Annotated in this window: 34 protein-coding genes (1 of these 34 running past the window's edge); 22 read left to right on the top strand and 12 right to left on the bottom strand. The window is 61.5% G+C overall.

The genetic code is table 11. The features are described 5' to 3' along the window. The 7 genes from IAE77_RS11595 to IAE77_RS11565 all read left to right on the top strand — a co-directional run. A protein-coding gene (locus IAE77_RS11595; protein ID WP_345780978.1) for a CARDB domain-containing protein crosses the window boundary here: on the top strand, positions 1 to 12370 show its 3' portion. Its footprint begins 314 nt before the window's first position; 12370 of the gene's 12684 nt are visible here — the last part of the coding sequence; its start codon lies beyond the left edge, outside the window; its stop codon occupies positions 12368 to 12370. A 36-nt stretch (positions 12371 to 12406) separates the two neighbouring features. Further along, positions 12407 to 13105: a hypothetical protein gene (locus IAE77_RS11590; RefSeq protein WP_294226445.1), complete on the top strand. Its 699-nt coding sequence runs from the start codon at positions 12407 to 12409 to the stop codon at positions 13103 to 13105. Between the two features lie 70 nt (positions 13106 to 13175). Further along, entirely contained in the window at positions 13176 to 17825 is a 4650-nt protein-coding gene (locus tag IAE77_RS11585; RefSeq protein ID WP_294226442.1) for a S8 family serine peptidase, read from the top strand. 34 nt (positions 17826 to 17859) lie between these two features. After that, a complete protein-coding gene (locus IAE77_RS11580) occupies positions 17860 to 22686 on the top strand; it encodes a S8 family serine peptidase (protein WP_294226439.1) in 4827 nt (1608 codons plus the stop codon). A gap of 368 nt (positions 22687 to 23054) precedes the next feature. Beyond that, the gene (locus tag IAE77_RS11575; RefSeq protein ID WP_294226437.1) at positions 23055 to 27533 is read left to right on the top strand and encodes a S8 family serine peptidase; all 4479 of its coding nucleotides are present in this window, start codon (positions 23055 to 23057) and stop codon (positions 27531 to 27533) included. A 58-nt stretch (positions 27534 to 27591) separates the two neighbouring features. Beyond that, positions 27592 to 29442, top strand: a complete 1851-nt coding sequence (locus IAE77_RS11570; protein ID WP_294226434.1) for a hypothetical protein — start codon at positions 27592 to 27594, stop codon at positions 29440 to 29442. A gap of 29 nt (positions 29443 to 29471) precedes the next feature. Continuing rightward, a complete protein-coding gene (locus IAE77_RS11565) occupies positions 29472 to 30149 on the top strand; it encodes a hypothetical protein (RefSeq protein ID WP_294226431.1) in 678 nt (225 codons plus the stop codon). Positions 30150 to 30154: 5 nt separating this feature from the next. Here IAE77_RS11565 and IAE77_RS11560 read toward each other — a convergent pair whose 3' ends face one another. Next, positions 30155 to 30748, bottom strand: coding sequence for a hypothetical protein (locus tag IAE77_RS11560; protein WP_294226428.1), 594 nt, complete (start codon positions 30746 to 30748; stop codon positions 30155 to 30157). Between the two features lie 265 nt (positions 30749 to 31013). On the opposite strand from IAE77_RS11560, the gene IAE77_RS11555 reads away from it, so the two are divergent. Further along, entirely contained in the window at positions 31014 to 33776 is a 2763-nt protein-coding gene (locus IAE77_RS11555; RefSeq protein ID WP_294226425.1) for a serine/threonine protein kinase, read from the top strand. Here IAE77_RS11555 and IAE77_RS11550 read toward each other — a convergent pair whose 3' ends face one another. Beyond that, entirely contained in the window at positions 33777 to 34289 is a 513-nt protein-coding gene (locus tag IAE77_RS11550) for a hypothetical protein (protein ID WP_294226422.1), read from the bottom strand. It lies immediately after the preceding gene. Positions 34290 to 34340: 51 nt separating this feature from the next. Next, positions 34341 to 34613, bottom strand: a complete 273-nt coding sequence (locus tag IAE77_RS11545; RefSeq protein WP_294226419.1) for a WXG100 family type VII secretion target — start codon at positions 34611 to 34613, stop codon at positions 34341 to 34343. Between the two features lie 164 nt (positions 34614 to 34777). On the opposite strand from IAE77_RS11545, the gene IAE77_RS11540 reads away from it, so the two are divergent. Both IAE77_RS11540 and IAE77_RS11535 read left to right on the top strand, forming a co-directional pair. After that, the gene (locus tag IAE77_RS11540; RefSeq protein WP_294226416.1) at positions 34778 to 34981 is read left to right on the top strand and encodes a hypothetical protein; all 204 of its coding nucleotides are present in this window, start codon (positions 34778 to 34780) and stop codon (positions 34979 to 34981) included. After that, positions 34978 to 35928 (top strand): prenyltransferase/squalene oxidase repeat-containing protein, encoded by a 951-nt coding sequence (locus IAE77_RS11535; protein ID WP_294226413.1) that lies wholly within the window; start codon positions 34978 to 34980, stop codon positions 35926 to 35928. Before IAE77_RS11540 ends, IAE77_RS11535 begins: the two co-directional genes overlap by 4 nt. Positions 35929 to 36173: 245 nt before the next feature. Here the strand turns inward: IAE77_RS11535 and IAE77_RS11530 are convergent, their stop codons facing one another. The 3 genes from IAE77_RS11530 to IAE77_RS11520 all read right to left on the bottom strand — a co-directional run bounded on the left by IAE77_RS11530 (position 36174) and on the right by IAE77_RS11520 (position 40838). Then, positions 36174 to 38876 carry a DUF1553 domain-containing protein gene (locus IAE77_RS11530; RefSeq protein ID WP_294226410.1) on the bottom strand — a complete coding sequence of 901 codons (2703 nt, stop codon included), beginning with the start codon at positions 38874 to 38876 and terminating at the stop codon, positions 36174 to 36176. A gap of 17 nt (positions 38877 to 38893) precedes the next feature. Beyond that, positions 38894 to 40273 carry an aspartate aminotransferase family protein gene (locus IAE77_RS11525; RefSeq protein WP_294226407.1) on the bottom strand — a complete coding sequence of 460 codons (1380 nt, stop codon included), beginning with the start codon at positions 40271 to 40273 and terminating at the stop codon, positions 38894 to 38896. A 148-nt stretch (positions 40274 to 40421) separates the two neighbouring features. Further along, entirely contained in the window at positions 40422 to 40838 is a 417-nt protein-coding gene (locus IAE77_RS11520) for a c-type cytochrome domain-containing protein (RefSeq protein ID WP_294226405.1), read from the bottom strand. A gap of 102 nt (positions 40839 to 40940) precedes the next feature. Here IAE77_RS11520 and IAE77_RS11515 point away from each other — a divergent pair, with 102 nt between their 5' ends. Continuing rightward, positions 40941 to 41582, top strand: coding sequence for an AAA family ATPase (locus IAE77_RS11515; RefSeq protein WP_294226402.1), 642 nt, complete (start codon positions 40941 to 40943; stop codon positions 41580 to 41582). A gap of 35 nt (positions 41583 to 41617) precedes the next feature. After that, complete coding sequence (locus IAE77_RS11510) at positions 41618 to 42871, top strand: competence/damage-inducible protein A (protein WP_294226399.1); 1254 nt, start codon at positions 41618 to 41620, stop codon at positions 42869 to 42871. A gap of 4 nt (positions 42872 to 42875) precedes the next feature. Here IAE77_RS11510 and IAE77_RS11505 read toward each other — a convergent pair whose 3' ends face one another. From IAE77_RS11505 to IAE77_RS11495, 3 genes are read right to left on the bottom strand one after another with little or no spacing between them, the layout of a single operon-like run. Continuing rightward, positions 42876 to 43886: a spermidine/putrescine ABC transporter substrate-binding protein gene (locus IAE77_RS11505; protein ID WP_294226396.1), complete on the bottom strand. Its 1011-nt coding sequence runs from the start codon at positions 43884 to 43886 to the stop codon at positions 42876 to 42878. Further along, complete coding sequence (locus IAE77_RS11500; protein ID WP_294226393.1) at positions 43883 to 44482, bottom strand: DUF6580 family putative transport protein; 600 nt, start codon at positions 44480 to 44482, stop codon at positions 43883 to 43885. The genes IAE77_RS11505 and IAE77_RS11500 overlap by 4 nt, the downstream gene beginning before the upstream one ends. Before the next feature lie 32 nt (positions 44483 to 44514). Then, positions 44515 to 44763, bottom strand: a complete 249-nt coding sequence (locus IAE77_RS11495; protein ID WP_294226391.1) for a glutaredoxin family protein — start codon at positions 44761 to 44763, stop codon at positions 44515 to 44517. A 448-nt stretch (positions 44764 to 45211) separates the two neighbouring features. On the opposite strand from IAE77_RS11495, the gene IAE77_RS11490 reads away from it, so the two are divergent. The 3 genes from IAE77_RS11490 to IAE77_RS11480 all read left to right on the top strand — a co-directional run bounded on the left by IAE77_RS11490 (position 45212) and on the right by IAE77_RS11480 (position 47751). Next, positions 45212 to 45799 (top strand): RNA-binding protein, encoded by a 588-nt coding sequence (locus IAE77_RS11490; protein ID WP_294226388.1) that lies wholly within the window; start codon positions 45212 to 45214, stop codon positions 45797 to 45799. 131 nt (positions 45800 to 45930) lie between these two features. Then, entirely contained in the window at positions 45931 to 46776 is an 846-nt protein-coding gene (locus IAE77_RS11485) for a TIGR00730 family Rossman fold protein (protein WP_294226386.1), read from the top strand. 18 nt (positions 46777 to 46794) lie between these two features. Further along, complete coding sequence (locus IAE77_RS11480; RefSeq protein WP_294226383.1) at positions 46795 to 47751, top strand: alpha/beta hydrolase; 957 nt, start codon at positions 46795 to 46797, stop codon at positions 47749 to 47751. Between the two features lie 107 nt (positions 47752 to 47858). Here IAE77_RS11480 and moeB read toward each other — a convergent pair whose 3' ends face one another. Further along, a complete protein-coding gene (moeB, locus tag IAE77_RS11475; RefSeq protein WP_294226380.1) occupies positions 47859 to 49004 on the bottom strand; it encodes a molybdopterin-synthase adenylyltransferase MoeB in 1146 nt (381 codons plus the stop codon). A gap of 83 nt (positions 49005 to 49087) precedes the next feature. On the opposite strand from moeB, the gene IAE77_RS11470 reads away from it, so the two are divergent. The 7 genes from IAE77_RS11470 (at position 49088) to IAE77_RS11440 (ending at position 54175) form a co-directional block, all read left to right on the top strand. Next, on the top strand, positions 49088 to 49366 hold the full coding sequence (locus tag IAE77_RS11470) for a hypothetical protein (RefSeq protein ID WP_294226377.1): 279 nt from the start codon (positions 49088 to 49090) through the stop codon (positions 49364 to 49366). Positions 49367 to 49404: 38 nt separating this feature from the next. After that, positions 49405 to 50205 carry a TatD family hydrolase gene (locus tag IAE77_RS11465; RefSeq protein ID WP_294226374.1) on the top strand — a complete coding sequence of 267 codons (801 nt, stop codon included), beginning with the start codon at positions 49405 to 49407 and terminating at the stop codon, positions 50203 to 50205. A gap of 7 nt (positions 50206 to 50212) precedes the next feature. Then, positions 50213 to 51145, top strand: coding sequence for a hypothetical protein (locus tag IAE77_RS11460; protein ID WP_294226372.1), 933 nt, complete (start codon positions 50213 to 50215; stop codon positions 51143 to 51145). After that, positions 51142 to 51447: an STAS-like domain-containing protein gene (locus tag IAE77_RS11455; protein ID WP_294226369.1), complete on the top strand. Its 306-nt coding sequence runs from the start codon at positions 51142 to 51144 to the stop codon at positions 51445 to 51447. Before IAE77_RS11460 ends, IAE77_RS11455 begins: the two co-directional genes overlap by 4 nt. Before the next feature lie 127 nt (positions 51448 to 51574). After that, complete coding sequence (gene lpxI / locus IAE77_RS11450; protein ID WP_294226366.1) at positions 51575 to 52393, top strand: UDP-2,3-diacylglucosamine diphosphatase LpxI; 819 nt, start codon at positions 51575 to 51577, stop codon at positions 52391 to 52393. Positions 52394 to 52498: 105 nt separating this feature from the next. After that, positions 52499 to 53362: a type II secretion system protein gene (locus tag IAE77_RS11445; RefSeq protein WP_294226363.1), complete on the top strand. Its 864-nt coding sequence runs from the start codon at positions 52499 to 52501 to the stop codon at positions 53360 to 53362. Positions 53363 to 53539: 177 nt separating this feature from the next. Next, positions 53540 to 54175, top strand: a complete 636-nt coding sequence (locus IAE77_RS11440; protein ID WP_294226360.1) for an N-acetylmuramoyl-L-alanine amidase — start codon at positions 53540 to 53542, stop codon at positions 54173 to 54175. On the opposite strand, the gene ccsA is transcribed toward IAE77_RS11440, so the two are convergent. Continuing rightward, a complete protein-coding gene (ccsA, locus tag IAE77_RS11435; protein ID WP_294226357.1) occupies positions 54176 to 56338 on the bottom strand; it encodes a cytochrome c biogenesis protein CcsA in 2163 nt (720 codons plus the stop codon). It lies immediately after the preceding gene. Between the two features lie 21 nt (positions 56339 to 56359). Then, positions 56360 to 57661, bottom strand: coding sequence for a cytochrome c biogenesis protein ResB (locus IAE77_RS11430; RefSeq protein ID WP_294226354.1), 1302 nt, complete (start codon positions 57659 to 57661; stop codon positions 56360 to 56362). Positions 57662 to 57671: the final 10 nt, after the last annotated feature.

The following is a 57671-nucleotide window of genomic DNA, read 5'->3' as shown; positions in this document are numbered from 1 at the left end:
CACGGGTAGCAGCGGCATCAGTTTCCTCACCCTGATTGGCAGCACTTTGTGGTTCTCTGCGGATACTGGCAGCACGGGCGGGGAGCTTTGGAAGAGCGACGGCACGGCAGAGGGAACCGTTTTGGTGAAGGACATCCGAGCGGGCGCGAGCGGCTCCTCACCGCAGACCTTCTTCGAGCATGGCGGGCTGGTGTATTTCCGCGCATTCACAGATGCGCATGGTGCGGAGCTTTGGGTGACGGACGGCACCACAGACGGCACCCGGCAGGTGGCTGACATTGCCTCCGGCACCACCAGCTCGAACCCTTCCGCCTTTGCCAGCCTGGGTGGCAAACTCTACATCGCCGCCACGGGGCTGGATATCGGCGCGGAACTCTGGGTGTATGACCCGGCGTTGCAGCCGGAGATCGCTCTTTTTGAAGGAACAGGCACCGCAGGAACCGAGCGGCAGGATAACACGGGCGTGCATGACTTTGGCAGCCAGTCCGCCCCCACGAGCCGAAATTTCACCGTGACGAACTCCGGCAGCGGAAACCTGTATGTGACGGACATCACGCTTTCCGGGCCACAGGCGGCCAGCTTCTTCGTTTTGGGCAAACCGGACCCGACACTGCCTATCTTGCCCGGTGGAACGGCCACTTTTTCCGTCACCGCGACGCTCGCTGGTCCCGTGGTGCAAAACGCCGTCGTCGAGATCGCCTGCACGGACGCGGACGAGGCTGTGTTTGAGATGGCAGTGCGTGCGGAGACGCTGGACACGGTGCCTCCGGTCATCAGTGCCCCGTCGAGCTACTATGTCGGTCAAAACGGTGCGCTGAGCATGCCGCTTCCGGATGTGCGGCACATCGTGGTCTTCACGGACAACATTCCAGGCGCGGGCACCATCACGCAAAGCCCTGCGCCGGGGGCCGTCACGCTCAGCATCGGCCAGACGCAGGTGGTGACCTTCAACGCCACCGACTCCACCGGGAATCCATCCAACACCGTCACCACGAATGTCACGATGGGCATCGGGCAGCCAGCAACGGGCAATCTGAACTGGGCGCAGGCCGGAGGCGGCAGCGGCAATGACGCGGTGTTCAACAACAGCTATGAAAGCGCCCGGATCGTCCCGCTGCCGGACGGTGGCATGATGGTGGCGGGCATGTTCACCGCCTCTCCCTTCACGCTGGGAACAGGGGATGATGCCGTGAGCCTGAATTCGTCCGGCTTTGCGGACATCTTCATCGCCCGCTATCGCGCGGATGGCACGCTCGACTGGGCAAAAAGCGTTGGCGGCACCAATTCAGACACGCTTCGGGCACTCACGGTGCTGGCTGATGGCTCCTGTGTGGTGGGCGGGTTGTTCAGCGGAAATTTCACGGCTGAATCGGCGGCACTCACCTCACAGGGAGGCTCGGAAGTCTTCCTCATCAAATACCAGCCGGATGGCACCCAGGCGTGGGCAAAATCCATGGGTGGAACGAACAACGACTGGTTGTCCGACCTGACGGCCACGGCAGACGGAAACATCGGCTTTGCGGCCGCGGGTTTCTCGACCTCGTTCATCACTGGTGGTGGTGCCTCGGCTACCAACACCGGCCTCAGCGGCATGGATGTTTTCATCGGCAAGATTGATGCCACGACGGGGAATGGAACCTGGGTGCGCGGCTACGGCGGTCTGACCGGCGATGAGCCGTCCTCTGGCATCCTCGTCCGCAGCACTCCAGACGGTGGTCTGGCCGTGGTGGCACCGTGGCAGGTGACATCCCTCACTTTCAGCAACAGCGCTCTGAACTTCACGAAAGCCAGCACCAACCAGGAATGGCTCATGGTCAAATACGACGCCTCCGGTGCGCTGGCGTGGGCAAAAACGGCCGGCGGGGTGAGCGCTGAGGCACCGTATAACATGGCCGTACTCGCTGATGGCGATGTGGTGGCCTACGGTCTGGTGAATGGCACGGTGACCTTTGGTGCTGGTGAGGCGGGAGTGTCCACCAGCACGGGTTTCGGCAGTAATGACGCAGCACTGGCTCGATTCTCGGGCGTGGACGGCACGCTAAAATGGGTGAAGCGCTTCGGCGGCAACGGTGGCGAGGCGGTGCCTGTTTTTTATGGTCTCACTGTTCTGCCGGACGGCTCGCTGGCCGTGACGGGATCTTTCTCGAACGCGCTCTGTCGGTTCGGCGTTGGAGAACCGGGCGAAACGACGCTGACGGCACTCACGACGCCGGCTGAACTCTATGTCGCCCGCATGAATGCCTCGAACGGCAACCTGATCTGGGCCAAGTCGGCAGGTGGTTTGTTTGTGGAAACTGCCACGGCGCTCATGGTGCTGGATCGCGGCGACATCGCGGTCAGTGGTCATTTCAGCTCTCTCACGGCCACTTTCGGATCGGGCGAGTCAGGGCAGACCGTGCTCACCAATGCCTCGGGCGTGGCCAATTCAACGAACGATCTCTTTCTGGCCCGCTTCCGCTTTGCGGACGGTGCGCTGCTGGGGGCCAAACAAGCGGGCGGAACAGGTTCGGAAACCCTCCACGCCGCCACGGTGCTCACCAGCGGCAGCGTGGTGCTCGCGGGGAGTTTCCAGCCGGCGACGGCCACATTTGGCAATGGGGAGGCGGGAAAGGCCCTTTTGACGAACGTGGACACCGCCGGGACGAATGGAGACCTTTTTGTTGCCCGTTTTGACACAGGTGGGGTGCAGCCTCCAGCCGCGCCTGTCATCACCGCCCTGCCGGCAACGGATGTCTCCAGCAGCACCTTCACCTATCACGCGGAGATCGATCCGCAGGGAATGCCCACCACGGTGCTTATTGATTACGGTCCGACAGACAGCTACGGCAGCACATTCACCGCCGCGGTCATTCCTGCTGGATTCACGCCTGTCACACGCAGCCTTTCCCTCACCGGACTCGGCTCCACGGCGACGACGTATGTGCGCGTGCGTGCCACCAACGCGCTCGGCACCACAACGGGCGGGGAGATCTTTGTCACCACTTACAGCACGGCGGAAATCTCCGTGGAGCAGCCCACCGACGCGCCGCTGACGGCTGGTGCCTCGACCGTGGACTTTGGTATTGTCGCGCCAGGGAATACGGCGGTGCGCACGTTCACCGTGCGCAATCTCGGCGCCAGCACGCTCAGTGGACTGGCGATGACCCTGAACGGTACCGCAGCCGGCGACTATGTGGCGGGGGCATCCGGGGCGACGAGCCTCGCACCGGGAGAGAGCACGTCATTTACGGTCACCTACACCCCCAGCCTGCCCGGTGCGCGTGCTGCCACGCTGCGCATCGCCAGCAATGACGGGGATGAAAATCCCTTCGAGGTGCTTTTGACCGGCACTAGCCACCTCACGGTGAATGTGTCCTCTCCGGGCACGCCTGGGATCACGCTCAACGGCTACAGCGTGCCGGCGGGCCGCACGCTGAATGTGACGCTCGGCTTTGCACCCGCGCCGGGCAGCACCTTCACGGTGATCAACAACACGTCGGCAAACGCCATCAACGGGACTTTCACCGGCCTTCCGCAGAGCGGCACCATCAGCGCCACGTTTGGCGGCCAGACTTACATCTTCCACGCCAGCTATAGCGGCGGAGACGGCAATGATCTCGTTTTGACCGAGGGTTACGGCTGGACGTGGATTCACGGCACCAACACCTTCAACAGCCTCGGTGTTTACAGCGATCCCCTGCCCGCTCTCGTGAAACCCGGTGCTCGTGGTGAGCCCATGACCTGGCAGGACGCGCAGGGAAATCTCTGGCTGTTTGGCGGCTCGGGGTATTCCACCAGCACTTCGACGATCAATCTGAACGACCTGTGGAAGTACGACCGCGCCACCGGCCTCTGGACTTGGCTGAAGGGCAGCAATGGCACCAGTTCAGTCAATGGCGTGTATGGCACGCTCGGCGTGGCAGACAGCGCCAACACGCCAGGTGGACGCCGACGCGGCATGACGTGGACGGATGCCAGCGGGAATCTGTGGCTGTTTGGGGGCAACGGGCTGCCCGCCACGGGCACCACATCAGGTTACCTCAACGACTTGTGGAAATACACCCCTTCAACCAACAACTGGACTTGGATGGGAGGCAGCAATGGAATCAGTTCCAATGGCACTATTGGCGCACAGGGAACGGGATCGGTCGCCAACATTCCGAGTGCGCGTGATGGCGCGGTCACCTGGGCAGACCCCACGACGGGTCATCTCTGGCTGTTTGGAGGTTTTGGCTACACCTCGTCTGGCACGAGCACGGGCTACCGGAACGATTTGTGGCGCTTCGATCCAGCCACGGGCATCTGGACCTGGATGACCGGCAACAGCACGAGCAACAGCTTGGTCGGCACCTATGGCACGCTTGGAGTGGCTGCGGCGGGGAATACGCCGGGATCGCGTCAGGTGAGTGCGACCTGGACCAGCACGACCGGGGATTTGTGGTTGTTCGGCGGGTACGGCTACGGAAGTAACATGATCGGCCAACTGGGTGATCTCTGGCGCTACCGGCCCTCCACCAATCAGTGGGCGTGGATGGGTGGAACGGCAACGAATGGTGTCGGCTACTCACCGAATGGCATCTATGGAACCCAGGGTGTTCCTGCTGCGGCGAACACACCCGGCTACCGAGCATCCGCAGGCGCTTGGAGAGACCAGCAGGGGCGTTTCTGGATGTTCGGTGGTAACGGCTATGGAGTCAGCGGTGCCTCGGCGGGCGATTTGAGCGATCTCTGGTGCTACGATCCTGCGTTGGGCCAATGGGCTTGGGTGCGCGGGTCGCAGAATGTGCAGAACAACGGCGTCTATGGCTCATTGGGTATCCCGTCGAATACCAACGCGCCAGGTGCACGCCGGGAATTCACGACCTTCCCAGTTTTTGGGACAGGAACGGATCTGTTCCTCTTTGGCGGTTATGGCTACGCTGCCACGGGCAGCGCCGAGCAGCGTCTGAATGACCTCTGGAAGCTGGAGATGCCGAAACTGCCCGGGGCTGCGACTGTCGCGGCCACGGATGTCACGGGAGTGACTGCGACGCTGCGCGGCACGGCCAATCCAGGCGGAGCGGCGGGCACGCTGCGCTTCCTTTTTGGCACGTCACCGACTTTGAGCGGCGCGGCCTATGTGGGAGCGCAGACGGTGGGGGCGGGCACGGCGGATGTGGCGCTCTCTCATTCACTGAACGGGCTGAACTTCAGCACGACCTATTACTACCGTGCGGAAGTCTTCAACGCCTACGGAACGGCCCAAGGGAGCATCCTCAGCTTCACCACGGCTCCAGCGCCGGACATCAGCCTGGAGCAACCGGTCGGCACGGTGCTCACGGATGGGACCGCCACCGTGAACATCGGCAGCGTGCTGGCCACGCAGACCGTCAGCAAGACCTTCACCCTGCGCAACACGGGCACGACCACGCTCAGCGGCATCACCGCCAGCATCACCGGCACGCACGCGTCGAACTTCACGATCGGCACCGTGCCTGCGAGCCTCTCCCCTGGTGGAAGCACCACTTTCAGCGTCACCTTCTCCCCCACCATCGTCGGTGCTCACAGCGCCATCCTGCAGATCGAAAGCAATGACCCGGACGAGTCTCCTTTTGATGTTTTGCTGGCGGGCACAGGCCTTACGCCGGATGCCAGCCTTTCCGCGCTGACGCTGAGCTCCGGCTCGCTCTCGCCCACGTTTGACAGTGCCGTCACGAGCTATGCCGCCACGGTTTCCAGCGCCACGACGTCCATCACCGTGCGGCCCACGGCACTCCAGCCCACCTCCACCATCCAGGTGAATGGTGCCAGCGTGAACTCGGGCTCAAACAGCTCCGCCATTCCGCTCGAAATCGGTCCGAACACGATCACCGTGCTCGTCACGGCGGTCGGCGGCACGGAGACGAAAACCTACACGCTCACCGTCACCCGTCCGCCGAGCGCCGACCTCGTGGTGACTTCCGTCTCGCCGCCGCTGACGTCGGTGGACACGGATGTGCTCTTTGAGGTGAGCTGGTCCGTCATGAACCAGGGCATGGTGGCCACGGCAGGCACGTGGACGGACAGGGTCTATCTTTCCTCGGACGCCAATCTCGGCGGGGATTTGCTGCTGGGCTCCTTCCCGTTCTCCGCGGTCATTCCGTCCGGTCAGACGGCTGTACGCACGCAAACGGTGCTGATCCCGCGCACGAGCACCACGGCGGGCACCTACCGCCTCATCGTGGTGGCAGATGCAAACAACGACCTGCCGGAAGGCGTCAACGAAGGAAACAACTGGGCTGCGAGCACCGCGTCATTCGGCGTGACCTTGCCGCCCTTGCCGGATCTCACCGTCCAATCCATCACCGCGCCCTCGACCGTGCTGACCGGTCAGACGATCACGGTCAGTTGGACCATCCGTAATGCAGGTGCGGGCTCCACAAACACCTCGGCTTGGAATGACCGTGTCTATCTCTCCTCGGACGCCCTTCCCGATGGTGCGGACACGTGGCGTCTCGATTCGCTGAACGTGAGCTACCTCGGTGCCGGGGACACCTACACCGCGTTGCTCACGGCCAAGGTCCCCATCGGTTTCACCCAGGGCGGCTACTTCATCATCGTGAAGACGGATGACAGCGGGCAGGTGCTCGAAGACTCGGACGCCAACAACACGCTCACCCGGCCCGTCACCATCAACATGACGCCCCCACCGGATTTGAAGGTGACCAATGCCGTCGCACCGAACAGTGCCTACGCCGGCACGAGCATCCCACTGAACTTCGCCGTGACAAACATAGGCACCGGTCCCGTGCCGCAGGAGCAAGGCACCTGGAGCGAGGGAATCTACCTTTCCACCAACAACACTTGGGAACCCACCGACCGCTTCATCACCACCATCGAACGCAGTGGCGTGCTGGCTGCAGGCGCGAGTTACTCCCGTTCTGGTTACAGCATCGATATCCCGCGTGATACGGCCACGGGACAGTATTACCTCATCGTGCGCACTGATGTGTATGACAAGGTCTTCGAGCACACCACGGGCGAGGCAAACAATACCCAAGCCACAGGGGCCTTCCAAGTGGAGCAAGCACCGCAGCCAGATCTGGTGGTTTACGATGTTTCCGTGCCTGATCAGGCCGAGGCCGGACTGTCGATGCCATTAACCTGGACTGTGACGAACGAAGGCGCTGGCAGCACGGGCGGCACGGGGTGGAGCGACTACGTTTATCTTTCCTCTGACAACGTTCTCAACACGGGCACGGACACCCTGCTGAACACGTTCGGGCGACCAAACGGCCTGGCATCAGGCACCAGCTACACACGGAGCGCCACGGTGACGCTGCCCGACCAACTCTCCGGCACCTATCATCTCTTCGTTGTCGCAGATGGCGGCGGATCGCTGCCTGAGTTTGATCCGAACCACAATGCAGAAATAAACAACACGCGCCTCTCGGACACGCCCGTTGAAATCAGCTATTTGCCACCAGATCTCGTCGTCGCTTCCGTCACACCTTCCACCACCAATGCGCAAGCAGGACAGCAGATCACCATTGGCTGGACGGTCACAAACCAGGGGGTTGGCGTCACCAAACGCAGCAGTTGGAACGATCAGGTCTATTTCTCGACTGACGAAGTGTTCAATCCCGGTGTGGACACACTGGTGGGGACTTTTGGCAACGGCTCCGGCCTTAGCGCCGGCCAGAGCTACACCAAATCCATCACCACCACCCTGGGTGCCTGCGATAGCGGCACGTATCACATCTTTGTGCGGACAGATTCCAGTTCGCAAGTCACTGAGGAGGCCGAAGGACTCGATGCTGAAGCAAACAATGTCATCTCCACTCCGCCTTCAATCACAGTCACCTCCAATCCTGCGGATTTACAAGTCATCTCGATCAACCTGCCCGAATCCTGCGTCGCCGGTCAGTTCATGCCTCTCACATGGACGGTCGCGAACGTTGGAACCGGGCCGACAAACGTCTCCACCTGGTCCGACCGCGTTTATCTGAGCAACAGCCCCACCTTCAATGCAGGCACGGCCGTACAAGTGGGCACCTTCTCCCGCAGTGGTGTGCTGGCCGCCGCGGGCGGCTACGTGGCAGCCCAGCAGGTACGAGTTCCCCTCAACTTCTCGGGCAATTACTATGTTTATGTTACCACGGACAGCGGCAGCAGCGTGCAGGAGTGCTCTGCCGAATCCAATAACCAGACACGCTCGACTGAGACTTTCAATGCCATCTCCATGCCTCCGGATCTCCAGATCGTTCCAGACAGCATCAGCGCCACCCCCACTGCGGTGAACTCCGGCCAGAACATCAGTGTGGACTGGACCGTCATCAACAGCGGCACAGGCCCCACAGCAGCGACGAACTGGGTGGACCGCGTTTATCTGTCCCCGAGCACGGTGTTCAGCCTGTCCTCCGCGACTCAGATCGGCTTTGTGGCGAGAAACGCAGCTCTGGAGGTAAACGCCACTTACCCGGCCACCGGCAGCTTCCAGGTGCCGCGGGAAATTCACGGCACGCGCTATGTGTTTGTCGTCACCGATGCCGATGCATCGGTGTTTGAAGGCTCGTCCGACGGTAACAACACCAGTTATCTCTCCACACCGGTCGCCATCACACTCTCCCCCTACCCCGACCTGGAAATCCAGAATGGCAGTGTCCAGGTCACCTCGTCCGCTCCCTACTCCGCAGGACTTCCCGTCAGCGTTTCCTGGACGGTCAGCAATCCGGGGGCGGCCGCTACTGGTAACGTGTCCTGGACCGACTACGCTTACATCTCTCGCGACCAGATTCTCGACGACAACGATCCGCAGATCGGCTTTGTCTCGCGCAGCGGTGGTCTGGCAATTGGCGGCGGCTACACTCAAAACTCCACCTTCACACTGCCGACGGGAATCAGTGGGAGCTATTACCTCATCGTCGTCGCTGACCGGAACAAGGCGCTGACCGAATCGGATGAACTCAACAACACCGCCTTCAGCACGGCGATCACCGTGCAAACACCCCCGCCTGCGGATCTGGTTGTCAATTCTGTGACACCTCCGGCAACAGGCGTGCCCGGCCAACCCGCCGTCATCACCTGGGTCGTCCAGAACATCGGCTCCAATCCCGCCAACGGCACCTGGAGTGACGCCGTATATCTTTCTGCCGACGATGTCTGGGACATCAATGACGTGCTCGTGGATCGTGTGAACCGCTCCGGGCCGCTCGCCGCCTCCGCCTCCTACACCGGCACCAGCACGGCCGTGCTGCCTGGTGTGCTGCCGGGAAGCTACCGTGTCATCGTGCGTGCTGACATCCGCAACAATGTCCTCGAAGGCAACGATGGCAACAACACCGGCGTGTCTGGCGGCACCTCTTCCACGATCACGATTGATGCCACTGAGCTTGCTCTTGGCACGCCTTACCCGTCGCAACTCTCCACCGGGACGCAGCATTTCTACAAAGTCTATGTCGCGGCCGATGAAGACTTGCGCATCGTGCTCGACAGCGCCTCCACAGACAGTTCGAACGAACTTTTTGTCCGTTATGGAGCCGTGCCGGACCGTGGAAACTACGATTTCCTCTATCCTTCCCCCTTCTCCCCGGATCAGGTCATCACCGTGCCAACGACGCAGGAAGGCTGGTACTACATCCTGGTGCGTGGAGACATCGTCACGAACAATTCCGCCACTTACACCCTGACAGCCAGCCTCGAACAGTATGGCATCCGTTCCATCTCCCCAGTCCGTGCTGGCAATGGCGGACGCCTGACTCTGACGATCAACGGCGGTCGCTACACCAACGACACGACCGCCGTGCTCTACCGCGCCGGGTTCCCGGACATTGTCGCGGAAAACGTCACCCGTGTCTCCAGCACCATGCTGCGTGCCCGGTTCAACCTCAACGCGGCAGAACTCGGCCTGTGGAGCCTGCGCATCGACTCGCCCACTCGCGGCCTGCGCACCTTTGCTGACTCCTTCACCATCGACGAAGCGGTCTCGGCACCGGTGGAAATCCGCATCGACGGCCCCGATCTCGTCAAACAGGACACGCGTGGCATTTACACGGCCTATATTACCAACAACTCCAACAACGATGTGGAGCGTGTCCTCCTCCGTCTGCGTGCCCCTGCCGCGCAGATCGGTGCCTTCACCAGTGCCATCACCAGCCAGTACGCGCAGGCTGTCGCTCTCCGGCCTGATGCGGACGGCATGATGACCTTCACCGCCATCACGGGTGACATCGGTCCCGGCGAGACCTCACGCGGCCTCCAGGTCACCCTCCGTCCTGTCACGGGACTCGCCGAGGGACAGGTTCCCTTAGAGGCGAATGCACGCGTCCTGACTTACGAGCAGCTCGATGTGGCGCTTGCTGCCGCCGTGGATGACCAGATTGCAGCCGCCCAGGCCTCGCCTGCACTGGACTCGCTGGTGCGTCAAGTGGTCGAGGAACGGGATTGGTGGCTCTCCACCGTCCTGCCGGCAGCCACCGTGGCGATCCCCGAGGAGGTCATCGGCACTCACGGCTGGTCCAGTCCTCTGGATCTCGTCTTGAACCTCGCCACCACCCTGGGATGCGCACGGCCGCAGGCACTGTGCCCTGGCTACACCGCCCTGCGTTCAGGCACGGGCATTCCGCAGGACCTGCATGCGGTGTGGACCTTGCCGGCCGAGTTCGGAGCCAGCTTCTCCGTCGTCGATCAGTTCAAATACATCACCCTGGTCAGCGCCCTCGATCCAAATGAAAAGCTCGGCTCCGATGGTTACGGCGTTCAGAAGTTCATCGGCAACCAACAGCCCATCTCCTACACGGTCTTCTTCGAGAACGTCTCCACCGCCACAGCCGCCGCGCACTTGGTCACCGTCGAGGACACACTCGACAGTCGTTTTGATGCAAACTCGTTCCGTGTCGTGGGGATCACTTTTGGCGACGTGAAGATCACTCCTCCAGCGGACAGCTTCTTCTACCAGGGACGTGTCACCATGGGGCCGCGTTTTGGCAACATCTACGCGGATGTATCTGCCGGAGTCACTCGTGTCGGAACCCCACCCAACGCACAAAATGTCATCAAGCTCACCATCCGCGCGATCGACCCTGCCACGGGTGAAGAGCCGGAGAATCCCGCCACGGGTGTCCTGCTGCCCAACAATGCGCTACATGATGGTGAAGGCAGCATCACATTCACCCTCAAGCCGCGTGCCAACGCAAAGACCGGGGAGCGCCTCGACAACGAGGCCGTCATCACCTTCGACAGCAACGAAAAGATCCGCACCAACCTCGTCACCAACACCCTCGACGCCCTCCCACCGAGCAGCAAGGTCAGCACCCTCGCCTCCGTGCAGCAAAACACCTCCTTTGTCGTGAACTGGACCGGGGCGGACGACAGTGACAACACAGGCTCCGGCCTACGCAACTACGACGTCTTTTACTCTGCCAACAAAGGCCCCTGGGTGAAATGGCTCGACGGTGTCGCCTACAAGTCTTCCACCTTCTCCAACGCCGTGCGAGGCACGGAGTATCGCTTCTACAGCATCGCCCGTGACAATGCGGGCAATGCCGAGAAAGCTCCGTTGCAGGCGGGCACCACCAACATCGCTCCAGACACCACCACCGTCGTCTCCAGCGGTCCTAACACAGCGCCAGTGCTCGCGGCCATCGCTGACCGCACAGGTGTTGTGGGCCAGCTCCTGACCTTCACGGCCACGGCGACCGACTCGGACATCCCGGCAAACACCTTCACCTACAGCCTCACCGGCACCGTTCCTGCAGGAGCACAGATCGCTCCGACGACTGGCGTATTCACCTGGACTCCCCTTCCCGGACAGGCTCCAGGCTCTCATGTGATCAATGTGCAGGTCGCGGACAGTGGCGTGCCATCCCTCACCGCCTCCCGCAATTTCACGGTCACCGTGCGGACAAACCAGGCGCCCGTGGCTGGAGCCGACACCGCCGGCACCGACCAGGGCAAGGCAGCCACGATCACCACAGCCAAGCTGATGCTCAATGACTCTGACGCCGATGGCGATCCGCTCACCCTCAGTCTGAATGGCTCGTCCAGTGCCAGTTCAACCAACGGTGGTTCTGTCATGTTGTCTGCCGGTCAGGTTACCTACACGCCGGTGACCACCTTCCACGGCACGGATACCTTCACCTACACCCTGTCGGATGGCTTCGGCGGCACCACCACCGGCACGGTGACGATCACCGTTTCTCCAGCCTTCGCCGCCACGAACAATCCCATCGCGCTGACGACCATTGCTGGTGGGGCACGGCGTCTGGACTTGATCGGCATTCCTGGACGCAGCTACCGCATCGAATACTCGGCGGATCTGGCGATCTGGCAGTCGCTCGGCACTCGCACAGCGGGTCCCGATGGACGCTTCTCCATCGACGATCCCGGCGCGGCCGGTGTCGGCACCCGCTTCTACCGCCTTGCTGTTCCGTGATTCGATGTCGCAGTCCTTCACCAACCCATTGACTTCATGATCTCCACCCCCAACCGTTCAACAGGGCTCCGGCTGGTGTTTGGCTTTTGGTTCTTGATCTCCACGCCAGTCTTCGCCGCCACGGTCGTTTACGATTACACCGTCGGCACGGCGGTTCCCGACGGCTCCATCGTCGGTTGGAGTGACACGCGTGCCGTCAGCGGCCTCACAGGTGTCATCCAGGCTGTCGAGGTGTCGCTGAACATCACAGGTGGCTACAACGGCGATCTCTTTGCCCAGTTGGTGCATGATTCGGGCTACAGCGTGCTCCTCAACCGTGTTGGCCGTCGCGCTGGTGACGGCACCGGCTATGCTGACGGCGGGCTCAATGTGGTGCTGGCCGATGATCACACCTCATCGGGAGACATTCACACCTACCGTCGTGTTTTGTTCGGAAACGACACCACCTCGTTGGGAGGTCCTCTCAGCGGCCGCTGGTCCACCGATGCACGAACGACGGACCCGGCGCTCGTGATCGACACAGATTCGCGAACAGCCAGTCTGGCGGATTTCATCGGCCTCGATCCCAACGGAAATTGGACCCTTTTCGTCGCAGACATGGACTCCGGCGGGCAGAGCACCATGCAAAGCTGGGGCCTCACACTGATCACGGCCGCAGTGCCCGAATCGCGCACTGCCACGCTGTTTTTTGTTTCGCTCAGCGCCGTCCTGCTACGCCGGCGCAGGCATTCCTGACGCTCACAGCATCTGACCGGCGAGCGACGAAAAACTGCCGCAAGCCTCTTCCTGACTTCTCTTTTCGCTCATGAACCGCCCGAAACTCCTGATCACAGCCCTCGGCCTCGCCGTGCTTGGTGTTCTGGTCTGGCAGACAGTCACCTCAAGCACATTTCGCGCGGACGGCCGGATCAACGCCAGGACTCCCGCTGCCAAGCTCCGCTCTCCCACGTCATCACAGCCGCCGACGGCCCACATGGCTGAAGCACGTGTGAAAATGACCTCGAATTCGGAAGCACCTCAAACGCCGCACGTGGCACCAGTGATCTTCACCGATCTGCGGCAGTTTGGAACGCTTCAGCGGCAGGAAAAACGCCGTTTTGAGCCTCAGACGTGGGAAGTGGACCTGCGTCGTAACTTGCAGCTTCCCGCGCACACACATCTGGAGCGCCGTAGCGAGGTCTATCACATTGCCGCGATGCGTTATCCGCTTGTCCGCATCGATCGCGTGATTCGGCTCGACACCCAGGCCAAAGTGGCCGCAGTGCAGGCTGAGCCAGCAGTCCTTTGGGAGAATGCCATGGTCGCCGATCATCTCATGGTGCAGGCCCGGAGCGGCGTCAGCCGTGAGCGCCTGGAGGCCGCCCTGCCCAATGGCACGCGCATCATCGGGAGCATCACCTCCACCGGCCTCTATCTCGTCGCCGTGCCCGACGAGGGAGACATGGCCATCGAGCGTGCCGTGCTGGCGCTCAATCAGATGAAGGAGGTGATCCAGTTCGCCGAGCCGGACTTCCTGCTGCGCGGAGCGGACACGCTGCCGAATGAGAACAATCTCTCCCCGTCTCTTTTCACCACCAGCACCACAGACACCAGCAAGCAGTGGCACCTGCCGAAAATCATGGCTCCGCGCTCCTGGGATGTCGTGCGCCAGCCAAAGAACAACACCATCGCCAACAAGACCATCGTCGCCGTTGTGGACACGGGTGTGGACCTCACACATCCCGATTTGATCGCCAACATCTGGGTCAATCCTGATGAAAGTGGCAACGGCCTCGAAACCAATGGCACGGACGACGACGCCAGTGGCAAAGCCGACGACGTGCGCGGTTGGAACTTCGTGGACGACAACAACAATGCCCAGGACGATGTCGGTCACGGCACCCATGTCGCCGGCCTCATTGGTGCAGTTGGAAACAATGCCGGCGGCGCGGATGGCAACGCAAAAGCAGCCGCCGGCGTCTGCTGGGGCGTGCGTATCCTGCCGCTGCGCATCATCAAGGCGCTCGGCACCGGCACCTACGGCACCTACTCCGCGGCCGTGGCGGCCATGGATTACATCCGCACGCTGAACAACTCCACGCGCCGCGTCGCTGTGGCCAATCACTCCTGGGGTGGCAGCGCTTACAGCCTGGCCATGCTGAATGCGATCAACAACCCCACTGTCACGAGTGATCCCCTGCCCTCCGGCATCACCAGCACCCGTGGTGCCGGAGTGAACGTCCTCACAGTCGCTGGAACCTCGACGGAGATCGCCAAGATGAAGCTCGGCATGACCATCGCGGGCAGCGGCATCCCCACGGGAACCATCATCACCATCGTCAACGGCAGCAGCATCACGCTCAGTGACTTCACCACGACTTCAGCCACGGCGGGAGCACTCACCTTCAGCAACCCAGTGAGGCCAAAACCTAGCGGCATCGTGCACATCGCCGCAGCAGGCAACAACCAGGCCAACATCGACCGGCTTCCGGTGTATCCCGCATGTCTGCCGAGTGGTTTCATCGTCAGCGTGGGTGCGTCAGACACGGCGGATGCCTCCGCGGTCTGGTCCGGTGGTCTTGGGAGCAATTACGGCGCGCTCAACCTCGATCTCTACGCACCTGGCAGCAACATCTGGAGCACGAAATGGAAAACGCCGACCGATCCCGCCTACGGCTTTGAAAGCCGCAATGGCACCAGCATGGCTGCACCGCTGGCTTCCGGCGCTGTGGCGCTCATCCGCATGTGGCAGCCCACTTTGACCGAATTGCAGGCCCGGCAGGTGCTCATCGAGCAGGTGGATCAGGTGGCTTCGCTAAAATCGAAATGTGTCAGCGGCGGAAGGCTCAACATCGCCCGCATGATCGACCGCCTTTACCAACCCGTGCTCGTCGCCAGCGGTGGGAGCACTGGCAGCAGCGGCTTCGACAGCACCAACGCTCTCTCCTCCGCCATGAGTCTCACCGGAAGCCTCGCCGTTTCTCGCAGTGACTATGGCGTGCACGTGCTCGCCATTCATCAGGGACAGGTTTGGGCTTGGGGCTCCTCGCTCGGAGGCCAACTTGCGGGCACATACCTCTCCGGGACCGGTTGGCTGAGGGAAAACGCCTCCTACCGTCCCGTGCAGGTGGCGGACATCACAGACGCACGCATGGTCGCCGCACGCAGTACTCGCTCCTATGCGTTGCGCAGCGACGGCTCCGTGTGGTTTTGGGGGGAGGATTCGGAGTTCACGGCCATCGACACACCGGTGCAGATTCCAGGCCTCACCGACATCGTGTGGATCTGCGGTGCCTACGCCGTGGATGCGGATGGTGATGTGTGGACCCTTTATGATGACATCTTTCCGCCGGAGAAGGTCACTGGCCTCAGTCAGGTGCTTATGGCCGTGGATGGAGACCAGCATCAGCTCGCGCTGAAAGCCGACGGCACCGTCTGGGCCTGGGGAAATGCTGAGAACGGACGCCTCGGCAACGGCAGCACCTCGGGCTTCATCAACACGCCCGTGCAGGTGACTGGTCTGCCTGCGGACATTCGCTACATCGCCGCAGGTGGAGCAGACTCGTATGCCGTTACCGAGGGTGGGAGCGTCTATTATTGGGGCAAGCCCAGCGGCATGACCCAAACGGCCACGCCGGTGCTGCTCGCCTCGCTCACAGACATCGCTGTCATCTCCGCCAGCACATGGAATGCCGTCGCAGTGAGCACGGACGGCCGTGTTTTCACCTGGGGGCGTGGCTACACCGGCCAGCTCGGCTCCGGCATCGAAACACTCGTCACTGCGGACACCCCCGCACTCGTGAATCTGCCAGCGGAGGCTGGCGCGGCCTTGTTTTGCTCCAGCGGCGGCCTCGCAGGCGGCACCGTGGCCGTCATCACGGAAAACGCCATCGTTTACACCTGGGGTGACAATCAATACGGTACGCTCGGCCAGGGACAGGGCCGTGTGCGCGCTCTCCCCACACAGATCGCGCCTCCCGGTTCCTACACGAGCCTCTTCACCGGCGACTACTCCGGCTTTGCGACGAACGCCAGCAACCAGCTCTTCGCATGGGGCACGGTGCAAAATCAGGCCGCAGGTGCCAACCAGCCGGAGCTGTACGGCCAGACACCGCGGCGGCTTTACACATATCCCGACTTCATCAAAATCGACACCTCCACGAACAAACGCATCGGCCTGGAGACCGGCGGCGCTGTGTGGACCTGGGGCTCGACACCCGCGACCGTGCCCGGCATCACCACGGCCGTCGATGTTTCCGCAGCCGGTGGCAGCAATGCCTTCTTCCTCGTCGCGCTCGCGGACGGCACCGTGCGTGCATGGGGCGAAAACGAGTCCGGCCAGCTCGGCAACGGCAGCACCACGGACAGCAGCACATCAGTCCCCGTCAGCGGCCTCACCGGCATCCACAAAGTCTTCGCCTGCACGCCGGACGCGAATGATCCGCAGCGATCCTTCAGCTTCGCCATCCGGCAAAGTGACGGCGCGGTGTTTGGCTGGGGATTTAATGAAGAGGGCCAGCTCGGCAATCAAGAAATCGTCAGCAGCAGCACCCCACTGCTCATCCCGGGCCTTGCCAGTGTCACCCAGATCACCGCCACCGTGCAGGGCGTGTTCGCTTTGAAGAACGATGGCACCGTGTGGGCCTGGAGCGGCACCGACTACCCCCTCACGCCCACGCAGATCATCGGAATGCCGCCTGTCACACGCATCGCCGCAGCGGGGGCGTTCTTCGTCGGCAATGACGGCCGTGTGTGGGTGCTGGCGGACGGTTTCGCGCCGGTGGATGATGCGGGCGACTTCCCGAAGCCCGTGCTCGGGATCTCAAATGTCTCCCGCGTCGAATACACACGCGGCTGCGTACATGCGCTGCGTGGCGACGGCGGCCTGTGGGTGTGGGGCACGGACTCCACCGGTGTTGGCGCACTCGGCGATGGCTACTCGTGGTCGAATGTACCGCTGCCCGTCATCGGACTCGGCGGCACCTCCACCACACTTTCCACGCTCGGCACTGGCAACACGAGCGACTCCTGGCAGCTCCAGCACTTCACCTTTTCCGAGCTGCTCAATGACAGCATCGTCGGTGACCTCGCCACGCCGGCTGGCGATGGCATCCCGAACCTGCTCAAATACGCCCTTGGCCTCGATCCGAAGCAGCGCTACGGCTCCTCCAGCCTGCCGACGCAGCGCATTGAGCTCATCGGCAATGCCGCGCAGAGCACCAGCCTCTTCTCCGTGCCCACCGTCGAGCTCATCGACGGCAAGCGCTACCTCGTGCTCAGCGTCAACCGCCTCGGCGGCATCCGCCAGGACCTCGACTACATCGTGCAGGTCTCCACCGACCTCGCCACCTGGCAGAGCGGCGATCCCCACACCGTCACCCTGCTCGACACCGCCGACACACTCGAAGTCTCCTCCGCCCAGCCGCTCGAAATCGCGCCGCGCCAGTTCATGCGGCTCAAAGTGCAGCGCAGGTAACGTTTAAACCGCGAACGGGAAACGATGAGAAAGCATGAAAACACGCCACACAGCCCTCCTCATCCTAGTCCTCGGCGGAGGTATGGCTTTTCAGGAGTTCTGGCAGCCTTCGGAGCCTGATCGCTCACTCAAGCCCGTAGCAGCCGCTCGCTCGCAAAAGCCGGTTTTGCCGATTTCTCCCCCCAAACCGCTCGTAGCGGCTCCATTGGCCGCAAACACGACCTCGGCCACTCCTTCCCGATTTGCCTTCGAAGCCCTGATGCTCGGAAGAAAGCCCCTGCGCAGCGAAAAACGCCAGTTTGAGGCCCAAACCTGGGAAACGGACCTCATCACTGCCCTGGAGCTGCCATCGCGCACCCCGCTGCAGCGCCGGAGTGCCGTTTTTCCCGTCCCGGAGCTCCGGAATGCTCTCGTTCGCGTGGATCGCATCTACCGCATGGATCGCCAGGCCGGCAAAACCGCCGCAGTCGCCTCGCCGGACACAGGAGCCGCCGTGCTCGACGCGGGTGGCGGTGAGTTGCTGTGGGAAAACGCCATGCTCGCCGACCACCTCATGGTGCAGGTCGAGGACGACATCAGCCGCGAGCGGCTCCAGGCCGCGCTGCCCGCCGGCCTGCGTGTGCGTGACGCCATCACCAGCCGTGGGCTTTACCTCGTGAGCGTCCCCGCCGAGGGAGACCGCTCCGTGGAAAGAGCCGTGCTGGCCCTGAACAAGCTCAAAAACGTCGTGCGCTATGCAGAGCCTGATTTTCTCATCTGCAGAGCGGACGCCACGCCAAATGATCCCCTCTTCACCATCGACACCGCAGACACCACCAAGCAGTGGCACCTGCCGAAAATCATGGCCCCGCGTGCCTGGGACGTGATCAAGTCACCCAAGACCACCACCATCGCCAACCAGACTGTCGTCGCCGTCGTGGACACTGGGGTGGACTACACGCATCCCGATCTCGCCGCGAATATCTGGAGCAATCCTGGTGAAAGCGGAGACGGGAAAGAAATCAACGGCATCGACGACGACGGTAACGGCAAGATCGACGACTGGCGCGGCTGGAACTTCGTGGAGTTCACCAATGACGTCATTGATGACGTGGGCCACGGCACGCATGTGGCGGGCATCGTCGGCGCAGTGGGAAACAATGCCACTGGAGCAACCGGTGTATGCTGGGGCGTCAAGATCCTGCCGCTGCGCATCATAAAGGCAGTGTCGGGAGGAACCTTTGGCACCTACTCCGCCGCCATTGGTGCCATGGACTACATCCGCACACTCAACAGCTCGTCCCGCAAGGTCGCCGTGGCCAATCACTCCTGGGGAGGCAGCGGCTACAGCCTCGCGATGCTCAACACGATCAACAACCCGCTGAGCACCGCCGACCCGCTACCCGCAGGCCTCACCAGCACCTTCGTCAAGGACGTGAACACGCTCACACCTGCGGGTGGTGGCACCGAGTTGGCAAAGATCAAGGTCGGCATGACCATCTCAGGCACGGGCATCCCCTCAGGCACGCTGGTGACCATCGTGGACGGCAGCACCATCACGCTGAGTGATTACACCACCGCGTCCGGCACCAATGCCGCGCTCACCTTCAGCAATCCCATTCGCCCTAAGCCCTACGGCGTCGTGCACGTGGCCGCCGCAGGCAACAGCCGATTCAACCTTGATCGCATCCCCATCTATCCCGCGTGCCTGCCCAGCGGCTTCATCGTGAGCGTGGGTGCCACCGACAGCAGCGACGGGGAGGCGATCTGGAGCGGCGGCGCTGGCACGAACTACGGCCGTCTGAACGTGGACCTCTTCGCCCCTGGTAGCAGCATCTGGAGCACGAAATGGAAAGCCCCCGGCGACCCGTCCTACGGCTACGAAAGCCGCAACGGCACCAGCATGGCCGCGCCGCAAGTCGCCGGTGTCGCAGCCCTCATCCGCATGTGGCAACCGGCGCTGACCGAGTTGCAGGCACGCCAGGTCGTCATCGAGCAGGTGGACCAGGTCGCGGCGCTCAACGGCAAGTCTGTCAGTGGTGGCCGCCTCAACGTCGCCAAGGTCATCGACCGTCTTTACCAGCCCGTTCTTGTCGGTAGCGGGGGCTCGACCGGCGGGGGCGGTGAGGCATCTGAGGCACTACAAGCGGCAATAGGGGTCACGGGAAGGTTAGCGGCGGGGAGAAGCAGCGAGCATATTCTATTCGTGAGTGGGGGCCAGGTTTGGGCATGGGGTGCCAATGAATCGGGGCAGTTGGGAAATGGGACGACTGACAGCTCTGCGGCCCCGGTGAAGGTGTTCGGACTTTCCGGGGTCGTCATGGTTAGCGTGGGAGGAAGCACCAGCCATGCACTCAAGGATGACGGAACCGTTTGGGCATGGGGAAGTAATTCCGACGGAAAGCTCGGTGTCGGTTCTACCTCACCTTCGTCGGTGACGATTCCGCAGCAAGTGCCCGGCTTGAGCAACATCGCATGGATTTCCGGAGGCGATTCTCACGTTCTGGCGGTGCGTGCAGATGGCAAGCTCTTCGCGTGGGGCGGCAATTCGTATGGTCAATTGGGCGACGGCACTAAAATCGACCGAAATGTACCAACCGAATTGCCAGGCCTGTCGAACGTTGTCCAGGCTGACGCTGGGGCTTATCATAGCGTGGCTCTCACTGCGGCTGGGCAAGTGTACGCATGGGGTGATAGGGGGTACGATCCATATACAAATAAACTCGGCGATGGGTTGCTCTCCGGTATTATCACATCCCCAATTCTCGTTCCTGGAATCACAAATGTGGCGTTTGTTGACACGACAGATGTCGCCACCGTTTATCTAAGAAACGACGGCACCGTCTGGCAAACGGGCAAGGCTCCGGACTTCACTACGTCCGCAGTCCCGGTCGTAAAAACCGGCCTCGAAGGTATCCGGGTCATTAGTTGCAATGGGCTTTGGGGGTTGGGACTAGCAGTCGATTTCGAGGGCAGGCTCTTCGCTTGGGGGGACGGTAGTTACGGACAACTAGGAATTGGATCGGTATTCGGAACTGTGACGCCCGCGATGCCAGCCGTTGAGTGCGTCCTTCCAAAAGGATCGAGCGTCTTGGCTTGCACCACAAACGGAGATCAATCGGTGATTTTGGACACGGATGGACAGCTCTTTGCATGCGGTAAGAATCTAGGACTCTCAAGTTTGGGTAACGGGATATCGTCGAATCGGATCTTTCCGGTCGAAATGCAAAGCCTCCGAGGTGTCGAAGCTTTCGGAGCGACCGGGCTCGTCCGCTGGGCCAGGCATCCAGACGGTCGAACAATGATGTGGGGGCGCCTTAATTCCGCTTCGGACTCCTCGGCGTTCCAAGTCCCAACCACATACCCGGAGCCTGCACTGGAGAGCCCGATTGTCGAGGTCGCTTCCCCCTCTCCGGGAAGTGCAATCGCCCGTCTTGCAAACGGAAAACTTTGGGCCTGGGGTTACAATGAAGAAGGCGAGCTCGGAGACGGAACAACGTCCTCCCGCGAGTCGCCAGTGGAGATTCAGGGGCTGGAGAGTATAGTCAGCATTTCGTCGGGGTTCGCGTTCTACGAATATTCTTCGTACCCATATTCGGGTTTCACTCTCGCCTTGAAATCCGATGGAACGGTCTATTCATGGGGGAGTAACTACGGCGGTTACCTCGGAGATGGGTCCACCAACAGTCGCACCATCCCGGGGCCTGTTACCGGGCTGAATTCAGTCGTTCAAGTGTCAGCCGCGATGGGTCATGGTATGGCACTGAAAAACGATGGAACGGTTTGGACGTGGGGCGGTAACGAGAGTGGCGAACTTGGCGACGGGACATTTGAGAATCGACGGATTCCCGCGCAGGTCCCAGGTATCGACCATATTGTTCAAATCGCGGCTTGTCCCGGTGTCAGTTACGCACTTCGCTCCGATGGAACGCTTTTCGGCTGGGGAAGGCAGGGGCTTTATTTTTCGAGTGCCTCCCTTCTCCCAAGCACGCAGTTTTGTCTTCCTAGCCCGGTAATTATCTATGCGTCCATCCAGAAGCCGATTATCAAATTCGTGTGTCGAGCGCAGTCGGTTGTAGCGCTGCTGAGCGACCATTCCTTGGTGAGTTGGGGAAGCGATTCGTGGGAAGGGGAAACCATAGACCCGCTAGGCAGGGAACCCGGTTATCCGACTGATATTTTTTCGATGATGATACCAGCGCCGGTCTTTGGTGCAACAAATGTGAGAGATGTGGCCGCAAGCCGAAATTCGGGAAGCGTTCTTTTTCAGAAGTTTGACGGCTCCGTATGGTGTTGGGGCAAGGACGACCTGACGATGGGACTGGGTGAATCCTGGTCGGCGAATTTTGTCGGGGTGGTTGGATTTGGCGGGACAGTCACGACGTTGTCCACTCTGGGCACGGAGAATTTGGGCGACTCCTGGTTTCTCCAGAATTTCTCAAACTCCGAGATTCTGAATGCTTCGATCTCGGGAGATACTGCCGATGCGTCCGGAGACGGCATACCAAATCTGATCAAGTATGCCCTCGGTCTCAATCCCAAACTACGTTACGACTCCTCCAGCCTGCCCACCGCGCGCATCGATGTTATCGGAGGCTCGGCGCAGAGCGCTTCGACCCGGGGCGGCATCGGACTGTTTTCAGTGCCAACCGCTGAACTCACGAATGGCAAGCACTACATGCTCTTGACCGTGCCGCGCAATGGCATTCACACGGACGTTGACTACATCGTCGAGGTTTCCAACGACCTGGTGACCTGGAGCAGCGGCGATCCACATACCGTGACAGTGCTCGACACTGCCGAAACGCTGGAAGTTTACTCCGCACAATCGCTGGATGACGTGCCCAAACAATTCATGCGGCTGAAAGTGGAGCGAAAGTAGCTGTGCGAGACCACCCTGAAGCACGAGGACTGACCATGAATTCCCATCTCCGAGCACTGTCGATCATCATCGTTCTGGTGGGAATGTTCGCGTTATGGCCCCGCAGGCAATCCCCTCGGCATCTGCCACAGAGTCAGCTTTCAACAGCACACAATAGGTCCCCTGACAACTCCTGGCAAAGCCCCGGGGAGCCAAAGCGTGGGCTGCCAGAGACATCCCAGCCTTCAACAATAAACGAGGGAGTCACTCCACCCTCGCGTTTTGCTTTTGAGGCACTCCTTCGACAACGAAGCCCCCTTCGCCAGGAAACACGCGCGTTTGAGCCGCAGACCTGGGAGCCTGACCTCGCCCAAGCGCTGGAACTTCCGGTGAGCACTCCGCTCCAGCGCCGTAGCGTGGTGATTCAGGTCCCTGAGCTTCCCCTGCCGTTCGTTCGGGTGGACCGGGTCTATCGTCTCGACCGGCAGGCGGCCAGCGCTTCCGCGACAGCGAACACAGCGGCACCCGAGTCAGCTTCAGCCCTCATGGAAGCCGAAGGTGGCGAGTTGCTGTGGGAAAACGCCATGCTGGCCGATCACTTGATGGTGCAGGTGGAGGACGGCATCAGCCTCGAACAGCTCGAAGGCTCCTTGCCCGCCGGTGTGACTGTTCGCACCGCCATCACCACCCGTGGTCTGTACCTGGTGGCCGTTCCAGCCGAAGGAGACCGCTCCGTCGAGCGGGCAGTGCTCGCCATGAGCAAGCTCAAAGGCGTGGTCCGCCATGCCGAGCCGGATTTTCTCATCTGCGGCGCGGACACCTCCCCGAACGATCCTTTGTTCACCACCGACGCGTCGGACACCAGCAAGCAGTGGCATCTTCCCAAGATCATGGCACCGCGAGCCTGGGCCGTGATCCGCTCACCCAAGACCACCACCATCGCCAACCAGACCGTCGTCGCCGTTGTGGACACGGGAGTTGATTACACCCACCCCGACCTCGCAGCCAACATCTGGAACAACCCTGGTGAAACGGGATCAGGCAAGGAAACCAACGGCATTGACGACGACGGTAACGGCAAGATCGACGACTGGCGCGGCTGGAACTTCGTCGAGCTCAACAACGAGGTCATGGACGATGTCGGTCACGGCACTCACGTCGCAGGCATCATCGGCGCGGTAGGAAACAACGCCACCGGAGCCTCCGGCGTGTGTTGGGGCGTCAAGATCCTGCCGCTGCGCATCATCAAGGCCGTGAGTGGCGGCACCTTTGGCACCTACTCTGCCGCCATCGGCGCGATGGACTACATCCGCACGCTGAACAACACCGGCCGCAAAGTGGCAGTCGCCAATCACTCGTGGGGTGGCACTGGCTACAGCCTCGCGATGCTCAACACCATCAACAATCCCCTGAGCACCGCCGATCCGCTGCCAGCAGGCATCACGAGCACCTACCTCAGCGACGTGAACACGATGACGGTGAACGGTGGAGGCTCCGAAGTGGCGAAGATCAAGGTGGGCATGACCCTTTCCGGCCCCGGCATCCCGAGTGGCACGCTGGTCACCATCGTGAGCGGCAGCAGCATTACTTTGAGCGACCACACCAAGACCGCCGGCACGAACGCCGCGCTGACCTTCTCCAATCCCGTGCGGCCCAAACCCTACGGCGTGGTCCATGTGGCAGCGGCGGGCAACAGTCGCTTCAATCTCGACCGCATCCCCATCTACCCCGCCTGCCTGCCCAGCGGTTTCATCGTGAGTGTTGGAGCCACCGACAGCAGCGATGCCGAGGCGGTCTGGAGCGGCGGTTCCGGCACGAATTACGGCCGTCTGAACGTGGATCTCTTCGCCCCCGGCAGCAGCATCTGGAGCACAAGGTGGAAAGCCCCTGGCGACCCGGCCTACGGCTACGAAAGCCGCAACGGCACCAGCATGGCCGCACCACAGGTCGCCGGAGCCGCGGCATTGATCAGGATGTGGCAGCCCGCGCTGACCGAGTTGCAGGCTCGGCAGGTGGTGATCGAACAGGTCCAGCCAGTTCCCACCTTGCATCTCAAATGTGTCAGCGCGGGAAGGCTCAACGTCGCCAAGGTCATCGACCGCCTCTATCAGCCGATTCTCGTATCCAGTGGCGGCTCTTCTGGTGGAACAGGGGTTTCCAGTGAATCGCTCACCAACTCGATGGCGCTTGTCGGGAGGATGGCTGTGGTTGGCAATCCAAGCTCATCCAACAAGTCGGCTCTGGTGGTGGAAGGCGGCGAAATCTACTCCTGGGGATTCAACAGTCTGGGAGAACTTGGGCTTGGCGACACCCGATCCCGCTCCGCACCGGTGAAAATACCAGGACTGTCAGGTGTGGTGCAGGTTGTCGGTGGAATGAGCCGTGCTTGCTACGCATTGGATTCGGACGGTCGTGTTTGGAGCTGGGGGAACAACTCCTATGGCGAGCTGGGGCTCGGAGGCACCGACTTCGCGGCTCATTCAACTCCCACGCAAATCCCAGGCCTGAGCGACATTGTCTGGGTGTCCGCTGGAAACACCTTCGCGCTTGCCGTCAAGGCGGATGGCACAGTCTGGGCATGGGGTGGCAATTACTTTGGCCAGCTTGGCCTCGGTGACATCGTGGATCGGACAAGCCCCGTGCAAATCGCCTCGCTATCCGGGGTGCTTCAGGTCGAGGCCGGTGCTGAGCATGCCATCGCCTTGAAATCCGACGGATCGGTCTGGACCTGGGGGGATCAAACAGACGGGGCACTTGGAAATGGAAGCTCAACGGGCTTTGACAGCACGCCCCGCGTCGTTGCCGGCATCGCCGGGGCGGCTTTTGTTGAGGCAGGCATCCGTTATTCCGCCGTCGTCACAGCAACTGGCTCGGTCTTGAACTGGGGCTACTTCTCAGAGGGCACTCCAAGTTCCAGCGCCACGCCAGTCACCAAGGCAGGACTCTCCGGCATCTTCGTGCTTTCAGCGTCTGCTTATAACAAGCTGGCGGTTGATTCCGATGGCCGCGTATGGACCTGGGGAGTGTCCGACGAGGGAGGCTTGGGGCTCGGCATTGACAGCGCGAACGTCGTGACGCCCCTCCAAGTGAGCATCCCCGGAGCCCCACCCATCATTGCCTGTGCTGTCGGGCGAGATTTCAGCCTGATCCGCACCATTGACGGCGAGCTCTACGCTGCCGGCACAAACAACGACGGCGAACTTGGCGTCAGCCGTTTTGCTGACAAATTGCTGCCAGTGAACCTGCCCGTGCTCAGGGGAGCAGAGGCGGTGTATCCCGCGACATCCGCAGGAGGAACCTATGCGGTGATGCCATCCGGTGTGGTGCGGTATTGGGGCGGCACGGGCGCTCAGTCAATTGCATCGACACGGACGGTTTCCAGCCTGACCGTCATCAATAATGTTCGCGCCATGTTCGATGGCGCGTCGAATGGTGCGTTCTTTGTGGCGCTCAAACGCGACGGGAGTGTTTGGAGTTGGGGTTACAACGCCCAAGGTCAGCTGGGAAAGGGAAACGTCACATATTCATCGTCCCCATCCCAGGTCGCAGGCATTCAATCACCGGTGTCCATAGCTGTGACACCCGGAGGCTTCAACAATGACAGCAACATGGGGCACGTGGTCGTTGCGATGGCGGACGGAACGGTGAAAGCATGGGGGGCCAACTCCCGCGGCCAGGTGGGCAACGGCACAACAAGCAACCAGGCAAGCCCGGTGACCGTGGCCGGAGTTTCAGGCATAACAGCCGTTGCTGTCGGCAACTCACACACGCTGGCGCTGACGACAACAGGCAGCGTTTATGCCTGGGGCCGAAACAACTGCGGACAGATTGGCGACGGAACCTCGGTGAACCGCACGTCGCCGGTGCTGGTCGCGGCAATCAGCGATGTCGTCGCAATCGCTGCCGTGTCCAACCAGAGCATCGCACTCAAGTCCGACGGCAGTGTCTGGGCGTGGGGGCAGAACTCCATGACCAATCTCGGGGTGGGTCTGCCAGATGGCACAAACCAGATGACACCGGCCCGTGTGCAAGGATTGCCTGCGGCATCCGAGATTTTCGCGGGCGCCTCCGCGTTCTTCGCATTCACTCAGGATCACAAGCTATGGAACTGGGGTGTGAACGACATTTTCGGGCGATACATCGCCGCACGGGATCCTTCTTCAGTCGCAAGCCTCACCACCCCTGCCGAGGTGGTCGGCATCTATTCACCCGTAAAATTCGCCGCAGGCAGGTCATCCGCATCGGCGGTGACATCCGATGGCAATGTATGGTCATGGGGGCAAGGCTCTGGAGGTGCAGTTGGCGATGGCGATGCGTGGTCGCCGTTGCCAGTCAGGGTCACTGGATTTGGAGCCGCTTCCACGACACTCTCCACCCTTGGGACCGGCGAAACCTCAAACTCCTGGCTGCTGAGCGGGTTCTCAATCTCGGAACTCTTCAATAAGGACATCGTTGGAGACTCTTCCGCACCGGCTGGCGACGGGATCCCCAACCTCATCAAATACGCCCTCGGTCTGAATCCGAAGCAGCGCCACGACTCGTCAAGCCTGCCGGCCGCACGAGTTGACCTAATCGGCTCCACGGCTCAGAGCGCGGGTGCGCGTGGCGGTGCCGGCCTCTTCTCGACTCCCACCGTGGAGTTGCAGAACGGCAAGCGCTACATGGCCTTCACGGTGCCACGCAACGGCGGCATCCGGCAGGACATCGACTACATCGTCGAAGTCTCCACCGATCTGGTAAACTGGCGCAGCGGCGATCCGCACACGGTGACAGTGCTCGACACTGCCGAAACGCTGGAAGTTTACTCCGCACAATCGCTGGATGACGTGCCAAAGCAGTTCATGAGGCTCAAAATTCAGCGCAAATAACTTTCCCCATCCGGTGGCCCGCCTTCACTTCAAATCCTGCCTCCTGACCGCGACGCTCTTGTTCGCGCCAACCCTGCATGCCGCGCCGGGAGATCTCGACAGCACCTGGAATCCGAACGTTACTATCTCCCCGGCCGGATTGATGTTCCTCAACGCCTACGCTGTGCAACCCGATGGCAAAAGCCTCATCGGCGGCCTTTTCAACCGCGTGGGGAGCACCACCCGTCTCAATGTGGCCCGGCTCAATGCCTCAGGCACGATTTTGGACTCAGCCTTTGTGCCCGGCTCGAACGCGGATGGCACGATCTACTGCATCGCCGTGCAGCCGGATGGCAAAGTGCTGCTCGGGGGCCTCGCGGCGGACACCGGCGGCGGTTTGCCGCCGGGGCGCATCCTGCGGCTGAATGCGGGCGGCACGCTCGACAGCACCTTCAACGCCGGAACCGGCCCGGATGACGTGGTGCATGCCATCGCGCTGCAACCGGACGGCAAGGTGCTCCTCGCGGGCTTGTTCACGACCTTGAGCGGCCAGTCGCTCTCGCGCATCGCCCGGCTGAATGCCGATGGCAGTGTCGATGGCACCTTCAATGCCGGCACCGGGGCCAATGACCATGTTTTCAGCCTCGCTTTGCAGCCCGATGGCAAAATCCTCATGGGCGGCCTTTTCACCAGCATCAACGGGCAGTCACGCAATCGCATCGCGCGGCTGCATCCGACCGGCGCGCTCGAATCCACCGCAACCTTCGATCCAGGCAGCGGGCCGGACGACCGGGTGAACTGCATTGCTTTGCAGCCCGATGGCAAAATCCTCATCGCAGGCAATTTCGAGGCCGTGAACGGCCAGAGCCGGATCCGCGTCGCGAGGCTCCAACCAAACGGAAACCTCGAAGGCACCGCCACCTTCAATCCGGCACCTGTGGATGAACTGGACAACTACGCGGTGTACAGCCTCGCCCAGCAGGCGGATGGCAAAATCCTGATCGGTGGGGCTTTCGTCACGGTCGGTGGCACAGACCGCAGCGGAATCGCGCGCCTGAATGCCGATGGCAGCATCGACACTGGCTTTTCGTCGGGCACAGGAGTGGATGGCATGGACGTGAACGGCGTTGCGCTCCAGCCTGACGGTGCCGCGCTCATCGCGGGCAACTTTCTCACGGTGAACGGCACCACTCGTAACCTCGCCGCACGGCTGCTCAATGACGCAGCCACACAAAGCCTCGCCATCAGCTATTCGGAGGTGCAGTGGCTGCGCGGAGGTGCCGCACCTCAGGTCTCGCAGGTGATCTTTGAGCTTTCGACGAATGGCGGCAGCACGTGGAGCACACTCGGCACGCCCGTGGCCATCGCCGGCGGATGGCAGCTCAGCGGCCTCGCATTGCCTGCCACCGGCAGCATCCGCGCGCGCGGCCGCACCACCAGCGGCTACCTCAACGGCAGCAGCGGCATCACCGAGCAGATCCAGAGCTTCAGCGTCTCGCCACCCACGCCTTCGGAAAGCTGGCGGCTCACCTACTTCGGCACCACATCCAACAGCGGCAGCGCCGCGGACACTGCCACGCCGGACGGCGACGGCATTGCCAACCTCATCAAATACGCGCTCAGCATCCCTCCAGGCAGCTCTGGCAGCGCCTCGCTGCCGCCCGCGCAGCGTCTTGGCGGCAGGCTCGCACTCACGTTCACCCGTGATCCCACGCGAAATGACATCAGCATCCATGTCGATGTCGCAGACAACCCTTCCCTCCTGCAAAGCGCTCCTGAAACAATCGCAAGCAGTGTCAATGGCGCCGTGACCACCGGCACAGGCATCATCACTGAAACCGATGCCTCCGGCGGCAGAAAAGCGGTCGAGGTGCGTGACCTTTCCTCCACCGCGCAGCGCCGCTTCATGCGCATCCGCGTCGTCCGCTGAAGCATTGATTCGTCAAGACTCCCCATCCCATGCATCCACGCGCCCGCCTCTTCATTGCCGCCATCAGCCTGTCTGCCCTCTGGCTCTCCGGCTGCGCCTCAGGACCAGTCACAGGAGATCCCACCGAGCTGGATCAGCCGATGTTCGGGCGGAATCAGGACACGACCTACTTCATGCAAACTCCGAGTGGTCAGGTCAAGGTGCGTGACCTCGCCGCGATCGCCCGCGTCATCCGCCGCTACAAAACACTCGAAGCTGCCGAGAAGGAGCTCATCAGGCTCGCCGTCAAACGTAAGATCGATGGCTTGATCGCACAAGAGGCCCGGATCATCGAGCGCGAGCCCAAGTACGTGCAGGCTCGCAGGCGCATCGCCACCATGCCGGACCGCCGAGCCGCGGCCGTCGAAAACAGGAAGCTGGACCAGGAGATCCTGCGTGAAGCCGCCCGACGTGTGGCAGATCGTATGGCGAACTTGGCCGCCGTACCTATGAAAACGGCGGAGAACCGCAGCATCGTGGCCTTTGCCAAAGTGTCCGATGGCCAGGTGCAAGTTGCTGCCAGCGCCTACGAAGTTGACGCACCTGGCTCCATCAAGCCCGGCACAAGGATCACGCCTCCAGCGGATGCCATGGCGGAACTGCGGACACCGTCGAAAGTTGCCGCCACCACGCTGGATGTTTCTCCGGTGCGTGTGAGCCCACCATGATGCCGTTATCCATCAGTCGCTTTTCCCAACCATCGCGCGGCCGCCTGTTTCAATTCGCCACGCAAGCGGAAAATGCACTGGCGCAGGTTGTTCTCACTGAGTTCATGAACCTCTGCAATCTCCCTCAACGCCCCATGTTTGGCTCCGTTCGCAAGGTGTTCTTTGAGCGCGGCAAAAAGAGGTCCACGCTTCCGACGCTGCCATTCGATTTCCACCTCATGAAACGCTGCTTCCAACGCCGCATCCTCCCAAACGCGCTCCAGATGTTCCGCCGGAGAAGTCGCGCACCCCATCTCACGTTCAAATCGTTCGTTCCAATCGTCACTTTGAATGCTGATGTGGGGGGATTGCCCTCCACGCTTCCGGGCAACGCGCTTCCGCCATTCATGCAGCACGAAGTGGTCGAAACAGGTCATAAGAAAGGAGCGAAACTTTCCCCGTTCCGGCACAGCACGTCCCACGTGGCCATGTTCCAGCAGCCAAGCCCAAAAGCCCTGGGTGATGTCTTCTGCCTGATGGTGATCCATGCCATGCTTCGAGCGGGCCGTCGCAAACGTCGGATACCAGTAAACCCGGCACACCTCGTCCATCGCGATCAAGCCGGCCGTATCCCCGCGGCCAGCCTTGCGGATGTGCGTCCACTGCGTCGCTGGAAAAAGTCCCCGCTCCTTCGGCGGATTCGTGACAGATGGTTCCATGGACGGCCAGACTACCGGGAGAAGCTTCGCTGGCAACATTCCTTACAAGGCAGGCTCACGCCGGAAAGAAAAATGCTTCTCGCTGCATAACGAGCATGGCCTTCACCGGCTAACGCTTGGAACGCCAGCCTCCCCGACGCGCTTAATTACACCGCCCAGTTCTGTCATGAGCGACCCCAAACACGATTCTGCATTCGACGACGCCCCCACCGTGAAGCTCCCCGCCCGTGAAGAAGTGCTCGGCATCATGCGGGATGTCATGACGGCTCACGATGGTGACAAACCACCCCAGGCCTTCACGGATGACCTCACCATCAAGATGGACGTCCGAGCCGTCACCGGGAGCACCTCACGCTATGCGATGGAGACGGCAGGCATGCAGATCGGGAACTACCTGCTAAAGCAGGAACTCGGGCGTGGTGGATTCGGAACCGTCTGGTGGGCGGAACAGGTCGCTCCCTTCAAGCGGGATGTGGCGCTGAAGATCATCCTCCAGGGGATGGACAGTGAAGAAGTGCTCGCACGCTTCGAGGCGGAGAAAAAGCTCCTGGCCAAGATGGACCATCCCAACATCGCCGCTGTCTATGATGCCGGCACCACCGAGAGCGGACGTCCCTTCTTCGTGATGGAAATGGTCAAAGGCTCCGAAGGCCCCGGCAAACCCATCACAAAATACTGCGACGAAAAACATCTGTCCGTCCGAGAACGCATCCAGCTCTTTATCCCGGTGTGCCAGGCCGTGCAGCACGCCCACATGAAGCAGGTCCTTCATCGGGACCTGAAACCCACGAACATCCTCGTCGCGGAAGTGGATGGCTTCCCCGTGCCGAAAATCATCGACTTTGGCATCGCCAAAGCCATGTCGCCTGACGAGGAGGAGTTGCTCGCCAGCCGCCTGCGCACCGCCGCTGACATGGTCATCGGCACACTCCAATACATGAGCCCGGAACAGGCCGGCAGTTTCGCGGACATCGACACCCGCAGCGACGTTTACACTCTTGGAGTGATCCTCTATGAACTGCTCGTCGGCGAGCCGCCCATCGGCAGGGAAGAAGTCAAAAAGGCTGTCTTCGACGTTCTTCAGATGATTCGTGATGCCACACCGCCGCGTCGGCCCAGCACGCGCTGGCTTTCCGCCACCGAGGCGCAGAAGCAGCAGGCCGTTTCCACCCGCCGCACCGATCCGCGCCGCCTCAGCCAGCAGATTCATGGTGACCTCGACTGGATCGTGCTCAAAGCGCTCGAAAAGGACCGCACACGCCGCTACTCCGCTGCCATGGAACTCGCGGAAGACCTTTCCCGGTTCCTCAAGAACGAACCCGTCAGCGCCGGCCCACCCAGCGCCGGTTACCGCATCAAGAAGATCATTCAACGAAACAAACTCGCCTTTGCTGCCAGCGCCGCTGTCCTCGTCTCAATCATCGCAGGAGGAAGCGCTGCCGCCTGGCAGTGGCGCATCGCAGTGGCAGCGCGGGACGCGGAAGCCGATGCACGCCAGTCCGCCGAAAACGCCCGGATCATGGCCGAAAATGCCAGGCTCCTGGCGGAAAGTCGTGAGAAAGAGGCGCAAACCGCCCGGGAACTCGAAGCCAAAGCCCGCATCCTCGAAGCTCAGGCACGACAGACCGCCGAAGATCAACGCAACCTCGCCGATGCGGCGCGTTCACAGGCCGAAAAGGAACGCGGCATCGCCATCACGGCGCGAGGGGAGGCGGAGGATCTCATCAACTACATGCTGTTTGACCTACGCGACAAACTGGAGCCCTTGAACCGAATCGCACTCCTAGATGATGTCGCCAAGAAATCGGAGGCCTATTTCAAAAGCCAGCCTGCAGATTCCGAAACCGACACCCAAAAACGCAATCGTGGCGGCATGTGGCAAAACCGCGGCCAGATCGCTCTCGCCATGGGGCATACGGACGAGGCAGTTGCAGCCTTCCGTGAGTTTCACCGCATCATGGCCGAGCGGGCGCAAGCTGCTCCGCATGACAAGCAACGAATTCTGGATCTGGCGGTAGCCGATGGACGAATGAGCCTCGTCCATGAACAGAGTGGTCTTTTGGATGCTGCTTTCGCTTCTGCAAAAGCAGAGCAGACGGCGGTGCAGGCCCTCCATGAGGCGAATCTCTCGAGTGCAGGCCTCGCACGTCACCTTGCGACCACTCATGAACGGCTTGGAGACCTGTCACGCAAGCGCTCCCGCTTGGACGAGGCGGCAGCGTCCTATCAAAAAGGAACCCTCCTTCTCGATGACTTGATCAAACGCGACCCGAAGGATGTCAGCAGCCACAAAGCCCGCACCACCCTTACCGAACGTCGTGCGGATCTGAGTCTTGAGGCGGGCAGGCTAACCGAGGCATCCCAAGCACTCGACGATGAAATCAGCGAGCTTCAATCTTTGCTCGATGAGGCGCTCGGCGACGCCAGCCTTCGACGTGCCCTTGCTGTCGCCCTCCAGAAACAGTCGATCGTGCAGATGAAGACAGGAAAAACCAGTGAAGCTGCAAACACGGGTCGGCAAGCCCTCGATCTCATGCAGCACCTTTACAGCGCTGATCCGGGCAACCTGCAACTGTTGCACGACCTGTCAGTAGCCCATGAAAACCTCGCCCAGATCCTTTCCACGGCAGGAAGTCAGGATGCCAAAGTGCATTGGCAAAGGGACCTCGATCTGTCGGGGACACTTGCCGCCGCTGATCCCAGCAACATTCGCTGGCAGGTGGACCTGGCCGTTTCCCACTGGAACGTCGCCCGCGTCGAACTCAACCATGGCACACCGCAGAGCATCGCCTCTGCTGTGACACATCTAAAAGCGGGCCTCGGAATCCTGGAGAAGCAAAATACGGCCAACAAGCTCGACGATGTCGGCAAGGCTTGGCTGGCCAGTTTCAGCCAGGCATTGAAAGAAACCTCCCGAATCCCGAAGTGATCATTCTGCTGCTGTCGTTTGCCCAGGTGCTGCAGCAGGAGCTGGAGCCTCATTGTAGGCCTGGAGGATCTGCTGGATCTCGACGAGATAGGAGGTCGCGAGCGCCAGATCGTTGTCCACGAAGTCGCGCAGGGCATCCAGCTTGCGGGCGAGCGGATCGACGGTGCGGTCGTAGTCACGCGCCCAGGCTTTGGTGCGCTCCAGCTTGGCCTGCGCCTCCTCCAGCGCGGCCTTGGCCTTGCGCACGGCCATCTGCTGCACCGTGGGCGCTTCCACAAACTCGGACATGCGGGCGCTCATGAGCTCGGCATTGGCCTGATCGAGTTTTTTTTGCCGCTGCCGGATCTGGGTGGACCAGAACGCCGGCTGCTCGGTCTGCAGCCAGGCGCGGGTCTTTTTCACCGCATCCTGCGTCATTTCCAGCGACTGGCGCGTCTTGCTGCTGAAGACGATCAAGGCGCTGCGGAAGGACTCGATGGCGTCGAGGTTGGAGATGCGGGCTTGGTCAGCCATGAAACGCAGTTCGAAGTTTCAGGTTCAAAGTTTCAAGTTGCCGGGCCCCGGTCACCGCTGGTTCAGATAGTCCTCGATCCGCTGGGCTTTGCGCAGGAGGAAGGGCGTGTGCTGCTCGCTCATCTCCATGAATTTTTTGATGGCCTTCATGGTGGTGAGGAACTCGGCGGCGAATTTTTCATGCTCGGCGTCCTGCCAGGTCTCGCCGAGGGCGGAGAAGCGGCTTTGCAGCGAGGAAGCACGCTGCTGCATGTCGGTGTTGAAGCGTTTGAGCTCCGCCGCGAAGCGACGGACCTCCTCGGGATTCATGATTGCCTGGGCCATGTGGGAATGATGGCTGATCCACGCCGGATGACGAGCAAATTTCTGGCTCGCAGGAGCAGCCATGGACAAAAACAGCCCGATCACGGCATTTTCGACGCCTTTGGGATTGTGCCGCGGCTCCCGGGCCCGGATTCTGCCCATGCCAACCCAACCCCATCCATGCCATGAAGACCTGCTCGTTTCTCACCATGCTGCTGGCCGGCAGCCTTCCCATCGTATCCCACGCACAAACAGTGCCCTCTCAAGCGGAGGTGCGAAAGGCCATCAGCTGCGGAGTGGAGTTCCTCAAGGGCCGGCAGGACAAGGAGGGAGGCCACTGGGTGACGGCCGATGATCCAGCGCTCAGCGCCCTGGTCTCTCCGCCTTGATCCAAGACCCAGCGAATGAAGCCAAGTCCGACGAATTGAAGCGCGGCTATGACTTTCTGCTGCGCAACGTGAAGCCTGACGGCGGCATGTACACGAAGGCGCGTGCGAACTACAACACGGCCATCTGCCTGATGGCCCTGGTGCTGCGTGCGCGGCCGGAGGATGAGGAAATCATCCGCCGTGCCCGCCGATTCGTCGCCCATCAGCAAAACGACGCCGACACGCCGGGCAAGACGGACAATCCCTTCGACGGCGGCATCGGTTACGGCGGCGCTCAGCCCGGCGCACCGGCCCATGGGGACCTGTCGAACACGAGTTTCGCGCTGGAGGCGCTGTATTACTCGAAGAAGCTCTTCGAAGACAGCGGCAAGCCAGTGGAGAAGAAGGACGATCTGAATTGGAATGCCGCCATCGAGTTCGTCTCCCGCTGCCAGAACCTGAAAGCCACGAACGACCAGCCCTGGGCCGGTCAGGACCAGGAGAACATCGGCGCCTTCGGCTACACACCGGTGCCGCAGGCACCGCGCGGTGGCAAAAAGGACGGCGGACCGGTGCCGATGCGCTACTACGGCAGCATCAGCTACGCCGGCATGCTCAGTTTCATCTATGCCGGGCTGACGCCGGAGGACCCACGAATCAAGGCCGCGCTCGAATGGCTCGGCGCGAACTACACGGTGGATGAAAACCCCGGCATGGGAGCCGAGGGGCTCTATTACTACTATCACACGATGGCAAAGTCCCTGGCCACGGCTGGCATCCGCACGTTGAAGACCAAGTCTGGTGCGGCTGACTGGACGGCGGATCTGTCGCGAAAACTCATCAGCCTGCAAAATGCCGACGGCTCCTGGGCCAACACAGCCTCAGGCCGCTGGATGGAAAGCGATCCCGTCCTCGTCACCGCCTACACCGTGCTGGCGCTGGAACAGGTGCAGCGGGTGATGAAGTAGCGGCTCGACCTGCTCGCATGCAAAGAGCCGGTCACCGGGTCGGAATCGTCGGATTGCTGCTGTCAGCAGGCGCTGATGCCAATGCGGCGCAGAACCGGCGCAAAGGGCAGCCCGCTGCCATAAGCCGCCAACGGTTTCATCACCAGCCCCGCATGGAATGAATCACGGCATATCACGGCGATTCAGAATCTGCTGACAAATCAATCAACCGCACCATGAGCGGCAGTGTTCCGCACTCCAAACCCTCAATCCACATACAGCAACGCATTGCTGCTCATGAGTGCATGGCAGAGAGCGGTGAGGCCGAGGAAGGCGGGATCGGCGGGCGTCTTTGATGGGGCGCCGAGCTGGGCCTCGAGAGGAGTCGGATTGGCCTTGTAGAACTCCGTCTGGGCCTGCACGAACTCAACGCTCTGCTGCACGTCCGACTCGGACGGTGCCTTGCCGTGCACCAGCTTCCATGCGAGGCGGATTTGATCGGGCAGGTCCTTGCCGCCTTCGTTTTGCACGCGCTGGGCGAACTGCTGGGCATGCACGCGCATGGTGGCGCTGTTCATGAGCAGCAGACTCTGCGGACTGACGGTGGTGACGGCGCGGGCATCGCAACTCGGCTCCATGATCGGGGCGTCGAAGGTGGCGAACATCTCCAGCGGGCGTGACCGCCGTGCCTGCACGTAGATGCTGCGGCGGAACTCGTCGCCATTGAGCGGGATGATCTTGCCGGTGGGACGGCCGGCGGTGTCCGTGGTGTCGATGCCGATGACGACCTGCCCTTCCTCATTGAACATGACAGGCACGGGCGCTCCGCCGATGGCGGGATTGAGCTTTCCACTGATCGCCAGAAGCGAATCGCGCAGCACCTCGGCCTCCAGCCGGCGGATGTTCATGCGGCTGAGGTGGCGATTGTCAGGATCGATGGTGTCGCGCTTCGCATCGCGCGTGGAGGCCTGCCGGTAGGTGCGGGAGGTCATGATGAGGCGATGGAGATGCTTCAGGCTCCAGCCCTGACGCATGAACTCGGCCGCGAGCCAGTCGAGCAGCTCGGGATGCGTGGGTTTGGTGCCGAGCTGGCCGAAATCGCCGGGCGTGGCGACGATGCCTTTGCCAAAGTGGTGCATCCACACGCGATTCACCATCACACGGGCCAGCAGCGGATGTTTGCCATCGGTCAAAGCGTTCGCGAAGGCGAGACGGCGGCCGCTGGTGGCCAGTTTCGGGTCTTTCTCGGGCAATTCGACCTTCCGCTGGCCGGCGAGCACGGTGAGCTCGCTGGGGCCGACTTTGTCCTTCGGCTGGTCATGATTGCCGCGATTGAAAATGAACGTGGCAGGGATGAGTTCGGGCTTGGCCTTCGGTTCTTCGACAAAGGCGTGCAGAAACTCCTCCTTCGGCTTCTTCTCGCGCACCTTGGCAGCTTCCTCGGACATGGCCTTCAATTCAGCGGCATGCTTCGTCTTGTAGGTGGTGTCGTAAAGGTAGAGTGAACCGGCGCTGAGCTGGTTGATGCGCGGCCAGGCTTTCAGGAGCGCGACCTGCTCCTTGCCGCGTTTCTTGGCTTCGGTGCGATAAGCGGTGCGCAATGCGTCGCGATCCTTCTCCGGGGCCTTGGCGAGTTCCTTTTCAAGCACCTCGGTGATGAACTCCTCCGTCTTCTTGAGACGAGCGTCGTCGATCTTCTTTGCCTCCACCTCCACCTTGGCCGCTTCCGCAGCCTGAGCATCGGTGAGCAGTGAAACGAGGCGACGAGCCGGATTGCGCCACGCCTTCGTGTCGAAACCGGGCTCGAACACGGCCCGCAGGCGGTAGTAGTCGGCCTGCGAGATCGGATCGTAGCGATGATCGTGGCACTGGGCGCAGCCGATGGTGAGGCCGTAGAGCGAGGTGCCGACCATTTTGAGCGTGTCGGCGATGTTGGCATTCTTGGTCGCTTCATCGCTCAGCTCACCGGTGCCATTCGGCGACATGCGCAGGAACCCGGTGGCGGCGAGTTTTTCGATCGAGTCGGCCGATTCCTTGTTGAACGGCTTCGGAATCATCTCATCACCCGCGATCTGCTCGCGCACGAACTGGTCGAAGGGTTTGTCCTTGTTCAGGGCGTCGATGACGTAATCTCGATATTTCCACGCCCATTTGCGCTCCAGATCCTTCTCGCCAAAGCCCTCGCTATCGGCGTAACCAGCCGCATCCAGCCAGTGACGGCCCCAACGCTCGCCATAGTGCGGCGACGCAAGAAGACGATCGATGAGAATGCGGACTGCGGAATTCGGATTGCGGATTGAATCAGCAACAAAGGCATCGACCTCCTCCGGCGTCGGCGGCAGCCCGAGCAGGTCAAAACTGGCGCGGCGAATGAACGTCACCGGATCGGCCTCCGGCGAGAAGTTGAGGCCTTTTTCCGTCAACTTGGCGGCGATGAAGGCATCGATGCCGGGTTTAAGGTTTAAAGTTTCAAGTTTCAAGTTGGCCGCTGACGACGCGCTTTGGCCACCTGAAACCTGAAACTTGAAACTTGGAACTTTCGGAATCGAAATCGGCTGGAGCGACCACCACGCCCGATCTTCATCCGTGAAGGCATGCTCGGGCCCGAGTTTCTCCGGCTCCGGACGAGCCGTTTTCGCTCCACCGGCGATCCAGGCTTCCAGAGTCGCGATGTCCTTGTCCTTGAGCTTCCCCTTCCCTTTCGGCATCTCGCCTTCCTTCACGAGTTCGAGCAGATGGCTCTTCGCCGCATCGCCCGGGACGATCGCAGGACCCGTTTTGCCGCCTTTGACAATGAAACGCGCCAGTCGCACGTCGAGCCCGCCCTTGGTCTCCCCTTCCTCGCCATGGCAGTGAAAGCAGTGCGCCTTCAAAATCGGGCGCACGTCTTTTTCAAACGTCAATGGGGCCGCCGCAGCCGGCATGGCGGCGACGAAGGTCAGGGGCAAAAGCAGGCGCGTTCCGTGCATGCCTACTGTACGCAGACTCAGGCCGACATTTCTCGCACGGCATCATCCACCGCGCTGTCCATGACATCGCAGGCTTCGAGGAGGGCTTCTTCGGTGACGGTGAGCGGCGGGCAGATCTTCACGGTCTGGCCCCAGGCGCCAACGGGTGCGAAGAGCAGCAAACCACGCTGATAGCACAGCTCGATGATGCGATGCGCGAGGTCGTGATTCGGCTCTTTTTTGCCGGGAACGACGGTCTGCATGCCTGCGACGAGTCCGGCGCAGGTGACGTGGCCGATGACGTGCGGATGGCGCTTCTGGATGGCTTTGCAGCGCTCGTGCAAAATCACGCCGAGACGTGCCGCATTGCCGGTGAGGTCTTCTTTGAGCGTCTTGCGGATGCTGGCGGTGGCGGCGGCGCAGCAGACGGGATTCCCGGTGTGCGTGCTGGTCATGCTGCCGGCCGGGAATTGATCCATGATGTGCTGGCGGCCGATCACGGCGCTCAGCGGCATGCCACTGCTGATTCCCTTGCCGCAGCAGATGAGGTCCGGCGTGACGCCGTAATGCTCGAAGGCCCAGAACTTGCCCGTGCGACCAAAGCCGGACTGCACTTCGTCAAACGTGAGCACGACTTGATGCTCATCGCACCACTGGCGGAGCTTCTGGATGTATTCGACGGGCGCGAAGTCAGGACCGACGCCTTGATAACTCTCCATGATGACGCCGGCTATGTTTTGGGGCTTCATGCCGCTCTTTTCGATCGCTTTCAAAAACGCATCGAAGCTGCTGTCGCCCTCCCAGTAGCCATCAGGGAACGGCGCGTTAATGATGGCATTGTCGAGATTCACGATCCACGATTTCTGACCGCTCATGCCGCCGGCCTGCTGGCTGGCGAGCGTGCGGCCGTGGTAGCCGCGATCAAAGCCGATGATGCCGATTTTCGACGTGCCGCCGACTTTGATGCCGTGCGCGCGGCTCAATTTGATGGCGCACTCGGTGGCCTCGCTGCCGCTGCTGAGGAGGAAGACCTTTTTCAGGCCCTCCGGCGAGACCGAGGCGATGATCTCCTCGGCTTCGAGGCGTTCCTCGCTCGGGAAAACGTAGTTGTGAATGAGTCCGCTCTGGATCTGCTCGATCATCGCCTTGCAGATTTCCGGCGCGGCGTGGCCGGCGTTCGTCACAAGCACGCCGCTGCTCCAGTCGAGCCACTGGTTGCCATACTTGTCGAAGACATGGATGTCCTGCGCCTTGTCCCACACGATGGGCGGCATGCCGCGCATGGACAGCGGCTCCACCTCGCGCATGCGATCCAGCAGCGGGACGCTGTCCGGATGCGGCACCGGCGTGCAGATGCGGCGGTGCTTGGTTTCGACGTGCGGAACGGTTTGCGGGATGGTGCTGAATTCTTTGCCCATAGTGGCGACGATGATGCATGTGCCGCCACGGAGCTGCTACTCGCTTTAAAGCAGGTCGCGGTATTTTTGTGCGCCGGGTGTGGGTGAATTCCAGATTCCACGTTTCATGTTTCATGTTTCATGAAACTCGAAACGTGGATCAACCGCTTCAAAAGCCCTCGGGGCCTTTCACGGCCTTGAGTACGCCTTGGTCGCCCTCCGGCCAAAAAGCGCCGTCCTCGATCCATTCGCGAAGTTCGCCGATCTGATCTTCCGTGAGGCTCAGATCGGTGCGTGGCATCATCTTGGCATGCGTGCCGCCCCGTTGCACCGCAGTGATCAGCAAACTCTTATCTGGATGGCCCGGAACAAGGCATGACTCTCCTTTGGCAGTGCGCTGGAATGCGGTGGCCTTGCTGCTGAGATTGAGCGCGGGCTTCGGCAGGGAGCCGTTGTGACAGCGGAGGCAGTGCTGCTCAAAAACGGGCTTCACTTCGGTCATGAAGTACTTCTCCTCCGCAGAGGATGGTTCCCGGACGACCGCACAGGCGGAGAGCGACAGAACGAAGATGAAGGCGGAACGCATGAATCGAGCATAGCTGGCACCGGACCCGTGGCTATGCGCACTTTGTGCAAAGTTGGGCCTGTCCTTGACGATGCGGGCGTGCCGCGATGATCGTTGCACCGAATGAAGCCTCCCAAACGTCTCCCAAAACCTCGCCCCAACGGCCACTGCCGCATCGTCCTGACCGGTGGACCGGGCGGCGGCAAGACGACGGCGGGAGACCTCTTCCGCCGAGAAATGGGCGGCAAGGTCGTTCTGGTTCCCGAGGCGGCCACGATGGTCTTCAGCGGCGGATTTCCTCGCGTGCCCCAGATCGAGGCCGTTCACGCGGCGCAACGCGCGATTTATCACGTCCAAATCCATCTGGAGGAGGCCGTGATGGCCCAGCATGAGGAGCAAATTCTGCTCTGTGACCGCGGCACGGTGGATGGAGCCGCCTACTGGCCCGGCGGCAGCGAGGGCTTTTTCGAAGACATCGGCACTTCGTTGGAACGTGAACTGGCCCGCTACGACGCGGTCATCTTTTTTGAAAGTGCGGCCGTGGGCCACATGAGCATCGAAGGCGGAAATCCCATCCGAAACGAGACGTTGGAACAGGCGGTGAAGCTCGACCGTCGGCTGCGCGATCTGTGGTCGCAGCACCCGAAGTTCATGCTCGTGCCGCACAATCCGTCGTTCTTCAAAAAGATCTCCTTCGGCCTGGCGGTGCTCGACGGCATCGTGAGCGAACTGGGCTGCAAGGAGCGGCGGCGAAAGATGCGTTGATCCAAACGCCTCCGTGCGCGTAATGAGAACCGCACATGAGAGTCGAACTCGTCAACACAGGCACGGAACTTCTCCTCGGAGACACAGTGAACACCAATGCGGCGTGGATCGGCCAGCGGCTGGCCGCGCTGGGCATCCAGGTGGCGCGGCAGACGATTGTTCCCGACGGAGCCGTGATCCGGGTGGCGATCGCCGAGGCAGCGCAGCGTTCGGACGTCGTTTTGGTTTCGGGCGGCCTGGGACCGACGAATGACGACCTCACCCGCGAATCGACGGCCGAACTGCTGAGCCTGCCGATGAAGCTGAATGACGGTGTGATGGCTCACTTGAACGAATACTTCGCCAAACGCGGCAAACCGGTCAACGACGCGACGAAACGGCAGGCGATGGTGCCACGCGGTGCCGCCGTGATGCCGAACCCGTTTGGAACAGCACCGGGGCTGTATTTCCCCGCCGCACTCGGTGAAGCGCTGGGGTGGAACGCGCACCTTTTTCTCCTTCCCGGCCCGCCGCGTGAGCTGAAACCGATGATCGAGAACGAAGTGGAACCACGCCTGCGCGAATGGCTGCCGGATGGCGCTTCGCGACGCGTGCTGTATCTCAAAGTGACCGGCGTGGGTGAATCCGACATCGTGGAGGCGGTCGAAAAGCGCCTCGAATGCGTGCCCGGGCTCGATCTCGGTTACTGCATCCGCGGTGGCGATGTGGATGTGCGCCTTGCCGGTCCGCAGAGCAGCGTGGAGGCGGGCGCAGGCATCGTGCGCGAAGCGTTTGGCGACTGCATCACCTCCGAAGACCGGCGCATCCTCGAGGAAGTGATCGTGCAGTTGCTGACGGAGCGCGGTGAATGGCTGGCCACCGCCGAATCCTGCACTGGCGGCACCATCGCCAGCCGCATCACCGATGTGAGCGGTTCCTCACGCGTGTTTGGCCACGGCTGGGTGACCTATGCGAATGAAGCGAAGCAACAGCACCTCGGCGTACCCGCTGAGTTGATCGAACAGCACGGTGCCGTGAGCGAGGAAGTGGCCCGTGCGATGGCCGAAGGCGCTCTCAAGCAAAGCGGCGCGGATCACGCGCTGTCCGTCACCGGCATCGCCGGCCCGACGGGCGGCACACCCGAGAAGCCGGTGGGCACGGTGTGGATCGGCCTGGCTTCGAAAAACGCGGAGACCTGGGCTTTGAAGCGGTTTTACCCCGGAGCCCGGGATCGGTTCAAGCTGCTCACATCCCAAGCGGCGCTGGATCTGCTGCGGCGGAGGTTGTGTGGGTTGAAACCGAGAGTGTGAGTGGTCAACGAGCCGCCTTCACCTCATCCCAGACCTTCGTGTATTTCGCGATGTCGGGGCCGAGATCCTCAATGACCTCGCATTTGGCTTCAACGTCGGCAGGAATGGTGATGGCGGGGTTTTTGAGGAAATCGGGGCTGACTTTGTCGAGCGCGGGTTTGTTCGGGCAGTAGTAGCCCATCCACTCCATGTTCTCGGCGGCGATGGCGGGATCGAGGACGAAATTGATGAAGGCGTGGGCGAGTTCGCCCTGCTTCGCGGCCTTGGGAATGACCATTTCATCGCAGCCGATGGTCACGCCTTCGCGAGGGATGAGAATCTCGACTTTGGGATTCTCCATCTGCACCTGGAACAGGTCGCCGCTGTAGCCGTGAACGAGCAGGAACTCGGAGGAGTCGATGCCGGCCTTGTAGCCTTCGTTGTCGAAGCGGGCGATGTTCTTTTTCCAGCGGATCAACACGTCGCGTGCGGCGGCCAGTTGCGCCTCGTCACGCGTGTTGATGCTGTGGCCAAGGGATTTGAGTGCCGCGCCGATGCTTTCGCGCATGTCATCCAGCAAGGTGACGCGTCCGGCCAGTGCAGGCCGGTCAAACATCGCCCACGAAGCTTCAGCGTCCTTGATCTTGTCTTTGCGCACGGCGATGGCCGCGTAGGCGAAGGTGTAGGGCACGCTGTGCTCCATCGTCTTGTCCGTGACCTTGGCGAGAACCGCGGGATCGATGTTGGGCAGGTTCGGGATCTTCGTGTGATCCAGTTTCGCCAGCATGCCCTGCGCATTCATGACCTGGATCATGTAGGCGGTGGGAAACACGAGGTCGTAGCCGGTCGCGCCGGCCTTGAGCTTCGCATACATGCTTTCGTTCGAGTCAAAGGTGTCCACCACCACCTTGCAGCCGTGGTTTTTCTCGAACTTCTCGACCACCTCAGGGCTGACGTAGTCCGCCCAGGTGTAAATGTGCAGCGTTTCCGCGAACGCGCCGGCGGACAGCAGAAAGAGGCAGACCAGCGGCTTCATGCGGCAGCAGTGCGCAGGACCGGAATGGCTGGCTGACGACGGATGGCGGCCTCCGTGTTGTAGGCAGCGAGCAGGAGGCAGGAGAAAAGGAGGTCGCTGAGGAGCGACTGACGCAGGAACCACGTCGTGGGCGGCAGACCCGGTGTGCCGGATGTGAGCGCCTGCGCCCAGCCCGCGAGTGTCTTGGCATAAACTGGATCATGCAGCCACGAAACCGTGTTTGTGATGAGGTAAAAGCCGACCGAGCAGCCAGTCACACCGAGCAAACTGCCCACGAGGCCGATTTGCCCCCGGCTACGGGCGGCGAACCAGGCGGCAAGGCCAAAACAGCCGTAAACGGCCACCGCTTCCCAGTGCAACACGTCCTTCAGGCCCGTCGCCGCCAGACCGATGACCAGGAGCAACGCTGGAATGGCCAGAAACGAGACCCGCTTCGGAAACACCAGCGTCCCAGTGAAGGCCAGCGCCATCCATGGGGTGAAATTTTCCAGCCACGGCACATGCGCGATGCCAGCCAGCTTGAAATAGCGGAAGAGCACGGCGGCGAGCACGAGAACGAATGGAACGACGAAGGCGCGTGAGGATCGGGAGTTCATGTCGGAGAGGAAGGTTGATACGATGTCTTTGCTCAGACCGCGACGCCTTTCTTGCGCAGGAAGGGCACGAGCTCATCCACGCCGAAGTCGGCGAGCACCTCGCCGTCCCAGTCCATCGTGGGGGCCTTGCTCTGGCCGCTGAGGTCGATCATCTCCTGCATGGCCTCGCGATTGCCGCTGACGGTGATCTTTTCATACGTGATGCGGCGGGCGTCGAGGTAGTCGAGCACTTCATCACACCACGGGCAGCCGGTTTTGACATAGAGGATGGGTTTGATCATGCGCGCATGATGCCGCGTCATGCCATGGAGGCAAGCGCGCGTCCGGGATTCGCGGTTGACCTGCCCCCTCTGCCCCGCTTAGAATCGGCCCGCTGTTTTCAGAGCCCCCCAACGCTCCGATTCCTGTCCTTTTGACCGAATAATCCCCTAATGCGCCATCTCCGAACCCAGAATGCGCTGAAGGAGACGTTCCACTGGACGGAACGCCTGAAAGTGACTCCCGGCGTGTCCCTAACACCCGTCGGAATGTCCTTTGAGCCCGCTGGGCCGTCGCGGCCCGGCTTTGAAAACTGCAGCAGCCCGATGTGGCGCTGTGGCAGACCGCAGGTGCGGTCTGCCAGGTGCCGCGGAGCCGTGGAAGAGGCAAGCCGCCCGTTCCCGCCCGCCGCCGTTCCCAGCGCCCCGGCCCTGCTCGAACACACAACACACCCCAACGCCAACGCACCCCATGTCCGATCACCCAAATCCGAACCGCAACCGCCGTCGTCGCAGCCGCAATCGTGGCCCCCGTCCTGACGGTCCCCGTCCCAGCCGCGAAGGTGGCCGCGAAGCCCCTCCTTCCTTCCTGCAGAAAATTCTGGGCTTCTTCGGCCTCGGCAAATCCAAGTCCCGGAACCGCCCGAAACCGCAGAACCGCCCCGCTTCCGCAAACCACGAGTCCGCGCCGCGTCCGCAACGCGAGCCCCGTCAACGCCGCGAGGCTCCGTCGGCCGTCAATCCGGCCGAAATCACGACGGATCGCCTCTACGTGGGCAATCTGTCCTACGACGCCACTGAGAGCGATCTGTTTGAGCTGTTCAACGGTGTCGGCGGTGTCCGCAATGCGGAAGTCGTGGTCAACAGCCGCACCCAGCGCTCCAAAGGCTTCGCCTTTGTGACCATGGGCAGCGTGGATGAGGCACGCCGTGCCGTGGCAGAACTCAACGGCAAAGACTTCATGGGACGCCCGCTGCAGCTCAGCGGCGCAAAGCCGAACAACCGCGGTGGCAGCGATGATGGAGCTCCGCAGGAGGAGCCGGCTGCTGCGGCAGCCTGATCGAGACCTCAGACTCCCTACCGCCCGCAGGCTGTGAAGCCTGCGGGCTTTCTTTTTCGGAATGGCCGCAGAAAGTGCGGTCGCCAGTGAACAAATCGCGTCGCACTTCTACAAACAACGACAGCCACACCATGCCTGCCTCCCCCTTGCTCGATCGGGAACCTGAACCCGGAACCGCGATGACCAGCGCACCCGTCGTCCAAGTCAGCCCGGAGGAAGTCCGCGCGGACGAGCACTTTTGCAGCCTGCTCGACGACCGGGCGCTCCTGAGCGGCCCGAACCGCCGTTTGCGCGACCTGCAACTGCTTTACAGCGTGGCAAAGGACTTCATGCGCGGATTTCGCGCGCTGCATTTCGTGGGTCCGTGTGTCACCGTGTTCGGCTCGGCCCGTTTTGACGAGAAACACCGCTATTACCAACTGGCGCGTGACATGGGCGCGGCGATCGCCCGCATGGGCTTCACCGTCATGACTGGCGGCGGGCCAGGAATCATGGAGGCCGCCAATCGTGGCGCGAAAGATGCTCGTGGACGCAGCATCGGCTGCAACATCCGCCTTCCCTTCGAACAAAGCCACAATCCCTATCTCGACCGCTGGGTCACGATGGACCATTTCTTCGTGCGCAAAACGCTGCTCATCAAATACAGCTACGGCTTCGTCATCATGCCCGGCGGGTTTGGCACGATGGATGAGATGTTCGAGGCGCTCACGCTCATCCAGACTCGCAAGGTGAAAAGCTTCCCCATCGTGATCATGGGCTCCGAGTTCTGGCCCCAGATGCGCGAATTCATGGAACACATGCTCAAAGGGGCCACGATCAGCCCGGAGGACCTCGATCTGATCAAATGGACCGACTCGGTTGAAGAGGCGTGCGCCCACTTGCAGGAGAAGGCGGTGAAGCAGTTCGGCCTGCGTCGCCAACGCATGCCGCAACGCAGCGCCTGGCTGGGTGAGAAGGCCCTTGAAGCCGCGCAGTGAACTCCTGACTTCGCCACCATGTCCGCGCACACCTTCACCCTCTCGAACGGCCTCAAGCTGGGCTACGCCGAGTATGGTGATCCACGTGGCGAGGTCATGTTCTACTTCCACGGCTGGCCGTCATCGCATGTGCAGGGATCGCTGTTCGACGAGCCGGCCAAAAGACATCGCATCCGGCTGATCTGTCCTGACCGGCCGGGCATCGGCCTCTCGGACTTCCAGCCCGGCCGAACGCTGTTTGACTGGCCTCAGACACTGACCGAACTGGCCGCTCATGTCGGCGCGGACAACTACCATGTGCTGGGCTGGAGCGGCGGCGGGCCTTACGTGCTGGTGACCGCACTGAAGCTGCCGAAGCGCCTGCTTTCCGCCTCGATCATCTGCGGGGCTCCGCCGCTGAAGTTTCTCGGCGATCGCGACATGTTCTGGCTTTACCGGGCCATGATCCAGTTGCGGCATTTTTTTCCCACCATCCTTGGCGCTGTCCTGCGACTGGGCGGCATGGTGGCCCGGGGTTCGCCGCAAAAAGCACCGCTGAAATGGCTCATGAAACTCCTTGGGGAAGAAGACCGCCGCGTGTTGCAGCAGCCCGGAATCTACGAAGTGGTCCGTGATGCGACTCTTGGAGCTCTGAATCGCGGCGCACGCAGCGTGATCGCCGACGCTGACATTTACCTCAGCGAATGGGGCTTTGAGGTCAGCCAGATCGCCTTTCCCATCCGTTTTTGGCATGGCAAACAGGATCGCAACATCGCCTACACCTACACCGAACGCATCGCCTCGCTGATTCCGGCCGCCAGCACGACCTGGTCCGAGATTGACGGCCATTACTCCATGCCGATCACGCACGCTGAGCAGATCCTGTCGGCTGCGCTGGCGAAACCGGATTCACCGGGAAGCCTGGGGCAGCAGGATGGGAATGCCGTCATCGATGGCGAAATGCTGGCTGCCGTCCTGCGTCGTCAGAGCCGCTGAAACACCGAGTTTGGCGCATTCCTCGGCCGTGGCATGGCGCAGCGGCTGGTGCGTGTCCGGGCAGCGCATCAGCGGGAGGAAGTCTTCGAGCCAGGCGGTGTCGCTCATCAGTATTCAGACATCTTGGGATCAATCTCGCGTGCCCAGGCGATGATGCCGCCGGACACATTCCACACGTCGTTGAAGCCCAGCTCACGCAGGCGGCTGACGGCGCGGGCGCTGCGTCCGCCGCTTTTGCAGTGAACGAGGATGCGTTTGTTCTTCGGCAGCTCGCCGGTGCGGTTTTCCAGCTCACCGAGAGGGATGAGCGTGGCACCATCAATGCGGCAGATGGCTTGCTCGTGCGGCTCGCGCACGTCGAGGAGGAAGTGGTCGTCTCCGGCATCGCGGAGCTCTTTGAGTTCGTGGACGGTCATGGCTGGCATGTCGGGAGCTGCCGCGGGGGATTTGGGGATGCCGCAGAAGCCCTCGTAATCGATGGGTTGGGTGATGGTGGGTTTGTCGCCGCAGACCGGACAGTCCGGATCGCGGCGCAGCGTGAGCGTGCGGAAGCGCATGCTCAACGTGTCGAGATGGAGAAGTTTGCCGAGCAGCGGCTGGCCGATGCCGGTGATGAGTTTGATGGCTTCCAGCGCCTGCATCGTGCCGATGAGGCCCGGCAGCACGCCGAGCACGCCGCCTTCTGCACAAGAAGGAACCAGGCCGGGAGGCGGTGGCTGCGGGCACATGCAGCGATAGCATGGGGCACCGAGATGCGGCGCAAAGACGCCCACCTGCCCGTCAAAGCGCAAGATGCTGCCATACACGTTCGGCTTCTTCAGCCACACGGCCACGTCGTTGCTCAGGTAGCGTGTGGGGAAGTTGTCCGTGCCGTCAATGATCACATCGTAGCCCGCGGCGATGCGCATCGCGTTCTCCGCCGTGAATCGCTCAGGGTAAACCTGCACATCGAGATGCGGATTGATGTCCAGCAGGCGCTCGCGGGCCGCGTCGAGCTTTTTCCGGCCGAGGTCTTTTTGTCCAAAAAGGATCTGCCGCTGCAAATTGGTCACCTCGACGACATCCGGGTCCACGAGACCAAGCCCGCCGATACCCGCCGCCGCGAGGTACATCGTGATTGGCGACCCCAAACCGCCCGCGCCGATGCACAGCACCCGCGCCGCCCGCAGCCGACGCTGCCCCTCGATCCCAAATTCGGGAATCGCGAGGTGACGCGCATAGCGGCGCAGTTCGTCGGGGGTCAGGTCGGACATTGCTGCCCTACGATGGCGTGCCACGGCTCGGGCGCAACGATTCCCACGGTTGCGGCCCGAAATGCCCCGTCTAGTCTGCCCTCATGCCTGATTGGACACCCCCAACCTCCGTCAATCTGGTCGATCTCGGCTTCATGGACTCGCGTTCGAAGCTCATCGACCTCGCCGCCTTCCTCGACCGCGTCCAAAAAGCCGGTCAGGACGGCGACTTCCGCGTCCAGGCCCTCAAAAACGCCCTCACGCTGCTTTCTCAAGACAAACCACAGCGTGCCAAAGACGTGCTGCTGAGCTTCAGCGATCCCAGCACCGAACCCATCGCCAAAGCCACCATGCAAGGTGCCATCGGTGCCTTCAAGGCCTGAACTTGAAACTTTAAACCTGAAACTTGGAACTCCCAGGGATGAACTACATCGAACCCCACGGCCACATGGTCAGCCGCACCACGGATTGCTACGAGCGCATGGCGCTTGCCGGCTGTCAGGCCATCTGCGAGCCCGCGTTCTGGGCCGGCTTTGACCGCGCCAGCGCCGACGGCTTCTACGACTACTTCCGCCAGATCACCGAGTATGAGCCGAAGCGTGCCGCGAAGTTCGGCATCAAGCACTTCTGCTGGCTCTGCATCAACCCGAAGGAAGCCGAGGACCTCAAGCTCGCCGAGGACGTCATCGCCCTCATCCCGCAGTTCATCGACAAGCCCGGCGTGCTCGGCATCGGCGAGATCGGCCTCAACAAAAACAGCCGCAACGAGCTCGCCATCTTCGAGCGCCATCTGCAAGTCGCGCAGGACTACGACCAACTCGTCCTCATCCATACCCCGCACCTTGAGGACAAGCTCAAAGGCACGCACCTCATCGTCCAGGCGCTGAAAAACTTCTCCAAGATCAAGCCCGAGCGTGTCATCATCGACCACGTCGAGGAGCACACCATCGACCACGTGCTCGACCATGGCTTCTGGGCCGGCATCACGCTTTATCCCGAGAGCAAATGCACCCCCAATCGTGCCATCGACATGCTGGAGCACCGCCAGGCCGAGCGCATCTGGATGAACAGCGCCTGCGACTGGGGCGTGAGCGATCCCCTCGCCGTCCCCAAGACCATGCAAGCCATGCGCCACCGCGGCTGGACCCCCGAAATGATCCAACGCGTCGCTTGGGACAATCCCCGCGCCTTCATGGGCCAGTGTGAGAGGTTTACGCTTTGATTCGATCATGCATCTACGCCTGCCAGCCCAGATCAACGCGGATGGCTTGTTGCCGTTCCTTGCACAGTTGTCCACGGTAGGCGACGCGGATGAGGTGAAGCTCGACTTCGAGGCGCTACGCCGGGTTTCCCCCGGTGCGTTTGTAGCGTTGGTGGCCACAGTCACTCGATGGTTGCGGCAAGGTAAAAGGGTGGCGTTTCAGAATCTGGAGCGCTGCGCAATCACCGGCTACCTGCAACGCATGGATGTGCTCAAGGCTTGTGGTGCAGAGCTGCCGGAGAACTTTCGTCGCCACGATGCACGGGGCCGGTTCGTTCCGGTGCAATTGGTGGATCATGATGTGGACCGGATGGGCAATGAGATGGCCACTTGTCTGGCTCCCGGCGGCGAGGACTACGAGCACCCGCTTGGGGCGCTTCACAACCTGACTTGGTATGTCTTTACCGAGACGGCCAACAATGCGCGTCAGCACAGCCGCGGGCTCGGTTATGCGGCGGCGCAGGTGGCACGTTCCGAGGGACTGGTCCGGCTCGCCGTCGGAGACAATGGCAAGGGCATCCGCCAGAGCTTCATGGACGCCGGTTTTTCCTGGGCGGCTGGCATGACCGACGCTGAGGCCATTGTGAAGGCCTTGGAGCCGAAAGTCTCCAGCCGTGGCCGCCCCACGAACGAAGGAGTGGGCCTGACGCTGGTCTCCGGGTTGGTGCGGCGCACGCGGGGATGGCTCCTCGTGGTCAGCGGCGACGGTGTGGTGCGCATAGGGGCAGGCGGACCACCCGAACATATTCCATTGCCAGACGAAGGTCACTATCAGGGCACCTTGGTGGTCACAGCCTTCCGGCAGGAGGACGTAAAAGACTTCGCCAGCCTCCTGCATGATGCCAAGGTCGAGGCTGGACTCTTGCGCCGCACGGTACAGTCTGGTACGTTCACATCATGAAACTCGACCTCAACCTCGCTGACGAATTCGGCACAGGCCTCGCAGATGGTGCGCTGGCGGCGGAGTTTCGCCAGGGGCGCATGGCCCCCTACGCAGGCATCTGTCCGGAAATCGTGCTGAACTTCACCGGCGTGCGCAACGCCAACAGTTCTTTCATAAACGCCCTGGTGGCAGGATTCGTCGAACAGCATGGCCCCCAAGTGCTGGATCGCCTCGTCTTCCGTGGATGCAACCCTGTGGTGCGCGTATTGGTCGAGTCGGCCATCTCGCTCGGACTTGAAAAGCATGAGATGATGGCGTGAGAGTCCAGGGCCCGTTGCCAAAGAAGCGCATATAGCTTTCTACTGCCGGCGGCTTCTTGAAATTCATTGCCGACACGCTGGCCGCAGGGCATAGCATTTCAGCTGTCCGCACTGTCTCCACGCCTCGATGACCACTCCCAGCCTCGACACCATCGCCCTCATCGCCGGAAACGGCATTTATCCGGAGACCTTTGTCGCGGCAGCACGGAAGGCGGGTGTCAAAAAACTCGTCGCGGCCGCCTTTACGAATGAGACGAAGCCGGAGCTCGCGGGGATGGTGGATGCCATCGAGTGGTTCCGCGTCGGCCAGCTTGGCAAGATGATCTCCTTCTTCAAAAAGGAAGGCGTCACGCAAACCGTCATGGTCGGCCAAATCGCGCCGAAGAACCTCTTCGACCTGCGCCCGGACCTCCGCACGCTGATCATGATGGCGAAGCTCAAGCAGCGGAACGCCGAGACGCTGTTTGGCGGCATCGCGAACGAACTCGCCAAGGACGGCATCGCACTTCTGCCTGCCACCACCTTTCTCGAAGACCTCATGCCCGGTCCGGGCCATGTCGCCGGTCCGCAGATCAAAAAACGCCGCCAGGAGGATGCCGAATACGGCTTCAAGATCGCGAAGGAAAGCAGCCGCCTCGACATCGGGCAAACCGTGGTCGTCAAAAACGGCACCGTGCTCGCGGTGGAAGCCTTTGAAGGCACGAACGAGGCCGTGAAGCGCGGTGGCTCGCTCGGACGCGGTGGCGCGACGATGGTGAAAGTCTCCAAACCGAATCAAGACATGCGCTTCGACGTCCCCGTCGTCGGCCCGGACACCATCCGCACGGCAGTCGGAGCAGGGGTGGACCTCATCGCGGTGGAGGCCGGCAGGACGTTGATTCTGGGGAAACCGGAGGTTCTCAGGCTATGCAGCGAGCTGAAAATCAGCGTCGTGGCTCTGGAATGATTTTTTTCTCGCCTTTTGGAGGCTTGTTGGGTCTAATCAATGCGGGTGCAGGAGAAATCCTTCATCCGCATAACATCATAACCAACCCACAAACGCACTCATAAAATGAAAACGAAACGAAACCAAGCCTTCACTCTGATCGAGTTGTTGGTGGTGATCACGATCATCGCGATTCTCGCGAGTCTGGCCGTGCCCGCCTACAGCGGCATTCAGAAGATGGGCAACCAAGCCAAAGGCATCAGCAACTGCAAGCAGATCATCCTCTCGCTCAAGCAGTTCTCCAAGGACAACAACAGCCAGTATCCCGACTCGGTTCCGAACAACCAGACCGGTGGCGTCGCCGCAACAGCCAACGACGCTTTCCGTTTCTTGGTCCAGGAACAGATCGTCATGGACGAGCGAATCTTCGGCTGCCCTGCTGGCTACAACCCGGACAACAACATCGGCACAGCCCCTGCCTACGGCATGGCGCTGATGCCAGGTGAAAACCACTGGGCACTCACAGCCGGCCAGACCGACGCAACACAGGGCAACATGCCTCTCGTGTACGAAAACCCGGTCACCCCAGGCTGGCCGCCACAGTGGAATGCGGACGTCGCCGGTCAGATCCGTCCGGGCCGCACCTGGCCTGGTGGTGAGATCATCATCGGACGCAATGATGGCAGCGTTCAGGTGGAGAAACTGAATGGCAAGCGCGGTACCGTCGGTCCGAAGGTGATGGCGGGTGGGATGGATTCGTTCACCCAGGCTTCCCAGGGCCAGCCTCAGCGCGTCTTGAACGCCGTGATCACAGGTGGTGCCCAAGGTGTTGGCAGCTACACCGACCCGAATGCGCTCCCTGGCGGCCTGCCGGGCGGTCTTCCGGGCGGCCTGCCGGGCGCACCGCTGCCTGGAGCGTTTCCTGGCGGTGCTCCTGGCGCTCCGCTGGGACAACCGGGTGGTCTGCCTCCTTCTCCACTCGGGCAGTAAAGCATTGACCCGTTGTTGAGTCTGCGCCGCCGGATGGAAACATCCGGCGGCTTTTTTATGTCTGATGGCGGAGTTTGCGGGCAAAACACTTGACCCTTTCGCCCGGTCCCCGCTTACTGTCAGGCCCATGACTTTGCGGGACGTTCGGCTCATCCCGCCCCCACCCCCAAACCGATCATGCTGCCCGTTTTCCGTCCTCGTCACCGCCTTCATCGCCTGCTGACCGCCCTCTCGCTGCTCCTGGCAGCGACCCTGTTCTCGTCTGCTGCCGCTAGCGCCTTTGACACCGTCATCCTCGACCCGGGCCATGGTGCCCACGACCGCGGTGCGGCCATCGGCTATGTGTATGAGAAACACCTCGCGCTGGACACTGCGCGCCGAGTCGAGCAATTGCTCAAAAAAGAGGGCCTCAATGTCATCATGTCCCGCAGCCGTGACGTGTTCATTCCTCTGCATGACCGTTCAGCACTGGGAAACAGCCGCCGCAACGCCATTTTCGTCAGCATCCACTACAACTACAATCGCGGCGGCAGTGGTGCCGGAGCGGAGACCTATTATCACTTTTCCTCCAGCTACATGCTGGCGGCGTACATCCAGGCCTACCTCGTGCAGCGTTCCAGCATGACCAACCGGGGCGTCAAAAGCGCGAATTTCCACGTCATCCGTGCCACCACGAAGAACCCGGCCGTGCTGGTCGAATGCGGCTTCGTCAGCAACTCCAGCGAACGCGCACGCATGATGACAGGCGAATTCCGCAAGCGGATCGCCGAAGGCATCGCCCAAGGCATCATCGCCTACAAGAAGTCGAATTGATCAGGCAGACGCTTTCGCCGCTGCCAAGTCTTCCGAGGAAGCGTTCTTTGCCTGCGTGGACGATTTGTCCAGTCGTGAAAGCACCAGTCCATATATCAGCAGAGCCGCCTGACTGATCCAGAAGCCGTAGATATTGGGCCAAGTGCCATCGGTGAAGCCGTAGGCGTGCAGGCCCACGCCGAGTTGGTTCACGCCGAACCAGGAGAAGACCACGATGCAGCCGAGGACGAGGTTGCAGTTGTGGAGGCCGACCTCGCGGATGTAACCACCGAGGCGGGCGTGGAGGATGACGAGGCACATGAGGCAGATCATGAGCGCGCCATTTTCCTTCGGGTCCCAGCCCCAGAAGCGGCCCCAGCTATAATTCGCCCAGATACCTCCCAAAACCGTGCCCACCAGGGCCAGAAACAGGCCGCAGCAGATGAATCCATAGGCCACACGGGTCAAAAACCGGCCCTCATCGGATTTTGGCCCGAATCTGCCGAAAAGACGCTGCACGAAGTAGATCATCGAGATCAGCGCGGCGACCATGCACGCAGCGTAGCCGAGATTGATGAGCGGCACGTGCGTGGACAGCCAGAAATTCGTGATCAGCACCGCCTGCAGTTGATGAAGGGTGTCCGTGGCCTCGCTGGCTTCGAATTGAATCGCCAGGAACATGCAGGCAGTGCCTCCAATCGCCGCCACCAGGAGCCCGAGTCCGCGTTTCGTGATCCATTCGGCGACAAGACCGAACAAAGCCACGGAGGCGCCGATGAACAGGATGGTCTCATACAGCGTTGTGATGGGCGGACGCTGCATGATGATGCACCGGATCACCACACCCGTGATGGCGTAGCCCGTTGCCGCGGCGAGCAGCAACCAGGTGGCGACTTTGGTGAATTTTTCCAGCTTGGACCCGGGTGCGATCCATGACAGAGCCACGGCCACGAATCCGACGAGGAAAATCCATTGCGCGTAGAAAAAGTAGTCCGCTTTGATCGCATGACGCTCCAAGGCGACGAAGGTCCCTTCGCCACGAGCGTTGGCGGCGTCTTGGATCCTGGTGAGCAGGGCCTTCGAGGCCGCTTTGAACTTCGCCGCGTCAGGCAACGCCAGATAGACGTCTTCGTAAGCCGCCAGCCAGGCAAGTTGATCGGCGCTGACTTCCTTCTCGCCATTGATGGCGCCGAAAATGATCTCTCCAGGACCGTGCCAGGCCTCCTGCGCCTTGGGTCCTGGCGGGAAAATGCGGAGTTGCTGCTCCGCGTTGCCGCCCATCATCGCACCGAGCGCCGCCTTGCCGAAATCGCGAAACCACGGGATCTGCATCGGCGGGCCGCCGTTCGTGCGCACGGCATTGGCGAGGGCATTGAGGCTCTTTGAGAGGCGCACCGGTTTCTCAACGCCAGCAGGCAGTTGATCCACTTTGTCCCCCAAGGGGGAGCGGATGAAGTCGAAGTGCCCGGTGATCATCTCGTAATCGAGGAAGTTCGCGGCGAGCTGCACGATCATGCGCTGCTCCGGCGTCTGCTTTTTCGTCGGGATCTCGCGATACTCGCTCATTTTTTCCATCAGCGTCTGCCGCGCTGGCTCGATCTCGGCAAAGGTGTACTGATCCCGCTTCCCCTTGGCAGTGAGCCCCAGTTCCGTGATGGCGGAGGAGTTATCGACCTTGAACAGCGGCACGATCCTGGCGATGTCGGGGCGGAACCAGCTCATCAGCAGCCATTCCGTGGCGTTCAGCTTCACTGGCTTGTCGCCATCCTTCACAATCGGCTTGCTGGCCACGGGGTCGGTCAACGGCTTGCCATCCATCTCGCCATTCTCGGTCAACCAGATGCTCCGGCGGGCACGAAAGCGCAGCAGACGGTAGTTGGCGACATTTTCGAGCGGCTTGATCCGCCCCGATTCCTGGACGGGGATGGACGCAAAGGTCTCCACCACCTCTTTGTCGCGGAAAAGATCGAGCGGTGGGAGCTCGGCGGCCGGCAGGGCCATCGCGGTGAGAAGGCAAAACGCCACGCAGATGGTATTCGCCAGTGCGAGGCAGCGCCCTGGAGTGCGCCGGTCCTCCAGCGCTTTTCGAACGTTGCGTGGCTCGCGGAAAGCTCCAGAGGGCTGGAGCACTCCAAAACGCTGTCGCGCGACAGAGGGCTCCAAAGGGCAAAGAGAAGTTTTCATGGGGTTTGAGCAATGAGCAGGTTACAGCAGTTTCCACATCGCCAGGCCGAAGGCGGCGTTGAGCGCAAACATCACACCGGCGGCGAACAGCCACTCGTTCACCTTGAGGAAACGTCCCAACATCATCAGGAAGTGCAGAAGAAGTCCCTCAGCGACGATGATGCAGGAGATGAGCGGCCAGTGGTCCGATGGATTCTCCACGATCATGAAGCCGCTGCTCTTCACGCCATTGCCTTCACCTTCACCGGAGCTGAAGGTGCTCTGGAACACGGCGTAGCCCTCGCTGCGCACCGGCTCGTTCATGGTGATCACGCGTTTCTCCTCGCGTCCGCCTTCCAGCTTCGTCACCCAACTGGTGAAACGGCGTGCCATGCGGGTTCCGGGATGCTTCTCTTCCTCCGTTTTGTCCAGCTTGATGGCAAACGGCAGCCGGTAGGTCCGATGCACGAGCGAGATGAGATACTTGTCGCCGCCGACGGTGACTGTCCAAGGTGCCGCGGCGAACTCCCAGAGAATGCCTTTCTGCTCCTCGCCGCCTTTTTTGTCCTTTACGATGGCCACGCAGGCGCTGGCGAGTTGTTCGTCCGCCAAAGCAGAGCCGGATTCATCCACCGGGCTCACTTCCTGGATGAAGTAGCCATCAATGACATCGCCGCGCGTGCCTTCGCGATCACGTTTGGGCTGCGCGTGCTGCTTCCAGTTCGTGATCATGAGATCAAAGGGCAGGCTCTCATGGGTGAACGTCCTTCCCTTCCCCGCGCCCAGGTCCTCATACTGGGACTCATCGATCACGAGCACGGAGCGCTTCGCCTTGTCGTCTGCCTGGACCTTTTCGATCTCGATGACACGGTCATGGAAGCTGAGAAACTCATCGCTCGTCTCCCCCTCCCGCAGGCTCATGTTCCCCTCGATGGCAAAGTGGTAGCTGACCGCGCCGGCGGCGATCATGAGGAGGATGGCGAAGTGCGAAATGATCACGCCGATGGTCTTCGGCGACTTGCGGATGCGAATGATGCCCCCGAGGAACATGTTCACGAACAGGATCGCCATCAGCGTGTAGCCGCCCGGGAGGATGTACAGTGGCAGCGTGAACCGGCCGAGGTCCACGATCGCCAGCGCACGCAGGCAGGCGCCGATGTCGATGCGATCGACAAAGAAGGACTCAAAGTAACGGGCCTGGCTGGCCACGAGACCGTATTCCGCCTGCTCCAGCGTTCCCAGGAAGGTGATGAGCAGCAGCAAGGCCAGCACGACCGTGGCTAGGCCGAAGCTGGAAAGGAAGGCGACGATTTTCGCGAGAGGATTTTGGCTGGGGGGGGACACGGGGCGAAAT

Source organism: Prosthecobacter sp. (genome assembly GCF_014879935.1).
GTDB lineage: Bacteria > Verrucomicrobiota > Verrucomicrobiia > Verrucomicrobiales > Verrucomicrobiaceae > Prosthecobacter.
The sequence above is the reverse complement of the archived record's forward strand: the minus strand, read 5'-3'. Positions and strand labels throughout refer to the sequence as shown.

Bases quoted from the DNA above. Each gene is read 5' to 3' on its own strand.
- IAE77_RS11490 (WP_294226388.1), top strand. From the start codon at position 45,212: ATGTCCGATCACCCAAATCCGAACCGCAACCGCCGTCGTCGCAGCCGC.
- IAE77_RS11445 (WP_294226363.1), top strand. From the start codon at position 52,499: ATGAAAACGAAACGAAACCAAGCCTTCACTCTGATCGAGTTGTTGGTG.
- lpxI (WP_294226366.1), top strand. From the start codon at position 51,575: ATGACCACTCCCAGCCTCGACACCATCGCCCTCATCGCCGGAAACGGC.
- IAE77_RS11465 (WP_294226374.1), top strand. From the start codon at position 49,405: ATGAACTACATCGAACCCCACGGCCACATGGTCAGCCGCACCACGGAT.
- IAE77_RS11505 (WP_294226396.1), bottom strand. From the start codon at position 43,886: ATGAAGCCGCTGGTCTGCCTCTTTCTGCTGTCCGCCGGCGCGTTCGCG.
- IAE77_RS11485 (WP_294226386.1), top strand. From the start codon at position 45,931: ATGCCTGCCTCCCCCTTGCTCGATCGGGAACCTGAACCCGGAACCGCG.
- IAE77_RS11510 (WP_294226399.1), top strand. From the start codon at position 41,618: ATGAGAGTCGAACTCGTCAACACAGGCACGGAACTTCTCCTCGGAGAC.
- IAE77_RS11530 (WP_294226410.1), bottom strand. From the start codon at position 38,876: ATGCACGGAACGCGCCTGCTTTTGCCCCTGACCTTCGTCGCCGCCATG.
- IAE77_RS11520 (WP_294226405.1), bottom strand. From the start codon at position 40,838: ATGCGTTCCGCCTTCATCTTCGTTCTGTCGCTCTCCGCCTGTGCGGTC.
- IAE77_RS11585 (WP_294226442.1), top strand. From the start codon at position 13,176: ATGAACCGCCCGAAACTCCTGATCACAGCCCTCGGCCTCGCCGTGCTT.
- IAE77_RS11555 (WP_294226425.1), top strand. From the start codon at position 31,014: ATGAGCGACCCCAAACACGATTCTGCATTCGACGACGCCCCCACCGTG.
- IAE77_RS11440 (WP_294226360.1), top strand. From the start codon at position 53,540: ATGCTGCCCGTTTTCCGTCCTCGTCACCGCCTTCATCGCCTGCTGACC.
- IAE77_RS11540 (WP_294226416.1), top strand. From the start codon at position 34,778: ATGAAGACCTGCTCGTTTCTCACCATGCTGCTGGCCGGCAGCCTTCCC.
- IAE77_RS11480 (WP_294226383.1), top strand. From the start codon at position 46,795: ATGTCCGCGCACACCTTCACCCTCTCGAACGGCCTCAAGCTGGGCTAC.
- IAE77_RS11545 (WP_294226419.1), bottom strand. From the start codon at position 34,613: ATGGCCCAGGCAATCATGAATCCCGAGGAGGTCCGTCGCTTCGCGGCG.
- IAE77_RS11525 (WP_294226407.1), bottom strand. From the start codon at position 40,273: ATGGGCAAAGAATTCAGCACCATCCCGCAAACCGTTCCGCACGTCGAA.
- IAE77_RS11565 (WP_294226431.1), top strand. From the start codon at position 29,472: ATGCATCCACGCGCCCGCCTCTTCATTGCCGCCATCAGCCTGTCTGCC.
- IAE77_RS11470 (WP_294226377.1), top strand. From the start codon at position 49,088: ATGCCTGATTGGACACCCCCAACCTCCGTCAATCTGGTCGATCTCGGC.
- moeB (WP_294226380.1), bottom strand. From the start codon at position 49,004: ATGTCCGACCTGACCCCCGACGAACTGCGCCGCTATGCGCGTCACCTC.
- IAE77_RS11550 (WP_294226422.1), bottom strand. From the start codon at position 34,289: ATGGCTGACCAAGCCCGCATCTCCAACCTCGACGCCATCGAGTCCTTC.
- IAE77_RS11580 (WP_294226439.1), top strand. From the start codon at position 17,860: ATGAAAACACGCCACACAGCCCTCCTCATCCTAGTCCTCGGCGGAGGT.
- IAE77_RS11455 (WP_294226369.1), top strand. From the start codon at position 51,142: ATGAAACTCGACCTCAACCTCGCTGACGAATTCGGCACAGGCCTCGCA.
- IAE77_RS11590 (WP_294226445.1), top strand. From the start codon at position 12,407: ATGATCTCCACCCCCAACCGTTCAACAGGGCTCCGGCTGGTGTTTGGC.
- IAE77_RS11500 (WP_294226393.1), bottom strand. From the start codon at position 44,482: ATGAACTCCCGATCCTCACGCGCCTTCGTCGTTCCATTCGTTCTCGTG.
- IAE77_RS11460 (WP_294226372.1), top strand. From the start codon at position 50,213: ATGCATCTACGCCTGCCAGCCCAGATCAACGCGGATGGCTTGTTGCCG.
- IAE77_RS11495 (WP_294226391.1), bottom strand. From the start codon at position 44,763: ATGATCAAACCCATCCTCTATGTCAAAACCGGCTGCCCGTGGTGTGAT.
- IAE77_RS11515 (WP_294226402.1), top strand. From the start codon at position 40,941: ATGAAGCCTCCCAAACGTCTCCCAAAACCTCGCCCCAACGGCCACTGC.
- ccsA (WP_294226357.1), bottom strand. From the start codon at position 56,338: ATGAAAACTTCTCTTTGCCCTTTGGAGCCCTCTGTCGCGCGACAGCGT.